51 protein-coding genes and 2 pseudogenes (2 of these 53 only partly in view) are annotated in these 55990 nt (G+C 72.8%); 24 read left to right on the top strand and 29 right to left on the bottom strand.

The window, feature by feature from the left end:
• Nucleotides 1–109, top strand: a pseudogene (locus EDD32_RS09630) (IS30 family transposase); its annotated part reaches 1045 nt to the left of the window's first position; the annotation flags it as partial.
• 92 nt (nucleotides 110–201) lie between these two features.
• Here EDD32_RS09630 and EDD32_RS09625 read toward each other — a convergent pair.
• Nucleotides 202–897, bottom strand: a complete 696-nt coding sequence (locus tag EDD32_RS09625) for a demethylmenaquinone methyltransferase (RefSeq protein ID WP_123916997.1) — start codon at nucleotides 895–897, stop codon at nucleotides 202–204.
• 53 nt (nucleotides 898–950) lie between these two features.
• Here EDD32_RS09625 and EDD32_RS09620 point away from each other — a divergent pair, with 53 nt between their 5' ends.
• The gene (locus EDD32_RS09620; RefSeq protein WP_123916995.1) at nucleotides 951–2384 is read left to right on the top strand and encodes an isochorismate synthase; all 1434 of its coding nucleotides are present in this window, start codon (nucleotides 951–953) and stop codon (nucleotides 2382–2384) included.
• A 79-nt stretch (nucleotides 2385–2463) separates the two neighbouring features.
• Here the strand turns inward: EDD32_RS09620 and EDD32_RS09615 are convergent, their stop codons facing one another.
• From EDD32_RS09615 to EDD32_RS09605, 3 genes are all read right to left on the bottom strand, one after another.
• Nucleotides 2464–4080 carry a S1C family serine protease gene (locus EDD32_RS09615; protein WP_246006069.1) on the bottom strand — a complete coding sequence of 539 codons (1617 nt, stop codon included), beginning with the start codon at nucleotides 4078–4080 and terminating at the stop codon, nucleotides 2464–2466.
• A gap of 101 nt (nucleotides 4081–4181) precedes the next feature.
• Nucleotides 4182–5954 (bottom strand): 2-succinyl-5-enolpyruvyl-6-hydroxy-3-cyclohexene-1-carboxylic-acid synthase, encoded by a 1773-nt coding sequence (menD, locus tag EDD32_RS09610; RefSeq protein ID WP_211338787.1) that lies wholly within the window; start codon nucleotides 5952–5954, stop codon nucleotides 4182–4184.
• Nucleotides 5951–6922 (bottom strand): o-succinylbenzoate synthase, encoded by a 972-nt coding sequence (locus EDD32_RS09605; RefSeq protein ID WP_123916993.1) that lies wholly within the window; start codon nucleotides 6920–6922, stop codon nucleotides 5951–5953. The genes menD and EDD32_RS09605 overlap by 4 nt, the downstream gene beginning before the upstream one ends.
• Nucleotides 6923–7016: 94 nt before the next feature.
• Here EDD32_RS09605 and EDD32_RS19145 point away from each other — a divergent pair, with 94 nt between their 5' ends.
• From EDD32_RS19145 to EDD32_RS09590, 3 genes are all read left to right on the top strand, one after another.
• Nucleotides 7017–8888, top strand: coding sequence for an HNH endonuclease signature motif containing protein (locus EDD32_RS19145; protein ID WP_211338786.1), 1872 nt, complete (start codon nucleotides 7017–7019; stop codon nucleotides 8886–8888).
• Nucleotides 8889–8960: 72 nt separating this feature from the next.
• Entirely contained in the window at nucleotides 8961–9944 is a 984-nt protein-coding gene (locus EDD32_RS09595) for a 1,4-dihydroxy-2-naphthoyl-CoA synthase (protein WP_123916991.1), read from the top strand.
• 64 nt (nucleotides 9945–10008) lie between these two features.
• A complete protein-coding gene (locus EDD32_RS09590) occupies nucleotides 10009–10212 on the top strand; it encodes a hypothetical protein (RefSeq protein WP_123916989.1) in 204 nt (67 codons plus the stop codon).
• Nucleotides 10213–10219: 7 nt separating this feature from the next.
• Here the strand turns inward: EDD32_RS09590 and EDD32_RS09585 are convergent, their stop codons facing one another.
• Nucleotides 10220–11311, bottom strand: coding sequence for a DUF3048 domain-containing protein (locus tag EDD32_RS09585; RefSeq protein ID WP_123916987.1), 1092 nt, complete (start codon nucleotides 11309–11311; stop codon nucleotides 10220–10222).
• A 79-nt stretch (nucleotides 11312–11390) separates the two neighbouring features.
• On the opposite strand from EDD32_RS09585, the gene EDD32_RS09580 reads away from it, so the two are divergent.
• Nucleotides 11391–12788: an AMP-binding protein gene (locus EDD32_RS09580; RefSeq protein WP_246006068.1), complete on the top strand. Its 1398-nt coding sequence runs from the start codon at nucleotides 11391–11393 to the stop codon at nucleotides 12786–12788.
• Between the two features lie 44 nt (nucleotides 12789–12832).
• The gene (locus EDD32_RS09575; RefSeq protein WP_123916985.1) at nucleotides 12833–13714 is read left to right on the top strand and encodes a 1,4-dihydroxy-2-naphthoate polyprenyltransferase; all 882 of its coding nucleotides are present in this window, start codon (nucleotides 12833–12835) and stop codon (nucleotides 13712–13714) included.
• Here the strand turns inward: EDD32_RS09575 and EDD32_RS09570 are convergent.
• Nucleotides 13698–13988, bottom strand: a complete 291-nt coding sequence (locus EDD32_RS09570) for a DUF4229 domain-containing protein (RefSeq protein WP_246006067.1) — start codon at nucleotides 13986–13988, stop codon at nucleotides 13698–13700. The two genes, EDD32_RS09575 and EDD32_RS09570, sit on opposite strands and share 17 nt — an antisense overlap.
• 111 nt (nucleotides 13989–14099) lie before the next feature.
• On the opposite strand from EDD32_RS09570, the gene EDD32_RS09565 reads away from it, so the two are divergent.
• Nucleotides 14100–14639, top strand: a complete 540-nt coding sequence (locus tag EDD32_RS09565) for a PLD nuclease N-terminal domain-containing protein (RefSeq protein ID WP_123916983.1) — start codon at nucleotides 14100–14102, stop codon at nucleotides 14637–14639.
• Between the two features lie 184 nt (nucleotides 14640–14823).
• Here EDD32_RS09565 and ccsB read toward each other — a convergent pair.
• From ccsB to EDD32_RS09535, 6 genes and pseudogenes are all read right to left on the bottom strand, one after another.
• Nucleotides 14824–15836: pseudogene (gene ccsB, locus EDD32_RS20020) on the bottom strand (c-type cytochrome biogenesis protein CcsB).
• Between the two features lie 58 nt (nucleotides 15837–15894).
• A complete protein-coding gene (gene resB / locus EDD32_RS09555) occupies nucleotides 15895–17565 on the bottom strand; it encodes a cytochrome c biogenesis protein ResB (RefSeq protein ID WP_123916981.1) in 1671 nt (556 codons plus the stop codon).
• Nucleotides 17565–18335, bottom strand: a complete 771-nt coding sequence (locus EDD32_RS09550) for a cytochrome c biogenesis CcdA family protein (RefSeq protein WP_342771400.1) — start codon at nucleotides 18333–18335, stop codon at nucleotides 17565–17567. Before EDD32_RS09550 ends, resB begins: the two co-directional genes overlap by 1 nt.
• Nucleotides 18336–18342: 7 nt before the next feature.
• Entirely contained in the window at nucleotides 18343–18936 is a 594-nt protein-coding gene (locus EDD32_RS09545) for a TlpA family protein disulfide reductase (RefSeq protein ID WP_246006066.1), read from the bottom strand.
• Complete coding sequence (locus EDD32_RS09540) at nucleotides 18933–19610, bottom strand: histidine phosphatase family protein (protein ID WP_123916979.1); 678 nt, start codon at nucleotides 19608–19610, stop codon at nucleotides 18933–18935. The genes EDD32_RS09545 and EDD32_RS09540 overlap by 4 nt, the downstream gene beginning before the upstream one ends.
• A gap of 65 nt (nucleotides 19611–19675) precedes the next feature.
• On the bottom strand, nucleotides 19676–20197 hold the full coding sequence (locus EDD32_RS09535) for a MarR family winged helix-turn-helix transcriptional regulator (protein ID WP_123916977.1): 522 nt from the start codon (nucleotides 20195–20197) through the stop codon (nucleotides 19676–19678).
• Nucleotides 20198–20477: 280 nt separating this feature from the next.
• Between EDD32_RS09535 and EDD32_RS09530 the strand changes: the two genes are divergently transcribed.
• Nucleotides 20478–21029 carry a YceI family protein gene (locus EDD32_RS09530; RefSeq protein WP_123916975.1) on the top strand — a complete coding sequence of 184 codons (552 nt, stop codon included), beginning with the start codon at nucleotides 20478–20480 and terminating at the stop codon, nucleotides 21027–21029.
• Nucleotides 21030–21162: 133 nt separating this feature from the next.
• Here the strand turns inward: EDD32_RS09530 and EDD32_RS09525 are convergent, their stop codons facing one another.
• Nucleotides 21163–21420, bottom strand: a complete 258-nt coding sequence (locus EDD32_RS09525) for a glutaredoxin family protein (RefSeq protein WP_123916973.1) — start codon at nucleotides 21418–21420, stop codon at nucleotides 21163–21165.
• Between the two features lie 30 nt (nucleotides 21421–21450).
• Here EDD32_RS09525 and EDD32_RS09520 point away from each other — a divergent pair, with 30 nt between their 5' ends.
• Nucleotides 21451–22248, top strand: a complete 798-nt coding sequence (locus tag EDD32_RS09520) for an HAD family hydrolase (RefSeq protein WP_123916971.1) — start codon at nucleotides 21451–21453, stop codon at nucleotides 22246–22248.
• A gap of 138 nt (nucleotides 22249–22386) precedes the next feature.
• On the opposite strand, the gene EDD32_RS09515 is transcribed toward EDD32_RS09520, so the two are convergent.
• The 3 genes from EDD32_RS09515 to EDD32_RS09505 form a co-directional block, all read right to left on the bottom strand.
• Nucleotides 22387–22485 (bottom strand): 30S ribosomal protein bS22, encoded by a 99-nt coding sequence (locus EDD32_RS09515; RefSeq protein ID WP_005504750.1) that lies wholly within the window; start codon nucleotides 22483–22485, stop codon nucleotides 22387–22389.
• 136 nt (nucleotides 22486–22621) lie between these two features.
• The gene (locus tag EDD32_RS09510) at nucleotides 22622–22837 is read right to left on the bottom strand and encodes a helix-turn-helix domain-containing protein (protein ID WP_123920416.1); all 216 of its coding nucleotides are present in this window, start codon (nucleotides 22835–22837) and stop codon (nucleotides 22622–22624) included.
• Between the two features lie 308 nt (nucleotides 22838–23145).
• A complete protein-coding gene (locus EDD32_RS09505) occupies nucleotides 23146–24327 on the bottom strand; it encodes an acetoin utilization protein AcuC (RefSeq protein WP_123916969.1) in 1182 nt (393 codons plus the stop codon).
• A gap of 60 nt (nucleotides 24328–24387) precedes the next feature.
• On the opposite strand from EDD32_RS09505, the gene EDD32_RS09500 reads away from it, so the two are divergent.
• Together EDD32_RS09500 and EDD32_RS09495 are read left to right on the top strand one after the other, a co-directional pair.
• Complete coding sequence (locus EDD32_RS09500) at nucleotides 24388–25824, top strand: potassium transporter TrkG (RefSeq protein WP_211338785.1); 1437 nt, start codon at nucleotides 24388–24390, stop codon at nucleotides 25822–25824.
• A 68-nt stretch (nucleotides 25825–25892) separates the two neighbouring features.
• Nucleotides 25893–26558 carry a potassium channel family protein gene (locus EDD32_RS09495; RefSeq protein WP_123916965.1) on the top strand — a complete coding sequence of 222 codons (666 nt, stop codon included), beginning with the start codon at nucleotides 25893–25895 and terminating at the stop codon, nucleotides 26556–26558.
• A 28-nt stretch (nucleotides 26559–26586) separates the two neighbouring features.
• Here the strand turns inward: EDD32_RS09495 and EDD32_RS09490 are convergent, their stop codons facing one another.
• Entirely contained in the window at nucleotides 26587–27492 is a 906-nt protein-coding gene (locus EDD32_RS09490) for an aldose-1-epimerase (RefSeq protein WP_123916963.1), read from the bottom strand.
• Nucleotides 27493–27831: 339 nt separating this feature from the next.
• Here EDD32_RS09490 and EDD32_RS09485 point away from each other — a divergent pair, with 339 nt between their 5' ends.
• From EDD32_RS09485 to ptsP, 6 genes are all read left to right on the top strand, one after another.
• The gene (locus EDD32_RS09485; protein WP_170175263.1) at nucleotides 27832–28269 is read left to right on the top strand and encodes a PTS sugar transporter subunit IIA; all 438 of its coding nucleotides are present in this window, start codon (nucleotides 27832–27834) and stop codon (nucleotides 28267–28269) included.
• A gap of 1 nt (nucleotide 28270) precedes the next feature.
• Nucleotides 28271–28999 (top strand): nucleoside/nucleotide kinase family protein, encoded by a 729-nt coding sequence (locus EDD32_RS09480; protein WP_123916959.1) that lies wholly within the window; start codon nucleotides 28271–28273, stop codon nucleotides 28997–28999.
• The gene (locus EDD32_RS09475; protein ID WP_123916957.1) at nucleotides 28996–30489 is read left to right on the top strand and encodes a PTS mannitol transporter subunit IIBC; all 1494 of its coding nucleotides are present in this window, start codon (nucleotides 28996–28998) and stop codon (nucleotides 30487–30489) included. Before EDD32_RS09480 ends, EDD32_RS09475 begins: the two co-directional genes overlap by 4 nt.
• A 44-nt stretch (nucleotides 30490–30533) precedes the next feature.
• Nucleotides 30534–31739 (top strand): alcohol dehydrogenase catalytic domain-containing protein, encoded by a 1206-nt coding sequence (locus EDD32_RS09470; RefSeq protein WP_123920414.1) that lies wholly within the window; start codon nucleotides 30534–30536, stop codon nucleotides 31737–31739.
• A 288-nt stretch (nucleotides 31740–32027) separates the two neighbouring features.
• Entirely contained in the window at nucleotides 32028–32288 is a 261-nt protein-coding gene (locus tag EDD32_RS09465; protein ID WP_123916955.1) for an HPr family phosphocarrier protein, read from the top strand.
• Nucleotides 32289–32296: 8 nt separating this feature from the next.
• Nucleotides 32297–33988, top strand: coding sequence for a phosphoenolpyruvate--protein phosphotransferase (gene ptsP / locus EDD32_RS09460; RefSeq protein WP_123916953.1), 1692 nt, complete (start codon nucleotides 32297–32299; stop codon nucleotides 33986–33988).
• A gap of 54 nt (nucleotides 33989–34042) precedes the next feature.
• Here ptsP and EDD32_RS09455 read toward each other — a convergent pair whose 3' ends face one another.
• From EDD32_RS09455 to xylA, 3 genes are all read right to left on the bottom strand, one after another.
• Complete coding sequence (locus EDD32_RS09455; protein WP_170175262.1) at nucleotides 34043–35011, bottom strand: sugar-binding transcriptional regulator; 969 nt, start codon at nucleotides 35009–35011, stop codon at nucleotides 34043–34045.
• Nucleotides 35012–35186: 175 nt separating this feature from the next.
• Complete coding sequence (gene xylB / locus EDD32_RS09450; protein ID WP_123916949.1) at nucleotides 35187–36626, bottom strand: xylulokinase; 1440 nt, start codon at nucleotides 36624–36626, stop codon at nucleotides 35187–35189.
• An 8-nt stretch (nucleotides 36627–36634) separates the two neighbouring features.
• Entirely contained in the window at nucleotides 36635–37813 is a 1179-nt protein-coding gene (gene xylA / locus EDD32_RS09445; protein WP_123916947.1) for a xylose isomerase, read from the bottom strand.
• A 71-nt stretch (nucleotides 37814–37884) separates the two neighbouring features.
• On the opposite strand from xylA, the gene EDD32_RS09440 reads away from it, so the two are divergent.
• Nucleotides 37885–39207 (top strand): ROK family transcriptional regulator, encoded by a 1323-nt coding sequence (locus EDD32_RS09440; protein WP_123916945.1) that lies wholly within the window; start codon nucleotides 37885–37887, stop codon nucleotides 39205–39207.
• A gap of 7 nt (nucleotides 39208–39214) precedes the next feature.
• Here EDD32_RS09440 and EDD32_RS09435 read toward each other — a convergent pair whose 3' ends face one another.
• The 8 genes from EDD32_RS09435 to EDD32_RS09400 all read right to left on the bottom strand — a co-directional run bounded on the left by EDD32_RS09435 (nucleotide 39215) and on the right by EDD32_RS09400 (nucleotide 49865).
• Nucleotides 39215–40390 (bottom strand): acyl-CoA dehydrogenase family protein, encoded by a 1176-nt coding sequence (locus EDD32_RS09435; RefSeq protein ID WP_123916943.1) that lies wholly within the window; start codon nucleotides 40388–40390, stop codon nucleotides 39215–39217.
• 121 nt (nucleotides 40391–40511) lie between these two features.
• A complete protein-coding gene (gene mmsB / locus EDD32_RS09430; RefSeq protein WP_123916941.1) occupies nucleotides 40512–41693 on the bottom strand; it encodes a multiple monosaccharide ABC transporter permease in 1182 nt (393 codons plus the stop codon).
• Complete coding sequence (mmsA, locus tag EDD32_RS09425; RefSeq protein ID WP_123916939.1) at nucleotides 41690–43228, bottom strand: multiple monosaccharide ABC transporter ATP-binding protein; 1539 nt, start codon at nucleotides 43226–43228, stop codon at nucleotides 41690–41692. Before mmsA ends, mmsB begins: the two co-directional genes overlap by 4 nt.
• Nucleotides 43229–43299: 71 nt before the next feature.
• Entirely contained in the window at nucleotides 43300–44466 is a 1167-nt protein-coding gene (gene chvE, locus EDD32_RS09420; RefSeq protein ID WP_123916937.1) for a multiple monosaccharide ABC transporter substrate-binding protein, read from the bottom strand.
• A gap of 122 nt (nucleotides 44467–44588) precedes the next feature.
• Nucleotides 44589–46097 carry an L-arabinose isomerase gene (gene araA, locus EDD32_RS09415; RefSeq protein WP_123916935.1) on the bottom strand — a complete coding sequence of 503 codons (1509 nt, stop codon included), beginning with the start codon at nucleotides 46095–46097 and terminating at the stop codon, nucleotides 44589–44591.
• Nucleotides 46094–46819 (bottom strand): L-ribulose-5-phosphate 4-epimerase, encoded by a 726-nt coding sequence (locus EDD32_RS09410; RefSeq protein WP_123916933.1) that lies wholly within the window; start codon nucleotides 46817–46819, stop codon nucleotides 46094–46096. The genes araA and EDD32_RS09410 overlap by 4 nt, the downstream gene beginning before the upstream one ends.
• Nucleotides 46816–48651, bottom strand: a complete 1836-nt coding sequence (araB, locus tag EDD32_RS09405) for a ribulokinase (protein ID WP_123916931.1) — start codon at nucleotides 48649–48651, stop codon at nucleotides 46816–46818. Before araB ends, EDD32_RS09410 begins: the two co-directional genes overlap by 4 nt.
• A 185-nt stretch (nucleotides 48652–48836) precedes the next feature.
• On the bottom strand, nucleotides 48837–49865 hold the full coding sequence (locus EDD32_RS09400) for a LacI family DNA-binding transcriptional regulator (protein WP_246006064.1): 1029 nt from the start codon (nucleotides 49863–49865) through the stop codon (nucleotides 48837–48839).
• 134 nt (nucleotides 49866–49999) lie between these two features.
• Between EDD32_RS09400 and radA the strand changes: the two genes are divergently transcribed.
• A complete protein-coding gene (gene radA / locus EDD32_RS09395; RefSeq protein ID WP_123916929.1) occupies nucleotides 50000–51412 on the top strand; it encodes a DNA repair protein RadA in 1413 nt (470 codons plus the stop codon).
• Nucleotides 51413–51518: 106 nt separating this feature from the next.
• Nucleotides 51519–52577, top strand: coding sequence for a DNA integrity scanning diadenylate cyclase DisA (gene disA, locus EDD32_RS09390; RefSeq protein WP_123916927.1), 1059 nt, complete (start codon nucleotides 51519–51521; stop codon nucleotides 52575–52577).
• Between the two features lie 54 nt (nucleotides 52578–52631).
• Here the strand turns inward: disA and EDD32_RS18810 are convergent, their stop codons facing one another.
• Nucleotides 52632–53348, bottom strand: a complete 717-nt coding sequence (locus tag EDD32_RS18810) for a hypothetical protein (RefSeq protein ID WP_170175143.1) — start codon at nucleotides 53346–53348, stop codon at nucleotides 52632–52634.
• Between the two features lie 65 nt (nucleotides 53349–53413).
• Between EDD32_RS18810 and EDD32_RS09380 the strand changes: the two genes are divergently transcribed.
• The 3 genes from EDD32_RS09380 to EDD32_RS09370 all read left to right on the top strand — a co-directional run.
• Complete coding sequence (locus EDD32_RS09380; protein WP_211338783.1) at nucleotides 53414–54343, top strand: HhH-GPD family protein; 930 nt, start codon at nucleotides 53414–53416, stop codon at nucleotides 54341–54343.
• Between the two features lie 390 nt (nucleotides 54344–54733).
• On the top strand, nucleotides 54734–55171 hold the full coding sequence (locus EDD32_RS09375) for a hypothetical protein (RefSeq protein ID WP_123916923.1): 438 nt from the start codon (nucleotides 54734–54736) through the stop codon (nucleotides 55169–55171).
• A 111-nt stretch (nucleotides 55172–55282) separates the two neighbouring features.
• Nucleotides 55283–55990, top strand: the 5' portion of a protein-coding gene (locus EDD32_RS09370; RefSeq protein ID WP_425459478.1) for an IS1380 family transposase. Its footprint extends 669 nt past the window's final position; 708 of the gene's 1377 nt are visible here — the first part of the coding sequence; its start codon is at nucleotides 55283–55285; its stop codon lies beyond the right edge, outside the window.

Here is a 55990-nt window from a genome sequence, read left to right as displayed (position 1 = left end):
CTCGGTCTTCCCGCCCGACTACCTCGACTACATCGCCGCCAAGCTCAACGCCCGACCACGCAAACGCCTACAGTGGCGAACACCGGCCGAAGCCATGGACAAGTTCCTCACCGAGGCCACCTGACCAGCAGTGTTGCAACCACCACGAGAATTCACCCTGACAGAGCTTTCGGCTATCCGGGGGCCGCCGTCGTCACGCCGTCACGCCGGCCTCGTGGCCCGGTGCAGCGCGACGATGCCGCCGGAGAGGTTGCGGTAGGCGACGTCGTGCCAGCCTGCGCGCCGCATGATGCCGCCGAGCACCACCTGGTCCGGCCAGCTGACGATCGACTCGGCCAGGTAGGTGTAGGCGTCGGTGTTGGACGACACCAGGGACGCCACCCGCGGCAGCGCCTGGGTGAGGTAGCCGTGGTACACCGCCCGGAAGGGCGCGAAGGTGGGCCGGGAGAACTCGCAGATGACCAGCCGACCGCCCGGCCGGGTGACGCGGAGCATCTCGCGCAGCGCACGGTCGGTGTCGACGACGTTGCGCAGCCCGAAGGAGATGGTGACGGCGTCGAAGCTCTCGTCGGCGAACGGCAGTGCGGTCGCGTCGCCGGCGACGAAGGGCAGGTCCGGCCGGCGTCGCTTCCCCACGGCCATCATCCCGGTCGAGAAGTCGCAGGGGACGACGTCGATCCCGCGGTCGGCGTACTCCTCCGACGAGGTGCCCGTGCCGGCGGCCAGGTCCAGCACCCGGTCGCCCGGACGTGCGCCGACGGCCTTGCGCGTCGCGACCCGCCAGATCCGGTCCTGCCCGAGGGAGAGGACGTCGTTGGTGAGGTCGTAGCGCGGGGCGACGCCGTCGAACATGCCCGCGACCTCACGGGGCTTCTTCTCCAAGCTGGCTCGGCTCATGCGCACATCATCCCATCGGCACGCCCGCACGCCGGAGCCTAGAGTTGCGGGCGATGATCACGACCGACCCCCGCCCCGTCCCGCCCGAGCCCGGCGCCGTCCCGGCGGCGCGCGAGCTGTTCGTGCGGACGGTGGAGATCGACGACGTCGGGGACCTCCTGGCCGCCCTGCCCCGCGCCGACCCCGCGCTCACCTTCTCGTGGGTCCGGCGCGGCGAGGGCGTGGTGGGCTGGGGCGAGGCGCTGCGGATCGAGACGGCCGGCGCGGACCGCATCGCCGCGGCCGACCGGGCGTGGGTCGCGGCCGTCTCGGCGATGACCGTCGAGGACGGCGTCCGGCTGCCCGGCACGGGTCCGGTCGCCTTCGGCTCCTTCGCCTTCTCGGCAGGGTCCCCGGCCGGCGGGGTGCTCGTGGTGCCCGAGGTCGTGCTCGGTCGGCGCGAGGGCCGGACCTGGCTGACCACGGTCCGCGCCGAGGGTGCCGCGGCCGATGAGCTGGGTGTCGACGAGCTGGGTGTCGACGAGCTGGGTGTCGACGAGCTGGGCGTCGACGACGTCGGTCACGCCCGTGTCGGCGCCACCGCGCGCACGCTCTCGCCCACGCCCGTCACGTCCCCCGGCGAGGTGCGCTACGCCGACGGCGCGCTGAGCGCCCGGGAGTGGTCGGCCGCCGTCGCCGGCGTCATCGCACGGATCCGGGCCGGTGAGGTCACCAAGGTCGTCATGGCGCGCGACGTCGTGGCCACCGCCCAGCGGCCGCTCGACGTCCGTCACCTGCTCAGCAGGCTCGCCGCCGGGTACCCCGGCTGCTGGACGTTCAGCGTCGACCGGCTCGTCGGGGCGACGCCGGAGCTGCTCGTGCGGCGGGAGAAGGGCCTGGCCGCCTGCCGGGTGCTCGCCGGCACGATCCGGCGCACGGGCGACGACGCGGACGACCTGCGGCGCGCCGCCGAGCTCGCCCGGTCGTCGAAGGACCTCGAGGAGCACGAGCTGGCCGTCGCCTCGCTCGTGCGGGCGCTGCGGCCGTACTGCGCGAGCATCAACGTGCCCGAGGCGCCCTTCGTCCTGCACCTGCCCAACGTCATGCACCTCGCCAGCGACGTCACCGGGGTCGTCGACGGGGCGCTGGGTCATCCGAGCACCTACCGGACCCACACCCCGGGCGGGTCGGGGCCGTCCTCGCTCGCGCTCGCCGCGGCGCTCCACCCCACCGCCGCCGTGGGCGGGACACCGACACCCGCGGCGCTGGCCGTCCTCGCCGAGTCGGAGCGGATGGACCGTGGCCGGTACGCCGGGCCCGTGGGCTGGATCGGGGCCGACGGCGACGGCGAGTGGGGCATCGGGCTGCGCTCGGGCGAGATCGCCGCCGACGACCCCCACCGGATCCGCCTGTTCGCCGGCTGCGGGGTGGTGGCGGCCTCCGACCCGGCCGCCGAGCTGGCCGAGTCGGAGGCGAAGCTCCAGCCCATGCGCGAGGCGCTCGTCTGACCCGCGCCGCACACTCCCCGAGCTCCGGCGGGCTCACGCCGAGCCACCGGCCCGGCGCGCGACGCGCCGGGCCCGTCGGTCAGAGCTGGTCCTCGCGGGTGGCGAGCGTGGCGCTGACCTCGGTCTCCTCGCCGTCGCGGACGACGGTGAGCGTGACGTCGTCGCCGCTGGCGTACTGACGGATGTAGCCCGTGAGGGACTCGGCGCCACCGACCGGGTCGCCGTCGATCGCGGTGATGACGTCGCCCACCTGCAGCCCGGCCGACTCGGCCGGCGTGCTCGGCTGGACGGTCTCGACCCGCGCGCCTGTGCGGGTGACCTCGCCGGTGCTCGCCGTGCCGTCCGACATCGAGACGCCGAGGTAGGCGTGCTCGGCGACGCCGTTGGCGATGAGCTGGTCGGAGACCTGTCGGGCCAGGTTGACCGGGATGGCGAAGCCCAGCCCGATGCTGCCGGAGGAGCCGCCGGCGGCGCCGGACATCGCGGCGATCGAGCTGTTGATCCCGATGACCCGGCCCGTGGCGTCGAACAGCGGGCCGCCGGAGTTGCCCGGGTTGATCGCGGCGTCGACCTGGATGGCGTTCGTCACCACGGTCGTGCCCTGCTGACCGGGCTGCTGGGACTGCTCGCTCGTCGTCACCGGTCGGTCCAGGGCCGAGACGATGCCGGTCGTGACCGTGGAGCTGAGCCCGAGCGGGTTGCCGACGGCGACGACCGGGTCGCCCACCACGACCTCGTCGGAGTCGCCCAGGGTGGCCGGCGCCAGGTCGTCCGGCGGGTCGGTGAGGGTGATGACGGCGAGGTCGGTGGAGTCGTCGAGGCCCGAGATCTCCGCCTCGTACATGCGCCCGTCGGCGAGGGTGACGACGATGCCGCCGTCGAGGGCGTCCCCCACGACGTGGTCGTTGGTGAGGATGTGCCCCTCCTCGTCCAGCACGACGCCGGAGCCGGCCCCCTCCCCGGAGGCGGTCCGCACGTCGATCGCGACCACGCTGGGACGGACGGCGGCTGCCACGTTCGCCCAGTCGGGGTCGTCCGTCGTCGACGTCACGACCGGCTCACCCCGGGCGGCGCTGTCGGTCACGGAGGTGCTCGCGGCGGGTCTCGCCTCCTCGTCGAAGGCACCGGTGATCCCCGCCGTGCCGAGGCTCACGACGAGGGCGGTGGCGGCAGCGGTGCCGACGAGCGCACCCCAGCCGGGGCGGCGGGTGCCGCGCCGGTCGGAGTCGCCCGGCCGTCCGAAGTCGGCCGGCCGTCCGGTGTTCCCACCGAGGGCAGCCGGCATCTCGTGGGTCGGGCCGTAGGGCTGGCCCGGGGGGTTTCCCCCGTACGGCCGGCCGTCCCGCTGAGGGGTCCCGTACGGGCGCCCGGCGTACGGCGGGGCGCCGTACGGCGTGGCGGCGTACGGCGTGGTCGTGTGCGGCGTGGTCGTGTGCGGCGCGGCCCCGTGCGGCCGGCCGGCGGCCTCGCCGTCGTCGTGGGACCCTTCGGCGAACGCGCCGGTCCGGGTGGTGGGGCCGTTGACGGTGTCCTGACCGTCGCGCCAGGGGCGCCCCGCGCGCTCGTACCCGAAGGGCGCCTCGGCGCCGTCGGCGGGCGCGGGCGGGCGCTCGGCGGTCCAGCCGTTCTCGCGGTTCGGCGCCGTCCAACGGGACTGGTCCTCCGGCCGGGCCGGTGTGCGCTCGTCGTTGCTCATGGTTCCTCCGTCTCGTTCGTCCGGTGACCATGAGAACGCCTCGACCTTGTCGGCGCCTTGGCAGAACCTGGGAGTTTCCTGCATGCACCTCTCGGCGGCGGTCAGACCGCTGCGACCGCGTCCCGGACCGCCTCGGCGACGGCCGCCCGCCGGTCGCGCAGGTGTGCGCGCGAGGTCCGGACCTCCACCACCGACCGACCGCGGACCGGTGCACCCAGCACGTGCTGCAGCTCCTCGGTGCTCCCGACGAGGGAGTAGGCAGCGCCGTACCCGGCTGCGAGCGCGGCGAGGTCGGCGTGCTGCGGGGTGCCGAAGATCCGTTCGAACTCCCCCGCCCGGCCCGGCGCGCCGTGCTCGAGCGTGCTGAAGATCCCGCCGCCGCCGTCATTGAGCACGACGACCTGGAGATCCACCTCTGGCTCGAGCGTGCCGCGCAGCAGGCCACCGGCGTCGTGGAGGAAGGTGAGGTCACCCATCACCGCCCGCACGGGACGTCCCGTGCCGAGCGCGAGGCCGGTCGCCGTCGAGACGGTCCCGTCGATGCCGGCCAGCCCGCGGTTCGCGAGCGGCACGACCGGGCCGTCCCAGGGCCGGGCGACGAGGTCGACGTCGCGGATGGTGTTGGACGAGCCGAGGACCAGCAGCGGCGCTCCCGGGGAGTCCGAGGCCGCGGCCACCGCCTGCGCCAGCACCAGTCCGTCGACCTGGCGGGTGTCGTCGAGCAGGGCGTCGACGGCGGTGTGCGCGAGCTCACCCGCGCGCCGCCACCGACCGAGCCACTCGCCGGCGTCGCCCGGGGCGCCCGCCATCCCCGCGAGCGCCCCGGGCGTCCGCACGCCACCGACGACCGTCGTCGCCGTTCCTGCCACGTCGGTCCAGGCCCCGGCCGGTGCGACGACGACAACCTCCAGGTCTTCCCTGGCCAGGAGTCTGCTCACGGGCCGCGAGAGCGTGGGGTGGCCCATGACGACCACCCGCTCGATCGCTCCGCCCAGGCGCGCCTCGTCCAGGAGGAGACGGTAGGGACCGACCGCGTTGCGCCCCGAGCGGGCGCCGGAGCTCGGCTCGGCCAGCAGCGGCCAGCCGGCCTCCTCGGCGAGAACCCGGGCGCCGGGTCCTGCGCCGTCCCCGGCGAGGACGACCGTCCGCGGCCCGACGGCCAGGTCCGTCGCGGCGGGCGCTCCGACCGGCGCCACGACACGCCGCGCCGCGGGCACGGGGCCGGGCGCCCACGGGGCCGCGGGTGCGAGCGGGTCCCGCAGTGCGACGTTGAGGTGGACGGGTCCGGGGTCGTTGCTCCGGGCGCCGGTAGCCGCAGCGAGGGCCCGGGTGACCACCTGGGTCAGCAGGGTCCCACCGCGCGTCCCGGCAGGGATGTCGGCCGAGAACCGTGGGACACCGGCGAAGATCCCCACCTGGTCGGTGGTCTGGTTCGCCCCTGTCCCGCGCATCTCGTGCGGACGGTCGGCGCTCACGACGACGAGCGGCACGTGCGCGTGCGCGGCCTCGAGGACCGCGGGGTGGAGGTTGGCCACCGCCGTGCCCGACGTCGTCACGACGGCGACCGGGCGCGGCTCTGAGCCGCCGTCCTGCGCCGCGGGGCCCGAACGTACTGGCCCGGGGCCGCCGGCGCCCCGCCAGTCCTCCCCCAGAGGGTGGCCCGAACGTGCCAGCCCGAGTGCGACGAACCCGGCGGACCGCTCGTCGATCCGCACGTGCAGGGTCAGCCAGCCGGCGCGGGCAGCCGACTGCAGGGCGTAGGCGAGCGGCGCGCTCCGCGAGCCCGGGGACAGGACGACGTCGCGCACGCCGCCGGCGACGAGCGCGGTGACGAGCTCGCGTGCGGTCGCGGTCGAGGGCTCCACGGCGCTCACGCCCGCTCCCCCGCCGTCACCATGGCGTCCAGGCGCTCCGACCACCGGGCGGCCGTCGCGTCGGACGCGCGGACCGCGGCGAGGGAGCGCTCCGTCGGTTCGGGCCGATGCACGGCTATCGCGCCGTCGACCGGGAGCAGCGGCTCGTCGACCGTGTCCCGCTCGAGGAGGTGGACCGTTGCCAGTCCGCAGGCGTACGACAGCTCGGGCAGGGCCGCCGCGAGCGCGAGGCCCGCCGCGATGCCGACCGAGCTCTCCAGGGCGGAGCTGACCACCACGGGCAGCCCGACCCGCTCGGCGAGCCGGAGGCACGCGCGGACCCCGCCGAGGGGCTGGACCTTGAGGACGACGATGTCCGCCGCCGCCAGCCGTCGCACCTCGATGGGGTCCTCGGCGCGGCGGATCGACTCGTCCGCCGCCACCGGGACGTCCGTACGGCGCCGGACCGCGGCGAGCTCCTCGACGGTGGGACACGGCTGCTCGACGTACTCCAGGCCGCCCGCGGCGCGGTCCAGCCGGGCGAGACGGGCCAGGGCCGTCTCGACGTCCCACGCCCCGTTGGCGTCGATGCGGATCCGGCCGCCGGGGCCCAGGGCGTCGCGGACCGCCTCCAGCCGGGCCTCCTCCTCCACCACGCTCTGACCGGGCTCGGCGACCTTGACCTTCGCCGTCGTGCACCCACCGGAGGAGCGGACGATCCGTGCCGCCGCCTCGGGTCCGACGGCCGGCACCGTCACGTTGACGGGGATGCTCGTCCGCACGGGGGCGGGCCATCCCTCCTCCGCCGCCTCGAGGCCGGCCCGCAGCCACACGGCGGACTCCCTGGCGCCGTAGTCCCAGAACGGGGATATCTCTCCCCAGCCCGCGTCGCCGCGGACCAGCACGCCGTCGCGGACGTCGAGGCCGCGGAAGCGGGTGCGGAGCGGGGTGGACCACACCACGGGCTCGGAGGTGAGGAGGGCGCGCATGGTGGCCACAATAGGAGCGCCCGGGCCGACCATCGGCCGCACCCGCGGTAATGACCCCCGCCCGATGTCAGACCCCCGCCCTAGAGTCGCACTCATGTTCGACGATGCCGCGGAACCGCCGTTCCGGAGCAGCTACACGCTCCACCCGGCGACGGCCGACCTCCGGGTGGAGGTGGTGGTTCCTCTTCGGGACCCCGAGCCGTTCAGCGACATCGAGGCGGCTCTCTGGACACTGTTGATGCCCGACGACGACGCCGAGTCGGGCGAGGCACCCACGCCCGGCCGGGGACCTCGCACGACCGTCGGCGAGGTCGGCGCCGATCCTGCCGCCGGTCGCCCGACCGACAACACGACCGACGCGGCTACGGGCCCTACTGCCAACCGCACGACCGACGCCGCCGGCGACCGCACCGAGCCCACCGCGGACCCCACAGCCGACGCGATCACCGAACCCGGCTCCGATCCGCTCGAGCACGCGCGCGAGCTGAGAGGACTCAGCCTCGCGCTGGCGCTCGACGCGATCGATCCCGACGAGCTCAGCGAGGCGGCACTGGTCGACGCTGTCGAGCTGTGGTCCGCGGTGGTGTCCTTCGCCGAAGCACAGCGTGGTCGCGCGGCGGCCTCTCTCGAGCGCAAGATCGAGGAGAAGTACGGGGCGGCGGGCAACCTGCACCGCGACAGCAAGGGCAACCCGCTTCCGGTGGCCGCGACGGAGCTCTGCATGCGTCTGGGCATGTCGCGCCGGGCAGCCGCGGTCATCATCCGCACCGGGGTGCTGCTCGAGGGACAGCTGTGCGCGACCGGGCAGGCCCTCGAACGCGGAGAGATCGACCAGCGCAAGGCCGAGATCATCGCCGCGGCACTGGACGGCAAGGCGTTCCCGCTCACCGCGGCGGTCGAGGACGAGGTGCTCCCCCGGGCCGGTCGTCGCACGCACCGGCAGCTCCAGAACGACCTCACCGACGCACTGCTGCGCCTCGACCCTCACGGCGCTCAGCAACGGCACCAGGCGGCGAAGGCCCGTCGCTGCGTCACCCACCCCCGGCCGCTGCCGGACGGCATGGTGGGCACCTACCTCGTGGCGCCGGCCGCGGACGGTGTCGCCCTCGACCTCGCGCTCGACTCCGCGGCGCGGTCGCTGCGCGCGGCCGGGGACAAACGCACCATCGACCAGCTGCGGGCGGACCTGCTGACCGGCGTCGGGACCGATGCCCTGCGGACTGGCTGGTTCGGCCAGATCCCGGTCCAGCCGGCCCTCCCGCTGTCGGAGTCCGGACGATTCGCCGATCCTCCACCGACGGCGGTCGACGACGGCGCGAGGGGCCCGGAGGAGGGCCCCGACCTCGGCGCTCTCGACGGCGCTGCGTCCCTGCCCACGGGCGTACGGCTCGCCGCAGTGGGCGGGGTCCCGGTGCAGATCAACGTCACCGTCCCGCTGAGCACCCTTCTCGGAGGTGACGAACCGGCCGACCTCGACGGTCACGGGCCGATCGACGCCGTCACGGCCCGGGCGCTCGCCCTGGGAGGGACCTGGCGACGCCTCGTCACCGACCCGCTCAGCGGGGTGGTGCTGGACGTGGGGCAGAGCCGGTACCGGGTGCCCGCCGATCTGGCGCGGATCGTTCGCGCCCGGGACCGGACGTGCTTCCGACCGGGATGCTCCGCGCGGGCCGGCGGCTGCCAGCTCGACCACAACCGGCCTTTCTCCCAGGGTGGGTCGACCGCACTCACCAACCTCGGCCCCGGGTGCGAGATCGACCACGAGCTCAAGACGCTGGGGTACTTCTGGGTCCGGCAGCGACCAGGCGGGATCTTCGAGTGGATCTCGCGCACCACAGGTCACACGTACCGCCGGGAGGTGGACGGCACCACCACCTACCTCGGCTGGGTGACCGACACCTCCGACCCCGACGCGGTCCCCGTCCCGCCGGGACGAGTGCGGTACGACGGTCCCCCGCCGTACTGACGCTCCGCCCGTACGAGAGCGGACTGGCGTCGCCGCCGTCAGGTGCCGGTCGGCCCGGATTAGGGTGATGGCGTGAGCGATCTTCCCCAGCGTGTGTCCGAGACGTTCGACCCCACTCTCTGGCGCGACGTCGAGGGCTTCGAGCTCACCGACGTCACGTACCACCGGGCGGTGGAGCGGACGACGGCGTCCGACGGGCTGACCACCGAGCGCGACCTGCCCGCCGTGCGGATCGCGTTCGATCGGCCCGAGGTGCGCAACGCCTTCCGCCCCCACACCGTCGACGAGCTCTACCGCGCCCTCGACCACGCCCGGATGACCTCCGACGTCGCGGCCGTCATCCTCACCGGGAACGGTCCGAGCCCGAAGGACGGGGTGTGGTCCTTCTGCTCGGGCGGGGACCAGCGCATCCGCGGCCGGGACGGGTACCGCTACGAGACCGAGGGCGCCGACGACGAGGCACCGACGGAGCGGCGACGCGAGCAGATCGACCCGGCCCGCGCCGGGCGCCTGCACATCCTCGAGGTCCAGCGGCTCATCCGCACCATGCCCAAGGTCGTGATCGCAGCGGTCAACGGCTGGGCGGCCGGCGGGGGTCACAGCCTCAACGTCGTCGCCGACCTCTCCATCGCCTCCCGTCAGCACGCGCGGTTCAAGCAGACCGACGCCAACGTCGGGTCCTTCGACGCCGGCTACGGCTCGGCCCTCCTCGCGCGGCAGATCGGCGACAAGCGCGCCCGCGAGATCTTCTTCCTCGCCCGCGAGTACTCCGCCGAGGACGCCGAGCGCTGGGGCGTCGTCAACGAGGTTGCCGATCACGAGGATCTCGAGGGGCTCGCGCTGGAGTACGCCCGCATCGTGGCGACGAAGTCGCCCCAGGCGATCCGGATGCTCAAGTTCGCGTTCAACCTCGCCGACGACGGCCTCGCGGGCCAGCAGGTGTTCGCGGGCGAGGCCACCCGCATGGCATACATGACCGACGAGGCGGTGGAGGGCCGCGACGCGTTCCTCGAGCGGCGCGAACCCGACTGGTCAGCGTTCCCCTACTACTACTGAGTGGACGAACTAGGCTCTCGCTCGTTCCATCGTTTCGGCCGAAGGGCAACGTCAAATGGTGCTGATGGGCTCCGACCCGCTCCTGCCTGCCGCGACCGAGTGGTTCGGGCTCGCCACGCTCGCCGTCGTCGTGCTGCCTGCCCTGCTCGGCCTGCTGATCACCTACTGGATCATCCGGCTGGCCGTGAAGCACGGCATCCTCGCTGCCGACAAGGCGCGTGCCCGCACGTTCGGCGCCGGCAGGGACTGGGACCGCGGCCGGCCCTGACGCCGCGTCAGCGGTAGGAGACCGCGCCGTCCTCGACCGGCACCAGCTCGATCCAGGTGTTGCCCGGCGCGAGCAGGAGGTCCTCGCCGTCCTCGCCCAGCAGGCGGAGCGGTTCCAGAGCGCCCTCCTTGGCCCAGGAGCCCTCCACCACCTTCCCGCCGGTCGCGAGCAGCGCGGGCCCCTCGCCCTCCAGGATGGTCTCCGGCACGGGCGCCCCGGCGGCGTCGCGCGCCCCGGTCATCACCACCTGGACGCGGAGCACGACGACGTTGACGGCGAGCAGCGGGTCGCCGTCGGCGGAGGACTGCGGGAGGCCGAACTCCTCCCGCCGCCACGCCCCGTCGCCGGCCGGAGCCCACTCCCAGCCGGGTGAGGTGCTCGGGAAGGACAGGTCCAGCCGGCTCGCCGCCGCCCCGCCGGCAACGGCGCTCGCGGTGGCCAGGTCTTCGGCGAAGCGGAGCTGGCGGTCGGGCGGCTTCGAGTGGTCGTCGTCCGCCTGGTCGAGGAGGTCCGCGCCGCTGCCGTAGAGGTTGTGCGGGATGACGCGGTCGGTGCTGCGGAAGAACCCCGGGTCCTCGTCGTCGTCGATGATGAGCTGCAGGCCCACGTCGCGCACCATGTCGATGTACTGCTCCTGGCCGCCGGAGAACACCAGCAGCCCGCCGTAGGGACCCGAGATGGCGGCATCCATGGGGCGGACCGACCGGATCGGTCCGACGACGTCGGGGACCACCGAGTGGTAGACCGCGTTGAACCGTGTGAGCCCGCCCTCGACGAGCTCCTCCCAGACGACGTCCGCGTCCTCGAGGCCGGACTGCGGCCTGGCTGCGGCATGGTTCTCGACCTTGATGCTCAGGGCGGGCCGGGGCTCGATCTCGTCGACCCGGCCGGTCAGCGGCCAGGAGGGCGGGACGGGCGGCAGCCGGTCCTTCGAACCGGCCGACCAGCTGGGCAGCGGTGTGGGCGATGCTGTCGTGGGAGCCGGCTCCGGCGTCGTCGGTGGCGTCGAGGTGGTGCACGCCGCCACGGACGCGACGAACGCCGCGACGACGGCCATCCGGGAGCGGCGCACCGCCCAGCCGCGCGTCCTGCCCCACATGTGCCCGCTCCTCCGCCTGGTCGGATCCCGCTCCCGCCAGGTCCGGCTCCAGGCTAGTCGTCGGACCTAGGCTGGCAGGGTGACCTCGGAGCCTGGCGCGTCGGCCGTTCGCACCGGTGCGCGGCTCGTCGCCGTCCCCGGCGGGCGGGATCCCGCCGTCGTCTCCGGGCTGCGACGTGCGCTGGAGTCCCGGCTCCGCGGCGTCGTGGTCCCGGGCGAAGCCGCGGTCCCCGCCCCGGCGGACAGCCACGCCGGGGAGGTCGACCGCGTCGACGGCGTCGACGGCGTCGACGGCGTCGACGGCTCGAGCGTGCTGGTGCCGCACGACCCGACCGTGAACGACCCTCTCGGGGCCATCGCCGCGCGCCTCCGGACCGACGTCCCCGCTGGGACGGCGGTGATCCTGCGGACGTCGGGCTCGACGACCGGTACCGGTCACCTCGTGGCACTCAGCGCGGCGGCGCTCGTCGCCTCGGCCCGCGCCACCCACGAACGGCTCGGCGGACCGGGACGCTGGGTGCTCGCGGTCCCGGCCCACCACGTCGCCGGCCTCCAGGTCCTCGTGCGCTCCGTCGTCGCCGGCACGCCCCCCGTCCTGCTCGACACCTCCGCCGGTTTCGACCCCGCCGCCCTGGCCGAGGCCGTCGCCACGATGCCCGACGACGCGCCTCGCTACCTCTCGCTGGTCCCGACCCAGCTCGTGCGGGTGCTCGACGCCGGACCCGGTGCCGTGAGGTCGCTGCGTCGCGTCGCCGCCATCCTCGTGGGCGGCGCCGCGACCCCACCGGCCACGCTCGCCCAGGCCCGCGCGGCCGGCCTGAGGGTGGTGACCACGTACGGCATGACCGAGACCGGCGGCGGGTGCGTGTACGACGGCGTACCGCTCCCCGGTGTCCGGGTGCGCACCACGGCGGACGGGCGCGTGGAGATCGCCGGCGCGATGCTCGCGAGCGGGTACCTCGACGACCCCGACGGCGGCCCCTTCGCCGTCGAGGCCGGGGAGCGGTGGCTGCGCACGTCCGACCGCGGCCGGCTGGACCACGGGCCGCGGGGCGTGCGCCTCACCGTGCTCGGCAGGGTCGACGACCTCATCAATACCGGCGGCGTGAAGGTCTCCCCGACGGCCGTCGAGCGGTTGGCCGGACCGGGCGTGGTCGTCGTCGGCGTGCCGGACCACGAGTGGGGCGAGCTGGTCACCGCGGTCACCACCGCCGGCGGCGGCAGCCTCGCCGAGCTGCGGGCGGCGGTGTCCGCGGAGCTCGGCGCGGCGCACGCCCCGCGCGCCCTCGTGCGCGTCGACGCCCTGCCGCTTCGTGGTCCGGGCAAGGTCGACCGGCTGACGGTCGCCAGGCTGGCCCGCGAGGCGTTGGCCGAACCCGGACGGCACGGCGTCGAACGGCACGGCGTCGAACAGCACGGCGTCGAATGGCGTGCCGGCGACCCACACTCGGGCGGCGCCGACCGACCGATATCCTGAGCCGTCCGCTCGCGACCCGCGCGAGCCCACGACGACGGAGCTCCATGGCCACCCTCTCCGACTGGCTCGAGGGCGCCCGGCTGCGCACCCTGCCCGCCGCCGTCGCCCCTGTCGTGCTGGGGACCGGCGCCGCCGTCGGGCTGGGCGCCGCATCACCGGTGCGGGCGCTCCTCGCGGCCGGCGTGGCCCTGACGCTCCAGGTGGGCGTGAACTTCGCGAACGACTACTCCGACGGCGTGCGCGGGACGGACGACGTCCGCACCGGCCCGCCGCGGCTGACCGGCGGGGGCAAGGCGAGCCCCGCCACCGTCAAGCGGGCCGCGATCCTCGCGCTCGCCGTCGGGGCGCTCCTCGGTCTGGTGCTGGTGGCGGTCTCCGGGGCGTGGTGGCTGCTCGCGCTGGGCGTGCTGGCCATCGCCGCCGCGTGGGGGTACACCGGCGGGAGCCGTCCGTACGGCTACCTCGGCCTCGGCGAGGTGGGGGTGTTCCTGTTCTTCGGGCTCATGGCGACCCTGGGCACGCTGTGGACCCAGGCCGGCAGCCTGCCCTGGACGGCGTGGGCGGGCGCCGCGGGCGTCGGCCTCATCGCGTGCGCGCTGCTCATGGTCAACAACATCCGTGACATCCCCACGGACTCCCAGGTCGGCAAGACCACGCTCGCGGTGCTGCTCGGGGACCACCGGTCGCGCCTGACGTACGTGGCGATGATCGCCCTGCCCGTCGTGCTCGGCGTCCTCGCCGCGACGGTCTCGCCGTGGGCGCTGCTCGTGCTCGTCCTTCTGCCGTGGGTGGTTCGCCTGTCCCGGGTCGTCCTCGGCGGCGCCGCGGGCCGCGACCTCATCGTGGTCCTGCGCGACACCGGGCTGCTCGAGCTCGCGTACGGGGTGCTGCTCGGGCTCGGTCTGGCTCTCAGCGCTCTGGGGTGACGGGCGGCTCGGCGTCGAGGACCGAGTCCTCGTACGCGGCGTCGGACTCCCCCGCGCGAGCGAGCCGGTCGGTGGCGCCTCGGGTGGGGTCGTGCGCAGCCAGGACGGCCGCCGCGGCGGCGCGTTGACGCCCGAGGACCACGTAGGACACGAGGGCGGCGACCACGATCGCAGCGGCCCACAGGGCCCACGACCGCAGCCCGACGAGGTAGAGCACGCCGGCGGCAGCGAGAACCATGAGCAGGCGTAGCAGGGAGTAGACGACCAGACGCACCCACCCAGGGTACGGCGGCGCCGGAGCCCGTGACGCCGACGGGGCCGCCCGGTCTGTGCGGCTGGGTCCCCCGATCCGGCACCGGGACGCCGCGCCGACTACCCTTGGTGGATGGCCAGGATCGTTCCCGTCGTTCTCCTCGTGGCACTGGTGGTGTACGCCTTCATCGACTGCGTGCGCACGCCCGAGGACTCCATGCCCGTGGGCATCCCGAAGGTCCTGTGGGCCGTCCTCATCCTCGTCTTCCCGGGCCTCGGCGCCCTGGCCTGGCTCGCCGTGAGCAGGTTCGCCCGCGGCGGACGCACCTCCCCGCCGTCGCCCGGACGCGGACCCGGTCGCCCGTCCCCCCGCGGCCCCCGCGGTCCGCGCGGGCCCGTCGCGCCCGACGACGACCCGGAGTTCCTCGCCCGGCTCGAGGCAGAGCGGCGTCGCCGCGAGCGTGAGCGCAGGGCGAAGGGGGCCGCAGGCCGCGCGGGTGGACCGGTCACGGACAGCGACGCACGTCCGCCCCGGTCCCCCGACGAGGTCCCCACCTCGCCGGACGACGCGCCCCACTCCCCCGACGAGGCCGCCCACGGCGGCACCGAGCCGCAGGCGGGCCGGGACGTCGAGGATGGCGACGCCGGGGCGCAGCCACCCCGCCAGGCCTGATCCCCGCGCAACCGCCCCGTCAGGCCTGACCCCGGGAGTGACGCCGGTCCGGCTGCTCAGCGGAGTTCGCTGCAGGTGAGGCCCCGCACGTCAGCCGAGCCTGACGCAGCCCAGCCGCGGACGCGGGTCAGCCCGCGGCACCGCACCTCAGCCGAGTCCGCAGCTCAGCCGAGTCCGCTGGAGGTCAGCCGATCCCGCTGTAGGAGTGCAGGCCGGTGAGGACGAGGTTGACGACGAAGTAGTTCACGAGGATCGCCGCGGAGCCGGCCGGCGAGAGGTAGGCGGAGCGCCGGCCCTCCCAGCCGCCGGTGGCGCGGGCGTGGAGGTACGCGGCGTAGATCACCCACACGACGAACGACCACACCTCCTTGGGATCCCAGCCCCACGGCCGACCCCAGGTGCTCGGCCCAGATCGCGCCGGCGATGATGGTGAACGTCCACAGCATGAACCCGACCGCGTTGAGGCGGAAGGATAGCCGCTCGAGCTCGCCGGACACCGGCAGGGACTCCAGCAGCCGGCCCCACAAACCCGTCCGCGTGGCGGCAGGGGCCCCCACCGTGCTCACCCCGCCGGCCGCCGCCGTGCCGGCCAGGGGCGCGCCCTCCTCGCCCTGGGCCCCGGCGGCATCGCCCGGGACGGCGTCGAGGCCGGGCCCGGCGTCACCGGCCCCGGCCCGCCGCAGCTCCGCGCGTTCCTGCACGAGTTGGAGCAGCGAGAGCACCGCGGCGACGGCCAGGATCCCGGACGCGATCGTGGCGATGGAGACGTGGATGACCAGCCAGTAGCTGGCGAGGGCGGGCTGGACGCCGTCCGCCTTGACGTAGAGCACCGACACCGCGACGCCGAGAGCAGGACGGGCCCTGTGACGAAGGTGCCGAGCACGCGCAGGTCCCGGCCGCGCTGGAGACCGAGGAACACCGCGACGGCGATGAAGGTCGACAGGAGAACTCGTACATGTTCGCCCACGGCACCCGGCCCGCGGCCACCGCCCGCACGAGGAGGCCAGCCAGGTGCAGACCCGCCGCCACCCAGGTGGTCGACATCGCGATCCCGACGGCGCGGCGGCGCCGGCCGGCCGGGCCGCGGTCACGCAGCCCCGACAGGTCGACGGCGAAGCCCAGCCCGGCCACCGTGTAGGCGGCCATCGCGCCGTAGACGAGCAGCGTGCTGAGCTGCCCGAGGTCGCTCTCCGGCATCAGTGTCCTTCCTCGGCACGGGGACCCGTGCCACCGGGACGCGGGAGCGGCGTCGTCGTCATCGTGCCCTGCCGGGTCTGCCGGTCGGCACGGCCGCGGGCGGCCCGACGGCGCCGAGCACCCGTTCGAGGTCCGCCGCCAGACCCGGGTCGTCGCCGCGCGCGAGCGCCGCGGCCGAGAGCCCGGTACCGCCGTCGGGGCCGGGAGCGAGCCGCACCCACAGGCGCCGACGGGGGACGAACAGCGACCCGAACAGGCCGACCATAGCCAGCACGGAGGACACCAGCAGCGCGGTGAGGGAGGGGTCGTAGCGCAGGTCGAGCGCGGCGAAGCGCGGCAGCGACTCGAACGTCACCGTCCCGAGCCCCTCGGGCAGCTCCACCGTCTCCCCGGGTGCGAGGAAGATGGTGACGGGCCGCTGGCCGCCGTCCGCGGACCCGGCCGAACCGTCCTCCGCGGGCTCGTACACCTGCCGCATGGCGTCGGTGTCGAGGACGTAGACGTTCTGCGGGGCCCCGTCGTCCAGACCGAGGTCGCCCGCCCACAGCGTCAGCACCATGAGCGGCGCGCTGGGGTCGGGGTGGACCGAGCGCACGCCCGCCCCGCCCTCGTCCAGGACCGCCGTCGGCAGGAACATCCCGGTCAGGCCCAGCTGCTCCTGCCCGCCGGTGACGTCCGGGACCTTGATGACGCCCTTGGAGGTGTAGACGCCGTCCTGCGGCAGGAACGGCACGGTGCCGTCGAACGCGAGCTCGCCCGCGCCGTCACGCACCGTCATCCGTGGGGCGTAGCCGTTGCCCGAGAGGTAGACGTTCGCGCCGTTGACGTCGAGGGGGCTGTTGACCTGGATGTCCTCGGTCCGCTCGGTGCCGTCGGGCTCGGCGACACGCACCCGGGCGTTGAAGTCCCGGGCCTGGGCGTCCACGGTGAACGTCGAGCTGAAGTCCTCGAGGGTGAGGGTGAACGGGTCGAGGTCGTCGGTGTCGAAGAAGGTCCCGGGTTCGAAGGAGTCGTAGGCCAGGACCGAGTTGGCGAAGGACTCCCCCTCGACGACGATCGCCTGCCCGCGGAAGCTGTAGAGCTGGCCGGCGGCGAGCGAGACCAGGATGCCGACGAGGGAGAGGTGGAACAGCAGGTTGCCGCTCTCGCGCAGGTAGCCGCGCTCGGCGGTGATCCCGTCCGGGGTCACCACCGCCCGGTAGCGCCCCCTCAGCGCCGCGAGGACCTTGCCCTCGACGACGTCGGGCGCCTCGACGAGCGCACGCTCGGCCCGCACGTCGAACCGGGAGAAGCTGCGCGGCACCCGCGGGGGCGCCGAGCGCAGCGCCCGCCAGTGCACGGCGACCCTGGGGAGGATGCAGCCGATGAGCGACGTGAACAGCAGCAGGTACACCGCCGCGAACCACGGCGAGGCGTAGACGTCGAAGAACCCGAGCCGGTCCAGCCACGGGGCGAGGTCGGGGTGCTCGAGGTAGTACTCGGACACCGCCGCCGCATCCTGCGGGGCCTGCGGGAAGAGGGAGCCCGGCACCGCCGCGACCGCCAGGAGGAGCAGGAGCAGCAGCGCCACCCGCATGCTCGTGAGCTGGCGCCACGTCCAGCGCAGCCACCCGCGCACGCCGATCGCCGTCTGCGCGGGCGCACCGCCGGGCGCCCGGGCGGCGGGCTCGCGCCCCTGCCCCTCCTTGGAGCTGAGGTTCGTCGGGTCCGTGTCGAGCTGGCGAACCATCACACCACCGTCTCGAAGTCGGCGACCAGCCCCTGGAGGTAGGCCGTGAGCTCGCCCCACAGGCCGGTGACCAGGGCGATGCCGAGCAGGACCAGGAGGCCGCCGCCCAGGCGCTGGATGGTTCGACGGTGACGCCGGAGGAAGCCCAGGAGCCGCGCCGAGCGTGAGAAGGCCATGGCGAGGGCGACGAAGGGGATGCCCAGGCCCAGGCAGTACGCGACGGCGAGCGCCACGCCGCGCGCGGGGTCCGCGCCACCGAGGGACAGGGTCAGGACGGCCGCGAGCGTCGGGCCGATGCACGGGGCCCAGCCCAGCCCGAAGACGGCGCCGAGGACGGGGGCGCCCAGCAGGCCCGCCCGAGGCGCGACGTGGGGGCGGCGCTCGTTCTGCAGCATCGGGAGGTGGCCCATGAAGGCCAGCCCCATGACGATGACGACGACGCCCATGACCTGCAGGATCGTGTCCATCCGCGCCGCGAGCGCCAGTCCCACCACGGAGAAGACGAGGGAGAGCAGGACGAACACGGCGGTGAAGCCTGCGACGAAGAGCAGGACGCCGGCGAGCAGCCGGCCGTTGCCGCGCCCCGCCCGGGCACCGGGCGTCGACGCCCCGGCCATGCCGCCGAGGTAGCCGACGTAGCCCGGCAGCAGCGGCAGCACGCACGGGGACGCGAAGGAGACCAGGCCGGCGAGCACGGCGACGGGCAGGGCCGCCAGCATCGACCCGTCCACGACCGTCCGCTGGAAGAGCTCAGCGATCTGCTCCCACACCGCCGGCTCAGGCGACCTCGGCGAGGACGTCGTCGACCAGCCCGCGCAGGACCGCGGGGTCGACCTGGCCGAGGATGCGCGCGGCGACCCGCCCGTCGCGGTCGAGGACGACCGTGGTGGGCATCGCCTGCAGCGGCACCACGCCCTCGAAGGCGGCGACGGCGCGGGCGCCCTCGTCGTGGAGGGAGGGGTAGGGGATGGCGAAGGTGCGCTCGAACGCCTGCGCGGTGCCGGCATCGTCGCGGGGGTTGACCCCGAGCAGCCGCACCCCCTCGCCCGCGTAGTCCTCGTGCAGCGCCACGAGGTCCGGCGCCTCCTTCCGGCAGGGCGGGCAGGCGGCGTACCAGAAGTTCATGACGACGACGTCGCCTCGCCAGGTGGCCAGGTCGACCTCCTCGCCGGAGTAGCTGGTCCCCGTGTGCTCGACCGCGTCGCCGCGCTCGTCCGGCGTCCAGGTGGCGAACGACCCGTCGCCCGCGACGTAGCCGGCGTCGGTCGCGCCGCCGGGAGCCCCCGTCGAGCCGCCCGGCGCGCACGCCGCGAGCAGCCCGGCGGCGAGCACGCCGAGGAGGGCGCGTCGGGTCAGGGCGCGCGCCGTCACTCGTCGCCCTCGTTCTCCGCGGCGGCCGAGGTGCCCGGGACCATGTCGGTGGCTCCGACGAGGAGCTCACCGGCGGGCTCGCTGTAACGCACGCCGACCAGCCGGCGCCCGTCGAAGTCCAGGGAGGTCAGGGAGGCGAGGGCGCACTGGCGACGCCGCGGGTCGTGCACGAGGGGAAGTCGCTCGACGAACCGGCGCATGGTCCAGATGGGCAGCTGGTGGCTGACCAGGACGGCCTCGCCGCCGGCCGCGGTCGTCAGCGCGGCCGAGACCGCCGCGCTCATGCGCGTGATGATCTCGGTGTACGGCTCGCCCCAGCTCGGGCGCATCGGGTTGACGTAGTAGCGCCAGTGGCGCGGGTGGGCGAGCATCGCGCGGTTGCGGTTGACCGCGAGGCCCTCGAAGTGGTTCCCGGCCTCGATGAGCCGGTCGTCGGTGCCCAGGTCGAGGCCGTAGGCATCGGCGGTCGGGCGGGCGCTCTCCTGGGCCCGCTGGAGCGGCGAGGCGACGACGGTCCGCACGTCGGCGCCCCCCTCGTGCAGGACGTCGGCGACCCGCCGCACCATCTCCTGGCCGCGGTCGGAGAGCCGGTAGCCCGGCTGGCGCCCGTAGAGGATCCCGTGCGGGTTGTGCACCTCGCCGTGGCGCATGAGGTGGACGGTCGTTCGCTGCATGCCCCTAGTGTCGCAAATCCTGGGCGCGGTCCGTGCACGGCGGCGCGGTCCGTGCACGGCGGCGCTCAGGAGGCGATGCGCTCGGACCGCGCGTCGGCGTCACGGCCGTCCGGCGCACTCTCGCCCGAGCCGGCGTCCTCGGCGAGCACGGCCATGATCACGCCCAGCTCACGCATCTGGGCCGGGGTGATCCGGTCGACCAGCCGCTCACGCACGGACTCGACGTGGTGGGGAGCGGCCGCCTCGAGGCGCGCGAAGCCGGCCAGGGTCATCGTGCAGTTCACGCCCCGGCGGTCCATGGCGCACGTGCTGCGCTCGACCAGCCCGTCCGACTCCATGCGCCGGATGGTGTGGGTGAGCCGCGAGCGCGAGTGCACCAGGTCCGCCGCCAGGGCCGACATCCGCATGGTCCGACCGTCGGCCTCGGACAGGCGCACCAGCACCTCGTACTCGTTGAGCGACAGCCCGGAGTCGCGCTCGAGGTCGTGGTTGAGGTCCTCGAAGAGCTTCGCGGAGCCGCGGAGCAGGGCACGCCAGCTGCGCTGCTGGTCGGCGTCGAGCCAGCGGGGCTCGGTCAGGGCTGGCATGGGTCATCCTCCTCGGCACGATGAGCGCCTGGTCAAGTCTGGCACGGGGCTGAGCGGGACGGCAGAGGGCGGTGCCGCCGGCATGCGTGTGCCGCGGTGCCGCCGTGGACACGCGTACTTCCGGGGCTCTCGCGCGTGGGCCGCGGGCCGTCGTGGTCACGTGTGGCGACCGCTGTGGCCGCGCTCGCCGTCCATGCGTCGGGACAGCCCTTGCGCCGTCCCCACCCCCTCAGTATATAGTTCAAATGTCAACTACTTCGCCCCACCCGAGGAGAGCTCCATGAGCACGGTTCCCAGCGGCACCTACACCATCGACCAGTCCCACAGCGACGTCGCCTTCACCGTCCGGCACGCCGGCATCTCCAAGGTGCGCGGCAAGTTCGAGCGCTTCGAGGGCCAGGTCGTCGTGGCGGAGCCCTTCACCGCCTCCACCGTGACCGTCACCATCGACGCCGCCTCCATCAACACCGGCGACGCCAACCGCGACGGCCACCTCCGCTCCGCCGACTTCTGGGACGCCGAGAGCAAGCCCACCTGGACCTTCGTCTCCACCGCGGTCGAGGGCTCGGGCGAGGACTTCGTCGTCAAGGGCGACCTCACCATCAACGGGGTGACCAAGCCCGTCGAGCTCGCCACCGAGTTCAACGGCTCCGTCGTGGACGCCTTCGGCACCCCGCGCATCGGCTTCTCCGCCGAGACCGAGATCTCTCGCAAGGACTTCGGCCTCACCTGGAACGCGGCCATGGAGACCGGCGGCTTCCTCGTCGGCGACAAGGTCAAGATCAGCCTCGAGGTCGCGGCCGTGCCCGCGCAGGTCGACGCCAACGCCTGACCCTCGCCCTCCTGGCAGCCCGCTGCCGGGTCGGCGCCGGTCCTCCCGGACCGTTCACCGCGACGGCGGCGCCTCGGCGCCGCCGTCGTCGTCGTCCCCGCGCCGTCGTATCGTCCGGCGCCGTCCGGGCGGTTCAGCGGTTCAGCGCCGCCAGGACCCGGGCCGGGTCGATGTGCCAGTGCCCCTGCTCGGTCCCGTCGACGGTGACGACCGGGACGAGGTCGCTGTAGCGCTCGCGCAACGCGGGGTCGGTGTCGATGTCCACCTCGGCAAAACGCTCGCCGCTCTGCGCGGCGACCTGCTCGAGCGCCGAGCGGGCGTCGTGGCACAGGTGGCAGCCCACCCGCCCGTAGAGCACCACACGCGGTCGCGGATCCCTGACGTCGTCCATGGCTGCGACCCTACGTCGTAGGCTGCCGAGGTGTCCCAGCCCCCTCACACCGGCGCGGCGGCGTTCTTCGACGTCGACAACACCGTCATCCGCGGGGCCAGCGCCTACCACCTCGCCCGCGAGCTCCACCGGCGCGGCTTCTTCGGTGTGCGCGACATCTTGTTCTTCGCCCGGCAGTCCGTCGCCTTCATGGTGCGCGGCGAGAGCCTCACCCGGATCGCCCGGATCAAGGCCCGCGCGCTGCGGATCATGCGCGGGCACTCCGTCGCCGAGATCATCTCGATCGGCGAGGAGGTCTACGACGAGGTGCTCGACTCCCGGGTCTTCCCGGCGACCAGGGCGCTCATCGACGGCCACCTCGGTGCCGGTCACGAGGTCTGGCTCATCACCGCCACCCCGACGGAGATCTCCGACCTCATCGCCCGGCGGCTCGGCGCCACCGGCGCGCTGGGCACCCGCGCGGCCAGCAAGGATGGCTTCTACACCGGCGAGCTCGACGGCACGATGCTCCACGGCACCGGCAAGGAGGTGGCCGTGCGGGCCCTGGTCGCCGAGCGGGGCCTGGACCTCGCGCGCTGCTACGCCTACGGGGACTCCATCAACGACGCCGCGCTGCTCTCGGCGGTCGGGCACCCGGTGGCGATCAACCCCGAGCCACGGCTGCGGCTGCGCGCCGCCGAGGAGGGCTGGCCGGTGCGCGACTTCGCCCGACGTCGGCGGTCGATGAAGCAGGACCTCCGCACCGGCGCCAGGTCGGCGAGCTGGGCGGGGACGGTCTGGGCGGTCACCGCCGTCGTCCGGGCCGGCCTGCGGCGCGTGCGGGGCTGACCGGCACTGCCACGCAGGCGGCCCGCAGGTGACGAGGCCGGTCCGGGGCCGCCGGGCCCGCGGGAGACGTCCGGGGACGACGCAGGCCCGACCGTGGACGGTCGGGCCTGGGATCGCGGGCGCGTCAGCGCCGGGACGTCACTTCTTGTTGCGACGCTGGTGACGGGTCTTGCGAAGCAGCTTGCGGTGCTTCTTCTTCGACATGCGCTTGCGGCGCTTCTTGATGACAGAACCCATAGGGGACCTCGCAGGTGCTGATCGAGCGGGACACGGGCGCGCGCGGCCGGACCGGCCGCGCGCAGAACAGGGCGAGTCTACCCGCAACGCGGGCGGTCGCCGCTACCGGTGGCTCAGCGGCTCGCGCACCGGTGCCTCAACGGCTCTGGGCGCTCTCCTGGCCCCAGTCGCCCAGACCCTCGGCGATGATGTTCTCGACCGCCGCCTGCGGGACGCGGAAGGAACGGCCCATCCGCACGGCCGGCAGCTCGCCCGCGTGGACCATGCGGTACACCGTCATCTTCGACACGCGCATGAGCTCGGCCACCTCGGCGACGGTGAGGAACCGCGGTGCCCCCATCTGCTCGCCCATGCTCACCCGTCCGTCGTCTGGGCCGCCCACGGCGGCTGCCTACCGACGAAATATAGGGCCAGATCGCGCCGCACGGAAACGAATCGCCGCACCTGAGGATCGCGTGCCCCGCAGGACAGGGGCGGCGGGGACATCGTATGGTCATTTTCACTGCCGTCACAGCGGCCACAGCCGTGGCACGGCGGCCGGGCTCGGCGTCAGACGGGTCCGCCAGGTCGGCGGCCGGGCGCAAGCGTGTCGTCGGCGGAGGCGGCAACGGCGTCGTCGTCATCGGCCAGCGGCAACGGTGTCGTCGTCGGCGCGCGGCGTCAGGAGGTGATCGGGTCGAGCCCGTGCCAGGGGAAGACGGCCTGCCGGGTGGCCATGATCGCCCGGTCGACGGGGTCGTCGGGGTTGAACCCCTCGGCGAACGGGCGGAGCCTGACCTCGTCGCCGTCGGACATCATCGCCGGGGAGCCCTCGCCGGTGAGGTCCTCCACCCGTGCTCGCCACGACGCCGGGACAGGAGTGCCCGGGTCCAGCGGCTGACCGGCCACGACGGCGACGAGGTGGCTCCACGCCCGGGGCACCACCCCGACCACCTCGTACCCGCCGCCCCCGGTGGCGACCCACCGCCCGCCGGCGTGGCGCTCGGCGAGGTCGGCGAGGAGGAGGGCCGCCGCCCGCTGGGCGTCGACGGAGACGTCGAGTCCGGCGAGCGGGTCCGACCCGTGGCAGTCGCACCCGTGCTGGCTCACCAGGACGTCGGGCTCGAACTCGCGCACCAGCGGCTCGGCGACCGCCTCGACGGCGCGCAGCCAGGCCGGTCCGGCGGTCCCCTCCGGCAGCGCGACGTTGACGGCGGTGCCCCGCGCCTGGGGTGAGCCGGTGTCCTGCGCGTACCCGGTGCCGGGGAAGAGCGAGCCGGGGTGCTGGTGGACCGAGATCGTCAGGACCCGCGGGTCGTCCCAGAACGTCCGCTCGACGCCGTCGCCGTGGTGCGCGTCGAGGTCGACATAGGCGACCTTCCGCGCGCCGTGGTCGAGCAGCCACGCGATCGCCACCGCCACGTCGTTGTAGACGCAGAAGCCGGAGGCGCGCCCGGGCATCGCGTGGTGCATACCTCCGGCGATGCTCACCGCCCGGGCCGCCCTGCCCTCCCACACCTCGCGCGCGGCGGTCACGGTCGAGCCCACAATCCGGGCCGAGGCGGAGTGGAGGTGCCCGAAGACCGGCGTGTCGCCGTCGCCGATGCCCCGCTCGGGCCGCGGCAGGCCGTCGGCCTCCGCGGCGCGGACGTCGGCGACGTAGTCCTCGGTGTGGACGAGCAACAGGTCCTCGTCGTCGGCCACGGGTGCGGGGAGGACCCGGAGCCCGGGCCACGTGAGGACGCCCAGGTCGGCGAGGAGGTCGTGCGTCAGCCGCAGGCGCACGGGGGTCATGGGATGACCGACGCCGAAGTCGTAGCTGACGAGGTCTTCGGACCAGACCAGCAGCGCGTCGGTGGGCATGGCCACACGGTAGCGGGCACGTGCCGGGACCGGCGGGTGCGGCAGGTACACCGGGCGCCGATGTGCCAAGGTGGCTCCACCACGGGTGAGGGAGGGCTGGTGCGCAGGGCGGGTTCGGTGCGCGATTCGGCGATCCCCGGGTTCCTCGCGACCGGCCGGGACTGGGTCGACCACATCGCCCGCAGCTCCCCCGCCAGGCTGGCCCTGCTCGTCTTCGCGTCGATCATCGCCATCGAGACCGCGCTGCTCTCGCTGCCGATCGCCACGGCGTCGGGCGATCGCGCGCCCTTCGCCGACGCGCTGTTCAACGCCACCTCCGCGGTGTGCGTCACCGGTCTGGTCACGGTGGACACCGCGACGTACTGGTCCGGCTTCGGCCAGGCCGTGCTGCTGGTGGGCATCAAGATCGGTGGCCTCGGCGTGATGACCCTGGCCTCGATCCTCGGCCTGGCGGTCTCGCGGCGGATCGGCCTGACCCAGCGGATGCTCGCGGCGTCGGAGACCAAGACCGCCCGGCTCGGTGAGGTCGGCTCCCTCGTCCGGGCCGTCATCGTCGCCTCGCTCGTCGTCGAGGCCATCCTCACGATCATCCTGGTGCCCCGGTTCCTCACCCTCGGCGAGTCCGTCCCGGCGGCCCTGTGGCACGGGCTCTTCATGGCCCTGAGCATCTTCAACAACGCCGGCTTCGTCGTCCTCGAGGGCGGGCTCGCGCCCTTCGTCGGCGACTGGTGGATCGGCCTGCCCATCGTCGTCGGCACGTTCGTCGGCGCCGTCGGCTTCCCCGTGATCCTCAACGTCTGGCGGGCCCGGCGCACGCCACGGCGGTGGAGCCTGCACACCAAGCTCACCCTCGTCACCTACGCGGCCCTGTTCGTCGGTGGCGTCCTGGCGATCGCGGTGTTCGAGTGGACCAACGACAGGACCTTCGGGCCGCTCTCCCTCAGCGAGAAGATCCTCGCCAGCCTCGTCCACGGGATCACCCCCCGCTCCTCGGGGCTCTCCACGGTCGACGTCGGGGAGATGCGCGAGGCGACATGGTTCCTGCTCGACGCCTTGATGTTCGTCGGGGGCGGCTCGGCGTCGACAGCCGGTGGCATCAAGGTCTCCACGTTCGCGGTGCTGGTCCTCGCGATCGTGGCCGAGGCCCGCGGCGACCGTGACATCGAGGCCTTCGGGCGCCGGGTGGGCTCGTCCACCGTCCGGCTGGCAGTGTCGGTGGCGTTCATCGGCGCGAGCCTGGTCGGGATCTCCACGCTCGCCCTGCTCATGCTGACGAACATGCGCCTGGACGTCATCCTCTTCGAGGTGATCTCCGCCTTCGCGACCGTGGGGCTGAGCACCGGCCTCACCCCGAACCTGCCCGACAGCGGCAAGTACCTGCTCTCCGCGCTGATGTTCGCCGGCCGAACCGGCACCATGACCGTGGCGGCGGCCCTCGCCCTGCGGGAGCGGCGCCGCGTCATCCGCATGCCCAACGAGCGGCCGATCATCGGCTGAGCGCCCCGGCGGGCCGGCCGCCCGAAGCACGAGCCGGGTGGCCCGCAGCACAAGGAAAGAAGGAAGTCATGGCCAAGGAGCAGTCCCGGGACTCCGGCGTGCTCGTCATCGGGCTCGGCCGGTTCGGTGCCGCGCTCGCCGCTACGCTCGACCGGCTCGGCCGCGAGGTCCTCGCCGTCGAGAAGGACGCCGCCCTCGTCCAGCAGTGGTCCAGCCGCCTGCCCCTGGTCGAGGCCGACGCCTCCAACCCCGAGGCCCTGCAGCAGCTCGGGGCTGAGGAGTTCCCGGTCGCCGTCGTGGGCGTGGGCACCTCGCTCGAGGCCTCGGTGCTCATCACCGCCAACCTCGTGGACCTCAAGATGCCGCAGATCTGGGCCAAGGCGGTCAGCGCCGAGCACGGCCGGATCCTGCGGCGCATCGGCGCGCACCACGTGGTCTACCCCGAGTACGACGCCGGCCAGCGTGTGGCGCACATGGTCTCCGGGCGGATGCTGGACTACATCGAGATGGAGGACGGGTTCACCATCGTCAAGATGCGCCCGCCCCGGGAGACCCACGGGTTCACCCTCTCCGAGTCGCGCATCCGGGAGAAGTACGGCGTGACGGTCATCGGCGTCAAGCCCCCCGGCGAGCCGTTCGAGTACGCCACACCGGCCACCCGGATCGGCGGGGACGACCTGCTCATCGTCAGCGGCGACACGAACCTCCTGGAGACGTTCGCGCACCGGCCCTGAGGCCGGCGCCCCGAGCGCCGGCCGCGACTCAGCGCGGGCTGACCTCGCCGTCGATGGTGAACGTGAGCCGGTGGCTCGCGCCGGGCTCGAGGACGACGACGTCGGTCCCCGAGCTGAACGCGTCCGGCGGGCACGTCATCGGCTCGACGGCGACTGCCACCCGGCCCACGAGGTCACCGGAGTAGACCTGCAGCCAGGGCGCGTCGGCGCGCAGCCGGCTCACGACCGTGCCGTCGGGGCTGGTGAGGCTGACCTCCCACTGCCCTGGGGGGACGCCGGTGTAGGCGTGGTCGACCTGCGCGGCACCGAGCACGCGGCCGCCGCGGTAGTCGAGGTCCTCGTCCTCGACGGCGGCGAGCGCCACCGGGTGCAGCCGTTCGTCGACCGTGAGGACCCGGGCCGCGGGCACGTCGAGCGTGCAGCCGTCCACCGGCTCCAGACCGCACGTGAGGTAGGGGTGGGACGAGGCGCCGTACGGGGCCGCCGCGCCGCCGACGTTCGTCGCGGCGATGGTCACCTCGAGGCCGCCGTCACTCAGCCGGTAGGTGACCTCCGAGCGCAGGTGGAACGGGTAGCCGTAGCGCGGGAGGACGTCGGCGGCAAGCGCCACCTCGGCTCGGGAGGACGAGACCACGGCGTAGTCGGTGAAGCACATGAGGCCGTGCAGGGCGCAGCCGGTGGCGTGCTCGTTGACGGGGACCTCGTGGTCCTGGCCGGCGAAGGAGTAGGTGCCGCCGACGATCCGGTTGGGCCACGGGACGAGCGTCTTCCCGGCGTAGGAGGGCGCGAGCTCGTCGTCCGCCACGGGCAGCACGAGGTCGGTGCCATCCAGGGTCAGCCGCGCCAGCGCCGCGCCGACGGTGTGGACAACGGCCTCGTAGCGGCCGGCGGACAGGCGCACGGCGGTGCCGCCGGGGTTCGGGAGGTCGCTCATGGGGTGATCGTTGCAGATCGGGTCGGCCGGTGGTCGGTTCGGGCTGGGGTCCACGGCGTGGGCTCCACGGGCCTGGCACCGCCGACCGAGCGAACAGCGGTATGACCGCGCGGATGGCTGCCTGTGCTGTGGGGCTGGCTGAGACCCCGCCAGCTTGCCTCGCTCGGCCGCGGAGGTGACCGGGTGCCCCGCGCCAGGGGCCGACAGCGCCCGCGCCCGCGCCCGGCGACGCACAAGGACGCGTGGGTGATGTGCGTGTCGACACCCCTTGACCGGAGCGCCTACCGGTTCTAGTCTGCTCGTATGAGCAATGGCTGCTCATCTGAGAGAGGAGCATCGATGGAGCTGCTGACGACATCACGGCTGATCCTTCAAGCACGGCCCGCACCCTGGAGCGACCTGGTTCGTCAGAGTGCCGCCCTCCTCGAGCGTGACGGGATCGTCTCTGCCGACTACGTCGAGGCGATCTTCGCGAGCTTCGAGCGCAACGGGAACTACATGGTCATCGCCCCGAGAGTCCTCCTTGCGCACGCACGCCCCGAGGAAGGCGCGCTCGGCACCGGCCTCAGTCTGATCACGACGAGCGAGGACGTCGCCCTCGGAGATGGCGCCGGCGTCCCCGTGAGGCTCTTCTTCACCCTGGCCGCCGCAGACTCCTCCGGGCACCTTGACCTTCTGACGCGCCTCGCGGAGGTGCTCGTGGACGAGGCTTCCTTCCAGGAGCTCGTGACCACGAACGACAGTGGCCGGGTCCTGCAGATGGTGAACCCGAGCTGACATGAAGATCGCCGTGAACGGGCTCGAGCAGGAGATCTTCTACGACCGGCACGGTATCGAGGACCTGCTCGCTCCGCTGCTGCGGGAGTGGATTGCGCAGACCCGCGGCGCCGGTCGTCACTACGCCTTCCTGGCCGCACCTCCGGGCACGGGGAAATCAACGACCGCCATGCTGCTCGAGCGGGCCGTCGGCGGTGAGCTGCAGTGCCTGGGGATCGACGGGTTCCACTACCCCCAGGAGGTTCTCCGAGCGAGGAGCATCCGCACGGACGACGGGCGGGAGGTTCCGCTCGCGTCGATCAAGGGAGCCCCGGAGACCTTCGACGTGGCGGGCCTGGAGCGTCTGCTGACCCGTTCCTACACCGAGGACGTGCGCTGGCCGTCCTACGACCGGCGGCTCCACGACGTGGTGGAGGGCAGTGACCTCGTCACGGCGCACCACGTCCTACTGGAGGGCAACTGGCTGCTTCTGGACGAGGAGCCCTGGAGCGGTCTGCGTCGGCATGCCGAGCGGACGATCTTCATCGAGGCCCCGAGCGACTTGTTGCAGGAGCGCCTGGTGAGCCGAAAGGTGGCCGGCGGGCTGAGCCGCGCGGACGCGGAGGCCTTCTACCGGCGCAGCGACGGGCCGAACGTCGAGCGAACACTGTCCGGGTCGGATCTCGATTCGGTCGATCTTCTGTTGACGATGGACGTCAACGGGTCACTTCACGAAAGGAAGACATCATGAGTCAGCCGACGGCGAGCTTCCGCGCGAAGCTCCAGGCGGGAGGCGGATTCCTCACCGGGATGGTGATCCCGAACATGGGCGCCTTCATCGCGTGGGGCTTCATCACCGCACTGTTCATCCCGACAGGTTGGCTGCCGAACGAGGAGCTGGGAAGCCTCGTCGGGCCGATGATCATCTACCTGCTGCCGCTACTGCTGGCCTACACCGGTGGTCACCTGGTTCATGGCCAGCGTGGTGGGGTCGCCGGCACGATCGGCACGATCGGTCTGATCGTCGGTTCGGACATCCCGATGTTCCTCGGGGCGATGCTCATGGGCCCGTTGAGCGCGTTGATCGTCAAGAAGTGGGACTCCTACATCCAGCCCAAGATCCGTCCGGGCTTCGAGATGATCGTCAACAACTTCGGCCTGGGCATCCTCGGGTTCGGTCTGGCGATCTTGTCGTTCAAGGTCATCGGCCCGGCCGTCCTGGCGATCAACGAGGGGCTGACAGCGGCGGTGGACGCCCTGCTGGCGACCGGCTTCACACCGATCCTGGCCCTGCTCAACGAGCCCGCCAAGGTGCTGTTCCTCAACAACGTGATCGACCAGGGGATCTACTACCCGCTCGGTATGCAGCAGTCGGTCGAGGCCGGCAAGTCGATCTTCTTCATGGTTGCCTCCAACCCCGGTCCCGGCCTGGGCCTGCTGCTGGCCTACACGTTCTTCAGCGGTTCCAAGGTCATGCGGCAGACCGCCCCGGCGGCGATCATCATCCACTTCTTCGGTGGCATCCACGAGATCTACTTCCCGTACGTCTTCGCCAGGCCGATCACCCTCATCGGGATGATCCTGGGCGCAGCTTCCGGCATCGCGACCGCTCAGCTCTTCGACGCCGGCCTGGTCGCAGGCCCGTCCCCGGGCTCGATCTTCGCCTACCTCCTGCTCACCCCGCGCGGCGGCTTCGTCGGCACGATCGCTGCCGTCCTGGTCGCCACGACCGTCTCGTTCCTGGTCAACGCGTTCCTCTTGCGGCTGACCCAGAAGCAGGACGCCGCCAAGGAGGATCACGAGCTCGAGGCCGAGCTTGCCGAGGCCAAGGCCCGCACCAGCGCCCTGAAGCAGGAGGGCAAGGACGTCCTCAGTGCCGGTCTCGCGGGTGGCACCTCGGCTCCGGCTGTCCCGGCCCAGGCATCGGCTGTGGCTGTGAGGATCAAGAAGGTCGTGTTCGCGTGCGACGCCGGGATGGGGAGCAGCACCATGGGCGCGAGCCTGTTCCGGAAGAAGCTGGCGGGGGCAGGCATCCCGGTCGAGGTCACGAACACCGCCATCGAGAAGATCCCTGGTGACGCGGACGTCGTCGTCACCCACAAGAACCTCGCTGAGCGGACGCAGCGTGCTCACGGAGACATCGAGATCGTCGCGATCGACAACTTCCTGGGCGACAGCGCCCTGGACCAGCTGTTCGCACGGATCCAGGAGCAGTCCGGGAGCGACGGAGATTCGCTGTGAAGACCGAGGCCGCGTACATCACGGGAGCCGGTCAGTGTGAGGTCATGACGACTGAACTGCCTCCACTGGGCGCCTCAGAGGTGCTCATGAAGGTTGTCAGCAGCAGCATGTGCTACTCGACCTACAAGGCCATGACACTCGGCTCCAGTCACAAGCGTGTACCGGATGGCCTCGACGAGACGCCGGTCATGACGGGCCACGAGTTCGCCGGAGTCATCGAAGAGGTCGGCGAGAACTACAAGGACCGCTACCACAAGGGTCAGGTGATCGCCGTTCAGCCGGCGATGGGACTCCCGTCAGGGTATTCCCCGGGCTACAGCTACCCGCACTACGGAGGGGACGCCACCTACACGATCATCCCCGAGGTCGCGATCGAGAAGGGAGGAATCCTCGCCTACGAGGAGGAGTACTTCGCCGACGCATCCCTGGCGGAGCCGATGTCCTGCATCATCGGCGCGTTCCACGCCAGCTACCACACGACCCCCTTCGTCTACGAGTACGAGATGGGCATCAAGAAGGGTGGGAAGCTCGCGCTCCTGGGAGCTGCCGGGCCGATGGGCATCGGAGCGATCGACTACGCGATCAACGGCCCCTATCAGCCGAAGCTCATCATCGTCACGGATCTCGACCAGGCCCGGCTGGACCGGGCTGCGAGCCTCATCCCGCCGTCGGTGCTGGACGGGACGGACCGGCGACTCGTCTACATGAACACGAGCAAGGTCGACGACGAGGTGGCGGCGGTCAGGGCTGTCTCAGGGGGGCAGGGCTATGACGATGTCATGGTGCTCGTTCCCGACCGCGGCCTGATCGAGACCGCGGACAAGCTGCTGGGCGTCGACGGCTGTCTCAACTTCTTCGCCGGCCCGACGGACAAGTCGTTCTCCGCCTCGATCAACTTCTACAACGTCCACTACGAGCGGACTCACCTCGTGGGCACGTCCGGTGGATCGTCCGGGGACATGCAGGAGTCGCTGGCGATGTCGGCGGCGGGGAAGCTCAATCCGTCGTTCATGGTCACCCACGTCGGTGGTATCGACGCGGTGCCTCCGACGCTGAAGGACTTTCCCTCCATCCCTGGCGGGAAGAAGCTGTTCTACCCCCACGTCCACCTGCCGCTCGTCGCGATCGACGAGCTTCGCGCTCACGCCGATCGGGACCCCCGTTTCGCGGGCCTGGCGGACATCTGCGAGGCCAACAACAACGTGTGGAACCTCGAAGCCGAACGCTACCTGCTCGCCCACTGGGCCTGACGGGGAGTCGTACACGAGGTCCGGGACCGACCTCGGTCCCGGGCCTCGTGCGTGGCGCCGAGGCGCACGTGAGGATTCCGATACCCAGCCGGCAGCTCGGGGCGTCGGGCGTCGGGCGTGACAGCGGTCGCGCAGCCCACGATCGCCGCCGTCCAGCCGGCCCTGGCCGAGGCCGCCACCCACAACTCTCCCGAGCCCCAGAACCTGCCGTCTGCTTGACGCGGGACATCACCGAGAAGGCGCGCTCGCCCGAGCCGCCTTCGTCATGCACAACCGGAAAGGATCGACATGTCGCAGCGCACCGTCGTCATCGCCTCCCGCGTGGGTCTCCACGCGCGTCCGGCGTCCCTCTTCACCCAGGCCGTCGCCGCTTCCGGCGCACGGGTCACGATCGCCAAGCCGGGGGGTCCCTCGATGGACGCCTCGAGCATCCTCATGGTGATGGCCCTGGGGGTCGGGAACGGTGAGGAGGTCGTCCTGGAGTCCGAGGACGAGGGTGTTCTCCACGAGCTGGTCACCCTGCTCGAGACCGATCTCGACGCGCAGTGACGAGCGAGATGGATACGCGGCAGGCTGTCCTGCAGGGCGTCGGTGTGGGGCGAGGGGCCGTCTGGGGGCCGGTGGCGACCGTGCGCCCTGCCCCCGCCGTCCCCGCCGACGAGCCCGTCCCCGCAGACCCTGCGACGGCGAAGGAGAAGGTCCTCGCGGCCTTCACCGACGTCGCCGCGGGCCTGCGGGCCCAGGCCCGCGGAGCGTCGGCCACCGTGGCCGACGTCCTGACCGCCACCGCTCAGATGGCCGACGACCCGGCCCTGCGCGCCCAGACCAGCCAGCGGATCGACGAGGGCGAGCCCCCGTTGCACGCCCTTCTCGCGGTGGTCGACTCGTTCGCCACCATGTTCACCGCTGCCGGTGGCTACCTCGCCGAGCGGGTCACCGACCTCAACAGCGTCCGCGACCGGGTCGTGGCGCGCTATCAGGGGCTCCCCGAGCCGGGGGTGCCGCCGCTGGAGCGGCCGTCCGTCATGGTCGCACCTGACCTCTCGCCTGCCGACACCGCTGCCCTGGACCTGGACAAGGTCCTGGGCATCGTGATCGAGCAGGGTGGGCCGACCGGGCACACGGCGATCATCGCCGGCCAGCTCGGTCTGCCGTGCGTCGTGCGGGCCACCGGCGTCTCCTCGCTCGTCGACGGTGACGTCGTCGCGGTCGACGCGGCGCACGGCACCGTCACGCTCGACCCCGACGACGCCATGAAAGCGGCCGTCGCGACCCGGAGGGCGGGCCTGGCCACGCTCGCCGACGCGCGGGACGACGGTGCCACCGCCGACGGTCACCGGATCGCGCTGCTGGCCAACATCGGCACCGCCGAGGACGCCGAGCGGCTCACCGACGCGGCCGTCGAGGGCGTCGGACTGTTCCGTACCGAAGTCCTCTTTCTCGGGGCGGCGACCGCGCCGACCGAGGATGACCAGGCACGGGTTTACGCCCGCGCCCTCGCGGCGCTGGGCGACCGCAAGGTCGTGCTGCGCACGCTCGACGCCGGGGCCGACAAGCCGTTGGCGTTCGTCACCCGGGCCCGCGAGGAGAACCCGGCTCTCGGGGTCCGTGGCTTCCGTCTGGTGCGCCATGCCGAGCCCCTGATCCGCACGCAGCTCGCGGCCATCGCCCGGGCAGCCAAGGAGACCGGCGGCAGGCCATGGGTGATGGCACCGATGGTCGCAACCGTCGAGGAGGCCCGGCAGTTCGCCGCGATGGCGCGCGAGGCCGGGATCGGCACGGTCGGTGTGATGGTCGAGGTGCCGGCCGCTGCGCTGTGCGCCAAGGACATCCTCGCGGAGGTCGACTTCGTCTCCCTGGGGACCAACGACCTCGCCCAGTACACGATGGCGACCGACCGTCTGGTCGGTTCCCTGGTGGATCTGCTGGACGCCTGGCAGCCCGCCGTGCTCGACCTGGTCGCGGCGACCGCCGCTGCGGGTGTCGCCACGGGCAAGCCGGTGGGGGTCTGCGGCGAGTCCGCGTCCGACCCGGTCATGGCGCTGCTGCTGACCGGCCTGGGGATCACGAGCCTGTCGATGTCGCCTTCCGCGGTTCCGGCGGTCCGCCTCGCCCTGAGCCACCACGACCTCGCGACCTGCCAAGCGATCGGCGAGGCGGCCCGCGACGCTCCCACGGCAGGCGCGGCCAGGGCAGCGGCCCTCGCCCTCGTCGACCCGCAGGTCCGCGAGGTCCTCGCCCTCGGCTGAGGCCGAGCCGGCACCCGAACCACGAGAGGCCCCCACGGTTGGTCCTGGGTGCAGTCAGTCGCTCGCCTCGGCCGGTAGCTGCCTCGGCCCAGGTGGTACCGGCTCCAGCTTGAGGAGCGAACGGGCCGTGCGCTCGTCCGTGATCAAGGCGTTGATGATGCGGGACCGGGCCACAGCCGCGATTGCCGGGACCTTCTCCACGCCGCCGGCCACGGCAAGGACCTGCGGCACGGCGATCAGCTGCTCTGCCGAGATCGCGATCCGTCGTCTCGTCAGGTCCGCGTCGATGGGTCGCCCGTCGTCGCGGACGAAGATCCCCACCAGTTCGGCGCGAGCGCCCGCACGGTCGAGCTCGGCCCTTTCGGAGTCCGAGAGGCTGTCCATGAGCTGCGTGATCGGAGGATCCCAGGAGCCGACGGAGACCACTGCGAGATCAAGGTGCTGATAGGTCGCCAGAACCGAGGCGATCGCCGGATCTCGTCGAAGAGCCTCAGCCGTTGACGCCGACTCGACGAGCAGCGGCGCGAAAATGGTCATGGTGCGCATGGGGGAGTGCCCTGCAATGCCTCGCAGGACCTCGACCGGTGACTGCGTGATGTCCGTTCCGACGCTGCCCGTGAGTGCGACGAGTGTCGATGCGGGAAGGATCTCGATGAACTCCCCGATTCTCGAGAGCGTGCGCCCCCAGGAGAACCCGAACACACCTCCAGGGTGAAGCGACCGTCGAATGAAGGACGCGGCGGCCTGGGCCAGCGCCTCGCGGTTCTCCGCCTCGTCCGCCGCCCCGGCCACGATGATCACGCGATCGAGCTGCAGGTGTTGAGCGAGCTGCTCGGACAACGGCCCGCGGATCACCCCGTCCACGATCGTGATCCGGACGAGCCCATCGTCTCGAGCCTGCTCCAGCAGCCTCGCCACCTTGAAACGGGACAACCCCAGCTGCGACGCGATCTCTACCTTCGACTTGTCGTCGAGGTAGTAGGAGATTGCGACGTCGAGCATCAGGTCACGTTCCTCGGCCACTGGCATCGTCCTCTCCGACATGGATCTCTCACCTGAGCGTAGTCGTCTCACCTGAGACGTCGTCGCCACGAGCCGGAGGAGCGGGCCGAGGCGCTCACCACAGAAGATCGAGGTCATGGCAGGTGAGGAGGCGCCAGCCGCACCACCTTCTCCTCGAACTCGTCCCGGGCGGCGCTCAGCCGCTGACCTCCGGTCGCTCGACGACGAGGTGGCGCCGCTCGGCGTAGCGCTCGAGGACGACCGGGGTCGGGTCGGCCTCGAAGGTGGTGACCTTCGACGTCGTCCAGGCAGGCGGCTCGTCCGTGCCCGCGAGCACCCACGCAGCCTGGCGGGCGGCGCCGTCGGCGACGTACTCCCCCGGCTCGGGGACCTCGACGGGGGTGCCGAGGACCGTCGGGGCGATGCGACGGACCGCCTCGGAGCGGGCGGAGCCGCCGATGAGCCGCACCCGCTCGACCGGGACGCCCTGGTCGCGCATGGCGGCAAGGCCGTCGGACAGGCCGCTGAGGAGTCCCTCGACGACGGCGCGCGCGAGGTTCTCCCGCGTCATGCCGGCCAACGACAACCCCAGGAGCGACCCGGTGGCCCGGGGCAGGTTCGGGGTGCGCTCGCCCTCGAGGTAGGGCACGAGCGTGAGCCCGGCGGCGCCGGGCTCGGCAGCGAGCGCGAGCCGGGCGAGCTCGGCGTGGTCGACCCCGAGCAGCCGGGCCGCGGCGTCGAGGACGCGCGAGCCGTTGAGCGTGACGGCGAGGGGCAGGAACTGCCCCGTGGCGTCGGCGAAGCCGGTGACCAGACCGCTGGGGTCCTGCACGGGCTCGCGCGAGATCGCCGAGACGACGCCGGAGGTGCCGATGGAGATGACGACGTCGCCCGGCACCATGCCGAGGCCGAGTGCCGCACCGGCGTTGTCACCGGCGCCCGGTCCGAGGACGAGGTGGCCCAGGCCCGCGCCGCTGTCGCCCTGACCGGCGACGGCACCGGGTCCGACGACCCGGGGCAGGACGATGCCCTCGACGTCGTCCCGGCGCAGGGCCAGGGCGAGCAGGTCCCGGCGGTAGGCGCCGCGGGCGGTGTCGAAGTAGCCCGTCCCCGAGGCGTCGGACCGGTCGGTGACCAGGGTGTCGAAGCTCGCCGCTCCGGAGAGCCGCCACGTGAGCCAGTCGTGCGGGAGGGCGACGGCGGCGATGCGCGCGGCGTTCTCGGGCTCGTGGTCGGCGAGCCAGCGCAGCTTCGTCACGGTGAGCGACGCGACCGGGACGGAGCCGGTGGCCTCGGCCCACGCGGCGGCGCCGCCGAGGTCGGCGACGAGGTCGTCCGCCGCCCCGGCGCTGCGGGTGTCGTTCCACAGCAGCGCCGGGCGGATGACCTCGCCGTCGCCGTCGAGCGCGACCATGCCGTGCTGCTGGCCGCCGACCGCGAGGGCGGCGACGTCGTCGAGGCCCCCGGCTGCCGCGACGGCCACCTGGAGGGCGTCCCACCAGGCGGCGGGGTCGACCTCGGTGCCGTCGGGGTGCGGCGCCTGGCCGAAGCGCCGCAGCGCGCCGGTGGCGTCGCGGACGACGACCTTGCAGGACTGGGTCGAGGAGTCGATCCCGGCGACCAGCGTCTCGGCCATGGGAGCGCTCAGCCGATGAGGTGGTTGATCGCGAGCTGGTTGAGGCGGACGAACCCGTACTCGCGCTCACCGGCGGCGTCGGCGTCGAAGTCCTCGAACGCGGTGCGGTCGGCGAGGAGGTCGGCCAGGGTCTCCCCCTCGGCGAGCGTGGGCCGGGACAGCTCGAGGACGCCGGCCTGCTCGAACGCGGCCTGGACCTCGGGGTCCGCCCGGTAGGCCTTGGCCTTCTCCGCCAGACCCAGGTACATGGCCATGTTGGCGCGGGCGGAGTCCCAGACGCCCTCCATGCCCTCGGTGCGGGAGGGCTTGTAGTCGAAGTGGCGCGGACCGGTGTAGGTGGGGCCGCCACCCGGGAAGCCGTTCTCGATGAGGTCCACGGTGAAGAACGCCGAGAGCAGGTCGCCGTGGCCGAAGACGAGGTCCTGGTCGAACTTGATGGACCGCTGACCGTTGAGGTCGATGTGGAAGAGCTTGTCCGACCACAGGGCCTGCGCGAGGCCGTGGGTGTAGTTCAGGCCGGCCATCTGCTCGTGCCCCGTCTCGGGGTTGAGGCCCACGATGTCGCCGTTCTCGAGCTGGGCGATGAAGCCCAGCGCGTGGCCGACGGTCGGCAGGAGGATGTCGCCGCGGGGCTCGTTGGGCTTGGGCTCGAGGGCGATCCGCAGTCCGTAGCCCTTGTCCTTGATGTAGCCGGCCACGGTGTCGATGCCCTCGCGGTAGCGGTCGAGGGCGGCGTTGACGTCCTTGACGCCGTCGTACTCGCTGCCCTCGCGCCCGCCCCACATGACGAAGGTCTCGGCGCCCATCTCGGCGGCCAGGTCGACGTTGCGCAGGATCTTGCGCAGCGCGAACCGGCGCACGGAGCGGTCGTTGGAGGTGAACGCGCCGTCCTTGAACACGGGGTGGGAGAAGGTGTTGGTGGTGACCATCTCCACGACCAGCCCGGCGTCGTCGACGGCCTTCTTGAAGGTGCTGTGGATGCGGTCACGCTCGGCGTCGTCGGAGCCGAAGGGGACGACGTCGTCGTCGTGGAAGGTCACGCCCCAGGCGCCGAGCTCGGCCAGCTTCGTCGCGTACTCCCACGGGTCCAGGGCGGGGCGGGTGGCGTCACCGAACTGGTCGCGGGCGGTCCAGCCGACGGTCCAGAGGCCGAAGGAGAAGCGGTCCTGGGGGGTGGGGGTACGCATAGCAAGACTCCTCGTCGAGTGGTTTTTGTTTCTGGGTGCAACTTATACGCGCGAACAGCTATCGTCAACCCATGCCGACTCCGCCTGTCACGACCCACGACGGCGCGGGCGCCCCCGCCGCCGAGCGGCCCGGACAGGCCGGCCACCGCCCCGACGGACCCGGCGACGCGGGTCCCGGTGCGGGCCCGGGCCCGGCTGTCGGTCCGGCCGGCGCCCGCCAGGGCGCCCTGCGCGAGTACAACCTCGCGGTGCTCGTCCAGGAGCTCTTCGGCTCGTCCGCGGCGCGCTCGCGCGCCGACCTCTCCGCCCGCACGGGGATGACCCGGTCCACCGTCTCCCGGCTCGTCGAGGACCTGCTCGCCGCGGGGATCCTCGCCGAGAACCCCGCCCCGGCGGGTCGGCGCGGCCGACCGGCGGTGCCGCTGAGCGCCGCCCCCGGGACGCTGCTCGGCCTAGGGCTGGAGGTCAACGTCGACTACGTCGCCGGCCGCCTCCTCGACCTGCGCGGCGCGACCGTGGCGGAGCGCCTCGTCCCGTCCGACCTGCGCGGCTCCGACCCGACCGTGGTGCTCCGTGCCCTCGGTGATCTCGGCCGTGAGCTCGTCACCGAGGCCGGTCCGGCGGCCCGGCTCGTGGGCACGGTCCTCGCCCTGCCGGGGCTCGTGGACTCCACCGCCGGCCGTCTCCTGCTCGCCCCCAACCTCGGCTGGCGCGAGCTCCGGCCGGCGCCTCTGCTCGGGGCCGACCTGGGCGAGGTGGCCATCGCCAACGAGGCCAAGCTCGCGGCCCTCGCCACAGCCACCGAGGCACCCGGCCGCCTCGGGCCCGACCGGACCTTCCTGTACGTCTCGGCCCAGGTGGGTGTGGGCTCCGCCGCCGTCGTCGACGGCGAGGTCATGACCGGCCCGCACGGGTGGGCCGGGGAGATCGGCCACCTCAGCGTGGAGCCCGGCGGTCCGCAGTGCCGGTGCGGCGCGCGGGGCTGCCTCGAGCAGTACGCCGGCAAGCAGGCCCTCATGGTGGCCGCCGGGCTGCCCGTGACGGCGACCGCCGAGGACCTCCTCGCGCGCGCGGACGGGCCCGACGGGGCGACCGCCAGGGCCGCCCTCGAGCGGGCCGGCTGGGCGCTGGGGATCACCCTCGCCGGCGCCGTGAACCTGCTCGACATCGACCAGATCCTCCTCGGCGGTGAGCTCGCCCCGCTCGCCGAGCGCCTCGCCCCCGCGGTCGAGGCGGAGCTGCGCGCCCGGGTGCTGGCCGCGCCCTGGGCGAGCCTCTCGGTGCGGGCCGCCGGGCACGACCCGGCCCAGGCGGCCCGTGGCGCCGCCCTCACCGCGCTGGCGACGGTCGTCGAGGCCCCCGCGCGCTGGGTGCCGGCGATCCTGCCCGCCTGACGGCTGCCTACGCCTCACCCTGCGGCGGCCAGGGCACGACCGGCCCGAGCAGGGCGTTCGCCCACGCGCCGTGGACGGACTCGTCGTCGCTGGGATGGAACAGGCCCGCGAGGACGTCGCGGTACAGCCGGGACAGCTCGTGGCTGTTGGAGTACGACGAGCCCCCCGAGGCGCGCACCGCCTTCGTCACCACGTCCAGCGCCATCTCGGTGGCACGGGACTTCAGCGCCGAGAGCTGCGGCATCCACAGGGCGCCGCGGTCCGCGCCGGCGTCGACGTCGCGGGCGAGCACCTCGATCTGCGGGAGCACGCCGTCGAGCTGGATCGCCGCGTCCGCGAGGCGCCACCGGATGTCGGGGTCGTTGGAGTACGGCGCCCCACCGTTCTTGAGCGAGGTCCGCCGCCGCACCCCGGCGACGGCGACGTCGACCGCCCGCTGCGCGATCCCGGTGTAGACCGCGGCGAGCAGGATCTCGAAAGTCGCGAAGATGCCGAACACGAACGGGTCCGTGGTCGGCCCCGGCGGGATCCGCCGCACGATGCGCTCCGCCGGCGCGTGTGCGCCGTCGAGCACGGTCGTGCACGACTGCGACGCCCGCATCCCCATGACGTCCCAGTCGTCCTTGACGCTCACCCCGCCGCCGTCGCGCCGCACGAATCCCCACACGTTGTGCGGACCGTCCGGGCCCGTGGCGTCGGCTCCGAAGGTGCCCAGCCGGGTCCAGGCCGGGGAGAGCGAGGTGAAGATCTTCGTCCCGTGGAAGGTGTACCCGCCCTCGCCGTCGGGACGCGCCTGGCTCTGCGTGCCGAAGAGCACCAGGTCGTTGCCAGGCTCGGAGACGCCGAACCCGAAGATCTCCCCCGCCGCGGCCTCCGCCAGGACGAAGTCGGCGGAGGAGTCACCGCGGGCGTGGAGGCCCCGGGCGACACCGACCCAGACGTGGTGCATGTTGACCGCCAGGGCCGTCGCGGGCGCGGCGCCGGCCAGGCGCATCTGCTCGGCCGCCATCTCCGCCAGGGTGAGGCCCCCGCCGCCGAACGCCTCGGGGACGAAAGCGGTGAGGTAGCCGGCGTCACGCAGCTCGGCGAGGTCCTCGTCGAAGAACCCGTTCGTCTCGTCGTAGCGGGCGGCGCGGGCGCGGATGCGCTCGAGGAGGTCCTCGGACAGGATCTGGCTGCTCATCGTGCTCCTTCTCGCGGTCGGTGGTCCTCCTCGACCCTACGCGGGCTCGCGTCGGGCGACGGGGCGGCGGCGAGGACGACGAAGGGGCGGCGCCCGCAGGCACCGCCCCTTCCTCGCGCGATCAGCGGGCGCCGGAGGCCCGCCGCTTGTTGTAGACGTCGAAGGCGACGGCCAGGAGGAGCACCAGGCCGCGGACCACGGCCTGGATGGACTGGTCGATGCCCATGAGCTGCATGCCGTTGCTCATGACACCCATGATCAGACCACCGACCATGGCCCCGACCACGGTGCCCACACCGCCGGTGACCGCCGCGCCACCGATGAAGGCAGCGGCGATGGCGTCGAGCTCGAACAGGCCGCCCGCCGCCGGCTGCGCGCCGTTGGACCGCGAGGAGTACACGATGCCCGCGACCGAGGCGAGGAAGCCCATGTTGACGAAGATCCAGAAGTTGACCTTCTTGACCTTCACGCCCGAGAGCTGGGCGGCGCTGAGGTTGCCGCCGATGGCGTAGACGTGGCGGCCGAAGACGCTGCGCTTGGTCACCGCGCTGTAGGTGAGGATGAGGAAGGCCAGCAGGATGAGCACGATCGGCAGGCCGCGGCTGCGCGAGAGCTGGTAGGCGAACGCCATGACGATGGCCGCGACCACGAGGAGCTTGGCCACGAACAGCGGCATCGACTCCACGGGCTGCTTGTACTCGATCTGCCGGCGGCGGGTGCGGTAGGAGTTGACCGCGTAGCCCACCACCGCGATGGCGGCGATGATGAGGGTGAAGGCGTCGAAGCCCTGCCCACCGAGCAGGCCGTTGAGGAAGCCGCTGGCGATCTGCTGGTACTCCTGCGGGAACGGGGACAGGGAGATGTTGCCCAGCACCTGCAGTGTCAGGCCGCGGAAGATGAGCATGCCGGCCAGGGTGACGATGAAGGCCGGGATGCCGACGTACGCGACCCAGAAGCCCTGCCAGGCTCCCACCAGGAGGCCGGTGGCGATCGCGGCCAGCATCCCGACCCACCAGGGCATGCCCTGCTGGATGACCAGCACCGCCGAGATCGCGCCGGTCAGCGCCGCGACCGAGCCGACCGAGAGGTCGATGTGCCCGCCGATGATGACGATGACCATGCCGATGGCCAGGATGAGGATGTAGGAGTACTGCAGGACGATGTTGGTGATGTTCCCCGGGCTGAGGAGGACGCCGTCCGTGAGGATCGCGAAGAGCGCGATGATGAACACGAACGCGATGTAGATGCCGCTCTGCCGCAGGTTCCTCGTCAGCAGGTCCTTGAGGCTCGATGTTCCGGTCATGAGACCTGGTCCTTTTCCTTCGTCATGAGTTCCATGAGGCGCTCCTGGGTGGCCTCCTCGACGTCCACCACACCGGTGATGCGGCCGGCGGACAGGGTGTAGATGCGGTCGCAGATCCCCAGGAGCTCCGGGAGCTCGGAGGAGATGACCAGGACGGCCTTCCCGGCGTCCGCCAGGCGGTTGATGATCGTGTAGATCTCGAACTTCGCGCCGACGTCGATGCCGCGGGTGGGCTCGTCGAGGATGAGCAGGTCGGGCTCGGTGTAGAGCCACTTGCTCAGCACGACCTTCTGCTGGTTGCCGCCGGAGAGCTTGCCGACGACCGACATCACGGACGGGGCCTTGATGTTGAGGTCGCCGCGGTAGCGCTCGGCGACGGCGATCTCCTCGTTGGCGTTGACCCAACCTCGCGGTGCCAGCTTCCCCAGGGAGGAGGCCGAGATGTTGCGCTTGATGTCCTCGATGAGGTTGAGGCCGTAGCGCTTGCGGTCCTCGGTGGCGTAAGCGATGCCGTTGTCGATGGCCTCGGACACGGAGCGGACCTTGATCTCCTTGCCGTGCATGAAGACCTTGCCCTTGATGTCCCGGCCGTAGGCCTGGCCGAAGACGCTCATGGCCAGCTCGGTGCGCCCGGCGCCCATGAGTCCGGCGATGCCCACGATCTCACCGGCGCGGACGTTCAGGTGCGCCCCGTCGACGACGACGCGTCCCACCTGCGTGGGGTGCATGACCGTCCAGTCCTCGATGCGGAAGACCTCCTCGCCGGGGTGCGAGGTGTGCTCGGGGTACATGTGGTCGAGGTCGCGGCCGACCATGCCGCGGATGATGCGGTTCTGGGTCGCATCCGGCTGGGACATGTCGAGGGTCTCGATCGTCTTGCCGTCGCGGATGATCGTGGTGGAGTCGGCGATCGCGGCGATCTCGCCCAGCTTGTGGGAGATCATGATGCAGGTGATCCCCCGCTCCTTGAGCTGGCGAAGGAGACCGAGGAGGTGCTCGGAGTCCTGGTCGTTCAGGGCCGCCGTGGGCTCGTCGAGGATGAGGAGCTTGACGTCCTTGGACAGCGCCTTCGCGATCTCGATGAGCTGCTGCTTGCCCACGCCGAGCGTGCTGACCTGGGTGACGGGGTTCTCGCGCAGACCCACCTGGTCGAGGAGCTCCGCCGCCTTGGCGTTGGTGGCGTGCCAGTCGATGAGGCCGTTCTTCGCCTGCTCGTTGCCGAGGAAGATGTTCTCGGCCACCGAGAGGAAGGGCACGAGCGCCAGCTCCTGATGGATGATGACGATGCCCTTGTCCTCGGAGTCGTTGATCGAGCCGAACCGCACGGGCTCGCCCTCGAAGTAGATCTCCCCCTCGTAGGTGCCGGCGGGGTAGACCCCGGAGAGCACCTTCATGAGGGTGGACTTGCCGGCGCCGTTCTCGCCGCAGATGGCGTGGATCTCACCGCGCTCGACCTCGAGCGACACGTCCTGCAGCGCCTTCACGCCGGGGAATGTCTTGGTGATGGAGCGCATCTCGAGGATGTGATCGCTCATGCGTCCTCCTCCTTAAGGACTCGGGTGGTGCGGGCGGCGCCGTGGCGCCGCCCGCACCGGGACGATCAGGCTCAGGCCTGGCCGCTCTCGACCTGCTCGGCGGTGTAGTACCCCGAGTCGACGAGCAGCGGCTGGATGTTGTCGGCGTAGACGATGTCCGACTCCAGCAGGAAGGACGGGACGACCTTGACACCGTTGTCGTACGTCTCGGTGTCGTTGGCCTCCGGCTCCTCACCGGCGAGGTAGGCCTCGGCGGTGACGACGGCCTGGTCGGCGAGCTTGCGGGTGTCCTTGAAGATCGTCGCGAACTGCACGCCGTCAGCGATGAGCTTGACGGAGGCGATCTCGGCGTCCTGACCGGAGACGATCGGCATGCCGTCGTCGATGCCCGGGCCGTAGCCGGCGTTCTGCAGCGCGGTGATGATGCCGCGGGAGATGCCGTCGAACGGCGAGAGGACGCCGTCCACCTGGCTGCCGTCGCCGTAGGCGGCGGTGAGGAGGTCCTCCATGCGCTTCTGGGCCGTCTCCTGGCTCCAGCGCAGCGTGGCGGCCTGCTCGATGTCGGTCTGCCCGGACTTCACCACGAGAGTGCCCTCGTCGATGTACGGCTGCAGGGTGTCGATCGCGCCCTTCCAGAAGAAGTGGGCGTTGTTGTCGTCCAGCGAGCCGGCGAACAGCTCGATGTTGAACGGACCCGTGGCGTCGCCCTCGGAGCCGTCCTCGTTGAGGATGCCCAGGCCGACGAGGAGGGAGGTGGCCTGCTGGACGCCGACCTCCTCGTTGTCGAACGTGACGTAGAAGTCGACGTTCTCGCTGTCACGGATGAGCCGGTCGTAGGAGATGACCGGGATGCCCGCGTCGGCCGCGGCCTGGAGCTGGCCCGACAGGGCCGTGCCGTCGATGGCCGCGATGATCAGCAGGTCCACGCCCTGGGTGATCATCTGGTCGATCTGCTGGGACTGGGTGGGGATGTCGTCGCCCGCGAACTGGAGCGACACCTCGTACCCGGCCTCGGTGAGCCCGTCCTCCACGGCGGCGCCGTCGGCGATCCACCGCTCGGAGGTCTCCGTCGGCATCGAGACACCGATGAGGCCACCCTCGGCGGCAGCGGTCTCGCCACCTCCGGCGGTCGCGTCGGTGTCTCCGTCGCCGCTGCCCGCACCGCCGCCGCTGCACGCGGCGAGGGTCAGGCTCAGCGACAGGCCCGCGGCGAGAGCCGCGATCTTGGTGTTGCGCATCTTTCTTCCTCCTTGAAGGTACCTGCGCTGGTCGAGCCCCTCGGGCTCCGCCGGGTCGAGCAGGCTTCGACCGGCCAGGTCTTCCCCCACCCGGACGGGTGGGGTCGGTGTCGCGCCCGTGGTCAGAGGCCCTGGGCGAGTCGGTGGTACGCCGCGTTCCAGCGCAGCTCGCGGGTGAACCCGCGGCTGGTGGTGGCGGCGTCGATGACGGCGAGCTCGACCGCCGCGATCTCGGCGAGGTCCTCGAAGACCTCCAGGCCGAGGGCGGTGGTGAGCACCGTGTGGTGCGCGGCGCCGGCGGTGAGCCAGCACTCCGCGGAGGTCGCGAGGTCCGGGCGGGGGACCCACACGGCTCGCGCGACGGGAAGGTGGGGCAGCTCGGCGTCGCCGGGGACGACGTCGACGACGTTGGCGACCAGCCGGAACCGCTCGCGCAGGTCGGACATGGCCACGACGACGCCATCGCCCGGGTCGGTGTCGAACACCAGCCGGACCGGGTCCTCGCGCCCGCCGATGCCCAGGGGGTGGATCTCCAGGCGCGGGCGGGAGGTGGTGAGGGAGGGGCAGATCTCGAGCATGTGGGCGCCGAGGATCTTCTCCTTCCCCGGGGTCAGCTCGTAGGTGTAGTCCTCCATGAGCGAGGCGCCGCCGGGCAGTCCGTGGCCCATGACCTTCGCGGCCCGTACGAGGATCGCCGTCTTCCAGTCGCCCTCGGCGCCGAAGCCGTACCCGTCGGCCATGAGCCGCTGGACGGCCAGGCCCGGGAGCTGCCGCAGCCCGCCGAGGTCCTCGAAGTTCGTGGTGAAGGCTTCGAAGCCGCCGGCCTCGAGGAAGGAGCGCATGCCCAGCTCGATGCGGGCGCCGTAGCGCAGCGAGTCGCGTCGCTCGCCGTCGGGGCCGAGCTCGGGGGCGACGTCGTAGAGCTCGTCGTACTCGGCGACGAGTGCGTCGACGTCGGCCTCGGTGGCCGCGTCCACGGCCGCCACGAGGTCGTTGACGGCCCAGGTGTTGACCGAGACGCCCAGGCGCAGCTCGGCCTCGGTCTTGTCACCCTCGGTGACCGCGACGTTGCGCATGTTGTCGCCGAACCGGGCCAGGCTCAGGTGCTGCATGGCGTCCCAGCCGGCGGCGGCCCGGGCCCACGTCCCCACCTTGACCTGGACGGCCGGGGTGGTGGCGTGCCCGACGACGGTCTTGCGGCGCGCACCCAGCCGGGTGGCGATGTAGCCGAACTCGCGGTCGCCGTGGGCGGCCTGGTTGAGGTTCATGAAGTCCATGTCGATGTCCGCCCAGGGCAGCTCGACGTTGGCCTGGGTGTGCAGGTGGAGCATGGGCTTGGTCAGTGCGTCCAGCCCGAGGATCCACATCTTCGCCGGGGAGAAGGTGTGCATCCACACGACGACGCCGAGGCAGGACTCGTCGGCGTTGGCCTCCAGCGCGGCGCGGCGGATCGCGTCACGGTCCTTGAGGACCGGCTTCCACACGATGCGGATCGGAACGTCGGCGGCGCCGTCGAGCGCGGCCGCGACGGTCTGGGACTGCTCGGCCACCTGGGCGAGGGTCTCCTCGCCGTAGAGGTCCTGGGACCCGGTGAGGAACCAGATCTCCTTGCCCTCGAAGGGGATCTTCATCGTTGCTGCTCCTCGCTGGGGCCGTGCTGGCCGTAGACGTTCTGGTACCGCTCGTACAGGGAGTCGATGTCGCTCTGGGGGATGCGGGTGGGCTCGCCCAGCTGGCGGGAGATGTGGACCGTGCGGGCGACCTCCTCGACCATCACCGCGGCCTTGACCGCCGCGCGGGCGTCCTTGCCGATGGTGAAGGGACCGTGGTTGGCCATGAGGACCGCCCGGGACCGCGAGCCCGACAGGGTCTCGACGATGCCGCGACCGATGGAGTCGTCCCCGATGAGCGCGAACGGCCCCACGGGGATCTCCCCGCCGAACTCGTCCGCCATCATCGTCAGGACGCACGGGACCGGCTCGCGCCGGGCCGCCCACGCCGTGGCGTAGGTGGAGTGGGTGTGCACCACCCCGCCGACCTCGGGCATGTGTCGGTAGACGTAGGCGTGGGCGGCGGTGTCCGAGGAGGGCTGGAGCCGCTCGTCGGTGCCGTCGTCGATCTTGGTCCCGTCCAGGTCGCACACGACCATGACCTCCGGCGCAAGCTCGTCGTAGGAGACCCCCGACGGCTTGATGACGAACAGGTCGGCGCCCGCGACCCGCTCCGAGACGTTCCCCGCCGTCCACACCACGAGCTCGTTGCGGGGCAGCTCGGCGTGCAGCGCGGCCACCCGCTCACGGGCCGCCGCCACCGCCGCGCGCACGTCCTCGGCGAGGTCGTCGAGGCGGATCATGCGTGCGCTCCCGCGGTGCGGGCGCCACGCCCCGTGCCCGGCGCGGCCTCGCGGGCGGTGCGCAGCTCGGGCGGGCGGGCGGTGCCCGGCTCGCGCGGGCGGGCGGCCAGGGCCTCGCGGCGGATCTTCTTCAGACGGTGCATGACGTCGTTGCCTCCTCGACCGAAGTGGTCGTGCAGGGCGGTGTACTCGGCATAGAGCGCGTCGTAGGCCAGGGCGGCGTCCTCGTCGGGGGTGTAGGCAGCCACGACCCGCCTGCCCATCGACCTCGCTGCCGTGCGCACGTCGGGGTAGTACCCCGCCGCGACGGCGGCGTGGATGGCCGAGCCCAGCGCCGGGCCCTGCTCGGAGACGATCGTCGACAGGGGCAGGCGGGTGACGTCGGCGTACATCTGCATGAGGAAGGTGTTCTTCAGCAGTCCTCCCGCCACGACCAGCTCCGAGACCGGCACGCCGGCGGCACCGAAGGTCTCGACGATCGTGCGGGTGCCGAACGCGGTCGCCTCCAGCAGCGCCCGGTAGACGTCCTCCGGGCGCGTGGTCAGCGTGAGCCCGACGACCAGGCCGGACAGCTCGTGGTCGACGAGGACCGAGCGGTTGCCGGAGTGCCAGTCGAGCGCCACCAGGCCGTGGCCGCCCACCTGCTGCGCCGCGGCCTTCTCGGTGAGCAGCTCGTGCACGCCGATCCCGCGGGCCCGGGCCTCCACCGCGTAGGACTCGGGGACCTGGTTGTCCACGTACCAGCCGAAGATGTCACCCACCCCGGACTGGCCGGCCTCGTAGCCCCAGAAGCCCTCGACGATGCCGCCCCGGACCACCCCGCACATCCCCGGGACCTCGGCGGCCCTGGCCCCGTTGACCACGTGGCACGTGGAGGTGCCCATGATCGCGACCATCTGGCCCGGCTCGACGGCGTTGGCCGCCGGGGCCGTCACGTGCGCGTCGACGTTGCCCACCGCCACCGCGGTGCCCACCGGCAGCCCGGTCCAGCCGGCCGCCTCGGTGGTCAGGCCGCCCGCGGCATGCCCCAGCTGGCCGATCTCCTGCGCGAGCTTGTCGGTGACGAAGTCGGCGAAGTCGGGGTTCAGCGCGGCGAGGAAGGAGCGGTCGGGGTACGCGCCGTCCTGGTAGATGCCCTTGTAGCCGGCCGTGCAGGCGTTGCGCACGTACCGCCCGGTGAGCTGCCACACGATCCAGTCCGCTGCCTCGACCCAGCGGTCCATCGCCGCGTAGACCTCGGGGTCCTCCTCGAGGACCTGCAGGCCCTTGGCGAACTCCCACTCCGCGGAGATGGACCCGCCGTAGCGGTCGATCCATGGCTCGCCCCGGTCCCCCGCCAGGTCGTTGATGCGGTCCGCCTGACCCTGCGCGGCGTGGTGCTTCCACAGCTTGACGTAGGCGTGGGGCCGGCCGGCCAGCGCGGGCAGCTCCGAGAGCGGCGTGCCGTCGGCCCGCACCGGCACCATCGTGCACGCGGTGAAGTCTGTGCCGACGCCGACCACGTCGGCGGGGCGGACGCCGGCCGCCCGGACCGCCGCCGGGACCGCGACCCTGAGCACCTCGAGGTAGTCCCCCGGTACCTGCAGCGCCCAGTCCGGCGGGAGGACCTCGTTCTCGTGGGCGGTCAGGGTGCGGTCCATCACGCCGTGGCGGTACTCGTGCACCGCGCTGCCGAGCTCGGCGCCGTCGGCCACGCGAACCACCACGGCACGGCCCGAGAGGGTGCCGAAGTCGACGCCCACGACGACGGCGTCCTGGCGATCCACATCGACCACGGGCCTGGGGCTCCCTTGCCTGATTGTGCGGTTCTGTCCGTTTGGGTTCGGCCACATCTCGATGTGAGCGCTAACACGAGATGTTAGCGCTCTCATCCGGCCTGTCAAGCGAGGTGATCCAACTGTGATCGGGACTGGGCTGTTCGCTTTCGGGCGCGGTGAGGCCGCAGGAAAGCGCACCACAGTGGCGACCACCACGCGCGGGACCGAGGTCCCAGACGTCGAGAGGGACGGCACCCCGGTCAGGTGCGGGGGGCGCCCGTCGAGGCGCGCACGACCAGCTCCGGGGGGATCATCCGCGACTCCGACCGGCGCCCGGCGAGAGCCTCGAGGAGGACCTCGATGGCCCGGCGCCCCACCTCGGCGAAGGGCTGGCGCACGGTCGTCAGGGGTGGCTCGTAGTAGCCGGCGCCCTCGGTGTCGTCGAAGCCCACCACCGAGACGTCCTCGGGCACCCGCACCCCTGCCTCGTGGAACGCCCGCAGCATGCCCAGCGCGAGGAGGTCGTTCGCCGCGAAGATCGCGGTCGGCAGCCGGTGCTCGCGTACGAGCGTGCGGGCCACGTCGTAGCCGTCGACGGCGTCCCAGCCGGCGGGCACGAGGGGTGGCACCTCCAGGCCTGCCTCGTGCATCTCCCGCCGCCAGCCCACGATGCGTGAGCGTGCGTCGAACCAGTCGTTCGGCCCGGAGACGTGGACGACGTCGCGGTGGCCGAGGTCGATGAGGTGTCGCGTGGCGAGCCGGGCGCCGGCCTCCTGGTCGACCCCCACCACCCGCAGCTCGGAGGTGGGCCGCAGCCCGGCCGCGACGAGCACCACCGGGAGCTGGCTGGCCAGCTCGTTGGCCGCGGCGGCGACCTGGGTCACCGGGGCGATGACGACGATCCCGTCGACGCCCAGCCCGAGGAAGAACTCCAGGGCCGCGTCCACGGTCGTGGCCTGGGCGTCGCGCATGACGGCCAGGGTCGTGGCGTAGCCCGCCTCGCGCGCGGCCTCCTCGATCGCCATGGTGGTGTTGGCCGGCCCGAACCGCGCCTCACCGGGGTTGACGACGCCGATGAGCCCGGTCCGGCGCGTCACCAGCGCGCGAGCGGCGGGGTTGCGGCGGTAGCCGAGCTCGCGGATCGCGGCCTCGACCCGCTCGCGCGTCTCGGGACGGACGGCGTCGGGGGAGTTGAGCACGCGCGAGACCGTCTGGTGGGAGACGCCGGCGACGACGGCGACGTCGGCCATGGAGGGCGCCGAGGCGCGCGTCCGCACGGACCTGCGCATGGCTCACCCCTCATCCGGCCGTGTGGCCATGCTAGCCAGGGCAGGGCCGCCGCGGCCCGCCGGCGCACGGGTGTCGAGCCGCCCTGCGGGGCGCGGGCGAAGGGTGTCGGTGACCGTGGGTAGCGTCCGTGCCCATGAGCCCGAGGACAGTCCGCCCCGCCTTCCGCTGCAGCGAGTGCGGCTGGACCGCGTCGAAGTGGGTCGGGCGCTGCGCCGAGTGCCAGGCCTGGGGCACGGTCGAGGAGGTCGGGGCGGCCCCGGCCACCCGCTCGTCGACGACGGCGACCGCCCCCTCCTCGCCCGCCCGGCCCATCGACCAGGTCGACGCCCGCGCGGCCCAGGCCCGCAGCACCGGGGTCGGTGAGCTCGACCGGGTCCTCGGCGGGGGGATCGTGCCGGGCGCCGTCGTGCTGCTCGCGGGCGAGCCGGGCGTGGGCAAGTCGACCCTCCTGCTCGACGTCGCGGCGAAGGCCGCCGCCGGCGCACCGCCGGGCCACCCCGTCCTCTACGTGACCGGTGAGGAGTCGGCGAGCCAGGTGCGCCTGCGTGCCGAGCGCATCGGCGCCCTCACCCCGGCGCTGCTCCTCGCCGCCGAGACCGACCTGGCCACGCTGCTCGGGCACGTCGACGCCGCCGACCCCTCGCTCCTGGTCGTCGACTCCGTCCAGACCATCGCCGACGGTTCGGTCGACGGCAGCGCCGGCGGGGTGAGCCAGGTGCGCGCCGTGGCGCAGGCCCTCATCCACGTCGCCAAGACCCGCAGCATCCCCGTCCTCCTCGTGGGGCACGTGACCAAGGACGGCAGCATCGCCGGTCCTCGGGTGCTGGAGCACCTCGTCGACGTCGTCTGCCAGTTCGAGGGCGACCGGCACTCGCGGCTGCGGATGGTCCGGGCGGTGAAGAACCGCTACGGACCCACCGACGAGGTCGGCTGCTTCGACCTCCACGACGCCGGCATCACCGGACTGGCCGACCCCTCCGGGCTGTTCCTCTCGGGCGACCGCAGCGCGGTGCCCGGTACCTGCGTGACCATCTCGCTGGAGGGCCGCCGGCCCATGCCCACCGAGATCCAGGCGCTGGTCGCCCTCTCCCCCCTGTCCTCCCCGCGCCGGACCACCTCGGGCCTGGACTCCTCGCGGGTCGCGATGACGCTCGCCGTCCTGCAGGCCAGGCTCGGCACGGTCCTGGGGGGCAGCGACGTCTACGTCTCCACCGTGGGTGGGGCCCGGGCGGTGGAGCCGGCGGTGGACCTCGCGGTGGCGATGGCCGTCTCGTCGGCCGCGGACCGACGGGAGCTGGCCCCGCACATCGTCGCGGTGGGCGAGGTCGGGCTCACCGGTGAGGTCCGGGCCACCGTCGGGGTGCAGCGCCGCCTCGCCGAGGCGGCCCGGCTGGGCTTCCGGCACGCGGTGGTCCCGCACCACGGGGCCGAGGACCTCAAGGCGGTGCCGGGTCTTGAGGTGCACCCCGTGCGCCACCTGCGTCAGGCCGTCGAGGTGGCCATGCTCCTGACGAACCCCGGATCGGTGGGCCCCGGCGTGCCGTGACCGGGCTCGCACCCCAGTGACGGAGAACACCTCTGGCCCGGGGGGTGACGCCCCTAGGATGAAGGTGGCCCATACCGTCCGCCCGCAGTGAGGAACAGTGCCCGAGATGAAGCTCCGCGCCATGCTCCGGGCCATCGCGCCGGGCACCGAGCTGCGGGACGGTCTCGAGCGCATCCTGCGCGGCCGGACGGGCGCGATCGTCGTCCTCGGGTACGACGACACGGTCGAGGAGATGTGCTCGGGCGGGTTCCACCTCGACGTGGAGTTCTCCGCGACCAGGCTGCGTGAGCTGGCCAAGATGGACGGCGCCGTCGTCGTCGACTACACCCACCGGCGGATCCGCCGGGCCAACGTCCAGCTCCTCCCCGACGCACGCATCGAGACCTCCGAGTCGGGCATGCGCCACCGGACGGCCGAGCGTGCGGCGAAGCAGTCCGGCTACCCCGTCATCTCAGTCAGCCAGTCCATGCGGACGGTCGCGCTCTACGTGGACGAGCACCGCCACGTCGTGGAGGACTCCGACGTCATCCTCTCGCGGGCCAACCAGGCGCTGGCGACCCTCGAGCGCTACAAGTCCCGCCTGGACGAGGTCTCCGGCACCCTGTCCGCGCTGGAGATCGAGGACCTCGTCACGGTCCGCGACGTCATCACGGTCATCCAGCGCATGGAGATGGTCTCGCGCATCTCCGAGGAGATCGCCGGCTACGTCATCGAGCTCGGCACCGACGGCCGCCTGCTGTCCCTCCAGCTGGAGGAGCTCGTCATCGGTCTCGACCCCGACCGCAACCTCGTGGTGCGCGACTACGTCGGCCCCTCGGCGGGCGGACCCGCCGAGGACGTCCTCACCGCGCTGGGCCGCCTGACCTCCGCCGAGCTCATCGACATGCCCACGATCGCGCGCATCCTCGGCGTCGGCGGCGCCGACGGCGAGGCCCTGGACTCGGCGCTGAGCCCCCGCGGGTACCGCGTGCTCTCGAAGATCCCCCGACTGCCGAGCTCCGTTGCCGAGTCCATCGCGGCGCACTGCGGGAGCCTGCAGACGATGCTCTCCGCGACGACGGAGGACCTGCAGGCCGTCGAAGGTGTCGGGCCGCACCGCGCCCGCGCCGTGCGCGAGGGGCTCTCCCGCCTGGCCGAGTCCTCGATCCTCGAGCGCTTCGCCTGATCGGCCGGAGGCCCGGTCCTCGGGGGCACCGCCTCACCGGCGGGCCGGCCCCGGTCAGCCGAGGGTGAAGACCTCACGCACGTCCGTCAGCGGTACCCCGCCCAGGGTCGCCTCGACGCGGTAGGTGCCGGCCCCGGAGCTGCCCTGCCCGTCCGCGCAGCCCGGCGCCGACCGGGCGCCGGACCACGACACGGACGCGTCGGCCGAGTCCCCCGCGTCCAGCAGCAGCCGCCGCGAGGCGTCGGCCGCGCAGTCGCCGGAGGACCACACCCGGTCCTCCCCCGAGACGACGGTGAGGACGAGCGAGCCGGCTCCGGCGTCGAGGAGGCAGGGCGCCTCGCCGTCGTTGGTCACCGTGACGTCCAGGTCCACCGGTGCGCCGCCGCCCGCCGGCAGCGCGGCGACGTCGACGTCGAGGTCGGCGGGCGCGCACGCGGTCGGGTCGAGGGGGGCCGCGGAAGTGGTCGGCGCCGGTGCGGCGACGTCCTGCGCCCCCGCCAGCAGGGCGCCCACGACGGCGACGACGCCCCAGGCGAGGAGGCCCAGGACCGCGAGCAGGACGACCACCGCGACGATCCGTCGACGCCGGATCACCGCGCGGCTGGGACGGCGCCGAGCCGGGGGGCGGCGGGGCGCGGCGCCCGCCGCGGGGCGAGTGGCCTGGCCCGTCCGGGCGGCGGGTCGGGCCGTCCGGGCGGCGGGTCGGTCCGGAGCGTCGGTGCGGCCCTTGGGGGTCCGCTCCCCCGGCCGTCGGGATCGTGTGGTCGCCACAGGGCGACGGTACGACGGCACCACGCGGGTCGGCGGCACCCACGCCGGACCGGCACACTGCCTCCGTGGACCCCGCCGAGCCCGACGACCTCGCCGCGACCCAGGAGGCGGTCGTCTCCTGGTACGACGACAACGCCCGTGACCTGCCGTGGCGCCGCCCCGGAACGACGGCGTGGGGGGTCCTCGTGAGCGAGGTCATGCTGCAGCAGACCCCGGTGGTTCGCGTGAAGCCGGCCTGGCGGTCCTGGACGAGCCGGTGGCCCACCCCGGCCGACCTCGCGGCGGCGCCGACCGCCGAGGTCCTGCGCGCCTGGGACCGACTGGGCTACCCGCGGCGGGCGCTGCGGCTGCAGCAGTGCGCACGGGCGGTCGTCGAGCGCCACGGCGGCATCGTGCCGACGGACGAGGAGTCGCTCCTGGCCCTGCCGGGTGTCGGCGCCTACACCGCGGCGGCGGTCGCCGCGTTCGCACACGGTCGGCGAGCCGTCGTCCTCGACACGAACGTCCGGCGGGTGCTGGGCCGCGCTCTCGAGGGCCGGGCGCTGCCCGCGCCGTCGCTCTCCCGGGCCGAGCAGGAGAGGGCGCGGACCTACCTGCCGGACGACGCGGCGCGCTCGGTCCGCTGGAACGTCGGCCTCATGGAGCTCGGCGCGCTGGTGTGCACGGCCCGCGCGCCCCGGTGCCCGGCGTGCCCGCTGGTGGGGACGTGCGCGTGGGTGCTGGCCGGGCGGCCGGCGGACGAGCACGCCCACCGCCGCCGGACCCAGACCTGGCACGGCACCGACCGTCAGGCCCGCGGCCGGGTCATGGCGGCGCTGCGCGGCTCCGACGGCTGGACCGGGCACGACGAGCTCCTGCGCGCCGCGGCGGACGGCGCCGACCCGGCGGCCCTGCCCGACCGCTCCCAGCCCGGCCGCGCGCTGGCCTCCCTCGTCGCCGACGGGCTGGTCGTCGCCGGGGCGGACGACCGTGCCGGCTGGTACCGCCTGCCCTGAGCGTCCGCCGGCTGCCGGTGGTCGCCCGCTCTGGTGGTCTCCCGCTCCGGTGGTCATGCGACCGACAAGAGCGACCAGCTCCGCACCAGTGTGGCGATCGTCGGGGAAGGTCCGGCGGGGGCTGGCCGTCGGAAGTGACCCGATCGGTCGTTCCTTCCCCGCTCTGCCGCCCGTCCACTGCGATGACGACTCGACCGACCTGAGCGACCAGCTCCGCACCGGTGTAGCGACCAGCTCCGCACCAGTGTGGCGATCGTCGGGGAAGGTCCGGCGGGGACTGGCCGTCGGAAGTGACCCGATCGGTCGTTCCTTCCCCGCCTCTCGGTGGCGGCGCATGGCCGGTGTCATGCGGTGGCCGGCGCATGCAGCACCGGCCGGTAGCCTCGGCCGGTGAGCACAGCGGACCAGCCGGACCAGGTGGACCAGCGGGCCGAGCGGGCCACGCGCGCTCTGCGCACCACGCTGCTCGCGACCGCCGGGGCGAGCGTCGCCCTCGGCGTCCTGGGGCTGCTCGTCGCCGTGCTGACGTCCGGCTCGTCGGCCATGTGGCCCGGTGTGAGCCTCTTCGCCGTCGGCCAGCTGGTGGCCCTGACCGCCGCCGCGCTGACCTGGCGGGGGCTACGCCGGGTCGTGGCCGGCGCGGCGCCCCGAACGGTGACGACGGCGGTGCGGTCCTGGCTCGGACGCCTCGCCGTCGCCGAGCTCGTCCTGCTCGTGACGGTCGCCGGGGTCTGGCTGCTGCTGCGCCCCGAGGCGGTCGTCGCCGTCGTCGCGTGCGTTCTCGTGAGTGCCCAGCTGGCCGCGCTCCTTCACGTGCTGCGCCGCTGAGCCCTGATCCACCGGTGTGGTGAGCGTGGCGTAGAACGAGAATGCCCTTCTGGGCAGGGAGGATCTGGATTACGACGTCTAGATCCGACCACCCGGAAGGGCATCTCGTAAGTGAAACCCTCTCACACGATTCGACCGGTCTTCGATGAGTCCAATCTGGTGTCGGCGGCGGGTCTGGTCCCGGCCCTGCGGCTGGCGGAGTCCGCGGGTTTGTACGGCCTGGTCGAGGGGTTGACGGTGCCCTCACCCAACGCGGGGGTGAAGACGGCGAGTGTGGTCGGCGGGATGCTCGCCGGTGCGGACTCCATCGATGACCTGGACCTGTTGCGCCATGGCGGGATGGGCCGGGTCTTCGACGGGGTCCGGGCACCCTCGACGTTGGGCACGTTCCTGCGATCGTTCACCCACGGTCACGTCCAGCAGCTCGACAAGGTCAGCGGTGCGCTGCTGGCAGGGCTCGCTCGACAGGTTCCCGCCCTGGTGAACAGCGGCGCGAGGGCGCAGGGCATCGCGTTCGTCGATGTCGACGACACGATCCGGGAGGTCCACGGCTACGCCAAGCAGGCCGCGGCGTACGGCTACTCCGGGGTCCGGGGCCTGAACGTCCAGCTCGCCACTCTCTCCACGGAGGTGGCGGCGCCGGTGATCGTCCGGGCCCGGCTACGGCGCGGCAACGTCGCCTCGCACACCGGCGCCGGCCAGCTCCTCGCCCAGGCCCTGGGGACCGCCCGCGCCGCGGGCGTGAGCGGACCGGTGCTGTGCCGGGCGGACTCGGCGTACTACGGCCACGCCTTCGTCGCCACCGCCCTGCGCCACGGG

The sequence above is a fragment of the Georgenia muralis genome, from assembly GCF_003814705.1.
GTDB classification, from domain to species: Bacteria; Actinomycetota; Actinomycetes; order Actinomycetales; family Actinomycetaceae; genus Georgenia; species Georgenia muralis.
The sequence above is the reverse complement of the archived record's forward strand: the minus strand, read 5'-3'. Positions and strand labels throughout refer to the sequence as shown.

Excerpts from the sequence above, each read along its gene's own strand:
- EDD32_RS09410 (WP_123916933.1), bottom strand. The coding sequence starts at position 46,819 with ATGATCCGCCTCGACGACCTCGCCGAGGACGTGCGCGCGGCGGTGGCG.
- EDD32_RS09400 (WP_246006064.1), bottom strand. The coding sequence starts at position 49,865 with ATGCGCAGGTCCGTGCGGACGCGCGCCTCGGCGCCCTCCATGGCCGAC.
- EDD32_RS09475 (WP_123916957.1), top strand. The coding sequence starts at position 28,996 with ATGAGTCAGCCGACGGCGAGCTTCCGCGCGAAGCTCCAGGCGGGAGGC.
- chvE (WP_123916937.1), bottom strand. The coding sequence starts at position 44,466 with ATGCGCAACACCAAGATCGCGGCTCTCGCCGCGGGCCTGTCGCTGAGC.
- EDD32_RS09625 (WP_123916997.1), bottom strand. The coding sequence starts at position 897 with ATGAGCCGAGCCAGCTTGGAGAAGAAGCCCCGTGAGGTCGCGGGCATG.
- disA (WP_123916927.1), top strand. The coding sequence starts at position 51,519 with ATGAAGCTCCGCGCCATGCTCCGGGCCATCGCGCCGGGCACCGAGCTG.
- mmsA (WP_123916939.1), bottom strand. The coding sequence starts at position 43,228 with ATGAGCGATCACATCCTCGAGATGCGCTCCATCACCAAGACATTCCCC.
- EDD32_RS09575 (WP_123916985.1), top strand. The coding sequence starts at position 12,833 with ATGGCCACCCTCTCCGACTGGCTCGAGGGCGCCCGGCTGCGCACCCTG.
- ptsP (WP_123916953.1), top strand. The coding sequence starts at position 32,297 with ATGGATACGCGGCAGGCTGTCCTGCAGGGCGTCGGTGTGGGGCGAGGG.
- EDD32_RS09505 (WP_123916969.1), bottom strand. The coding sequence starts at position 24,327 with ATGCCCACCGACGCGCTGCTGGTCTGGTCCGAAGACCTCGTCAGCTAC.
- EDD32_RS09485 (WP_170175263.1), top strand. The coding sequence starts at position 27,832 with ATGGAGCTGCTGACGACATCACGGCTGATCCTTCAAGCACGGCCCGCA.
- EDD32_RS09565 (WP_123916983.1), top strand. The coding sequence starts at position 14,100 with ATGGCCAGGATCGTTCCCGTCGTTCTCCTCGTGGCACTGGTGGTGTAC.
- EDD32_RS09525 (WP_123916973.1), bottom strand. The coding sequence starts at position 21,420 with ATGGACGACGTCAGGGATCCGCGACCGCGTGTGGTGCTCTACGGGCGG.
- resB (WP_123916981.1), bottom strand. The coding sequence starts at position 17,565 with ATGGTTCGCCAGCTCGACACGGACCCGACGAACCTCAGCTCCAAGGAG.
- EDD32_RS09530 (WP_123916975.1), top strand. The coding sequence starts at position 20,478 with ATGAGCACGGTTCCCAGCGGCACCTACACCATCGACCAGTCCCACAGC.
- EDD32_RS09510 (WP_123920416.1), bottom strand. The coding sequence starts at position 22,837 with ATGGGCGAGCAGATGGGGGCACCGCGGTTCCTCACCGTCGCCGAGGTG.
- xylB (WP_123916949.1), bottom strand. The coding sequence starts at position 36,626 with ATGGCCGAGACGCTGGTCGCCGGGATCGACTCCTCGACCCAGTCCTGC.
- EDD32_RS09605 (WP_123916993.1), bottom strand. The coding sequence starts at position 6,922 with ATGCGCGCCCTCCTCACCTCCGAGCCCGTGGTGTGGTCCACCCCGCTC.
- EDD32_RS09620 (WP_123916995.1), top strand. The coding sequence starts at position 951 with ATGATCACGACCGACCCCCGCCCCGTCCCGCCCGAGCCCGGCGCCGTC.
- EDD32_RS09535 (WP_123916977.1), bottom strand. The coding sequence starts at position 20,197 with ATGCCAGCCCTGACCGAGCCCCGCTGGCTCGACGCCGACCAGCAGCGC.
- mmsB (WP_123916941.1), bottom strand. The coding sequence starts at position 41,693 with ATGACCGGAACATCGAGCCTCAAGGACCTGCTGACGAGGAACCTGCGG.
- EDD32_RS19145 (WP_211338786.1), top strand. The coding sequence starts at position 7,017 with ATGTTCGACGATGCCGCGGAACCGCCGTTCCGGAGCAGCTACACGCTC.
- radA (WP_123916929.1), top strand. The coding sequence starts at position 50,000 with ATGAGCCCGAGGACAGTCCGCCCCGCCTTCCGCTGCAGCGAGTGCGGC.
- EDD32_RS09435 (WP_123916943.1), bottom strand. The coding sequence starts at position 40,390 with ATGAGCAGCCAGATCCTGTCCGAGGACCTCCTCGAGCGCATCCGCGCC.
- EDD32_RS09515 (WP_005504750.1), bottom strand. The coding sequence starts at position 22,485 with ATGGGTTCTGTCATCAAGAAGCGCCGCAAGCGCATGTCGAAGAAGAAG.
- EDD32_RS09465 (WP_123916955.1), top strand. The coding sequence starts at position 32,028 with ATGTCGCAGCGCACCGTCGTCATCGCCTCCCGCGTGGGTCTCCACGCG.
- EDD32_RS09615 (WP_246006069.1), bottom strand. The coding sequence starts at position 4,080 with ATGAGCAACGACGAGCGCACACCGGCCCGGCCGGAGGACCAGTCCCGT.
- araA (WP_123916935.1), bottom strand. The coding sequence starts at position 46,097 with ATGAAGATCCCCTTCGAGGGCAAGGAGATCTGGTTCCTCACCGGGTCC.
- EDD32_RS09500 (WP_211338785.1), top strand. The coding sequence starts at position 24,388 with ATGTGCCAAGGTGGCTCCACCACGGGTGAGGGAGGGCTGGTGCGCAGG.
- EDD32_RS09470 (WP_123920414.1), top strand. The coding sequence starts at position 30,534 with ATGACGACTGAACTGCCTCCACTGGGCGCCTCAGAGGTGCTCATGAAG.
- EDD32_RS09480 (WP_123916959.1), top strand. The coding sequence starts at position 28,271 with ATGAAGATCGCCGTGAACGGGCTCGAGCAGGAGATCTTCTACGACCGG.
- EDD32_RS09495 (WP_123916965.1), top strand. The coding sequence starts at position 25,893 with ATGGCCAAGGAGCAGTCCCGGGACTCCGGCGTGCTCGTCATCGGGCTC.
- EDD32_RS09440 (WP_123916945.1), top strand. The coding sequence starts at position 37,885 with ATGCCGACTCCGCCTGTCACGACCCACGACGGCGCGGGCGCCCCCGCC.
- EDD32_RS09540 (WP_123916979.1), bottom strand. The coding sequence starts at position 19,610 with ATGCAGCGAACGACCGTCCACCTCATGCGCCACGGCGAGGTGCACAAC.
- xylA (WP_123916947.1), bottom strand. The coding sequence starts at position 37,813 with ATGCGTACCCCCACCCCCCAGGACCGCTTCTCCTTCGGCCTCTGGACC.
- EDD32_RS09585 (WP_123916987.1), bottom strand. The coding sequence starts at position 11,311 with ATGTGGGGCAGGACGCGCGGCTGGGCGGTGCGCCGCTCCCGGATGGCC.
- araB (WP_123916931.1), bottom strand. The coding sequence starts at position 48,651 with ATGTGGCCGAACCCAAACGGACAGAACCGCACAATCAGGCAAGGGAGC.
- EDD32_RS09490 (WP_123916963.1), bottom strand. The coding sequence starts at position 27,492 with ATGAGCGACCTCCCGAACCCCGGCGGCACCGCCGTGCGCCTGTCCGCC.
- EDD32_RS09590 (WP_123916989.1), top strand. The coding sequence starts at position 10,009 with ATGGGCTCCGACCCGCTCCTGCCTGCCGCGACCGAGTGGTTCGGGCTC.